This is a genomic window from Enterobacter sp. Li2LvB3 (assembly GCF_056156645.1).
On the sequence record NZ_JBSICG010000020.1, the window covers coordinates 56,292 to 107,324 of the forward strand.

Annotated in this window: 51 protein-coding genes, 3 tRNA genes and 1 pseudogene (1 of these 55 cut by a window edge); 26 read left to right on the forward strand and 29 right to left on the reverse strand. The window is 54.2% G+C overall.

Annotation, left to right across the window (positions count from 1 at the left end):
* The 5 genes from ACS603_RS16605 to tsr all read left to right on the forward strand — a co-directional run.
* Nucleotides 1-483 carry the 3' portion of a dihydrodipicolinate synthase family protein gene (locus ACS603_RS16605; protein ID WP_182059462.1) on the forward strand. It extends 438 nt beyond the left edge of the window, so the window shows 483 of its 921 coding nt (coding positions 439-921); its start codon lies beyond the left edge, outside the window; the stop codon is at nucleotides 481-483.
* A 14-nt stretch (nucleotides 484-497) separates the two neighbouring features.
* The gene (locus ACS603_RS16610) at nucleotides 498-2,105 is read left to right on the forward strand and encodes an aldehyde dehydrogenase (NADP(+)) (RefSeq protein ID WP_474944601.1); all 1,608 of its coding nucleotides are present in this window, start codon (nucleotides 498-500) and stop codon (nucleotides 2,103-2,105) included.
* An 11-nt stretch (nucleotides 2,106-2,116) separates the two neighbouring features.
* Nucleotides 2,117-3,718 (forward strand): APC family permease, encoded by a 1,602-nt coding sequence (locus ACS603_RS16615; RefSeq protein ID WP_474944602.1) that lies wholly within the window; start codon nucleotides 2,117-2,119, stop codon nucleotides 3,716-3,718.
* Between the two features lie 11 nt (nucleotides 3,719-3,729).
* On the forward strand, nucleotides 3,730-4,740 hold the full coding sequence (locus tag ACS603_RS16620) for an Ldh family oxidoreductase (protein WP_182059464.1): 1,011 nt from the start codon (nucleotides 3,730-3,732) through the stop codon (nucleotides 4,738-4,740).
* A gap of 117 nt (nucleotides 4,741-4,857) precedes the next feature.
* Nucleotides 4,858-6,522, forward strand: a complete 1,665-nt coding sequence (gene tsr, locus ACS603_RS16625; RefSeq protein WP_474944603.1) for a methyl-accepting chemotaxis protein — start codon at nucleotides 4,858-4,860, stop codon at nucleotides 6,520-6,522.
* A 66-nt stretch (nucleotides 6,523-6,588) separates the two neighbouring features.
* Here the strand turns inward: tsr and ACS603_RS16630 are convergent, their stop codons facing one another.
* The 3 genes from ACS603_RS16630 to ACS603_RS16640 form a co-directional block, all read right to left on the reverse strand.
* Nucleotides 6,589-7,098, reverse strand: a complete 510-nt coding sequence (locus ACS603_RS16630) for a GNAT family N-acetyltransferase (protein WP_474944604.1) — start codon at nucleotides 7,096-7,098, stop codon at nucleotides 6,589-6,591.
* A 30-nt stretch (nucleotides 7,099-7,128) separates the two neighbouring features.
* On the reverse strand, nucleotides 7,129-8,490 hold the full coding sequence (locus ACS603_RS16635) for an MFS transporter (protein WP_315687799.1): 1,362 nt from the start codon (nucleotides 8,488-8,490) through the stop codon (nucleotides 7,129-7,131).
* A gap of 217 nt (nucleotides 8,491-8,707) precedes the next feature.
* A complete protein-coding gene (locus ACS603_RS16640; RefSeq protein ID WP_182059468.1) occupies nucleotides 8,708-9,622 on the reverse strand; it encodes a GntR family transcriptional regulator in 915 nt (304 codons plus the stop codon).
* Between the two features lie 139 nt (nucleotides 9,623-9,761).
* Between ACS603_RS16640 and ACS603_RS16645 the strand changes: the two genes are divergently transcribed.
* Nucleotides 9,762-10,784, forward strand: coding sequence for a zinc-binding alcohol dehydrogenase family protein (locus ACS603_RS16645; protein ID WP_474944605.1), 1,023 nt, complete (start codon nucleotides 9,762-9,764; stop codon nucleotides 10,782-10,784).
* Nucleotides 10,785-10,847: 63 nt separating this feature from the next.
* Here ACS603_RS16645 and ACS603_RS16650 read toward each other — a convergent pair whose 3' ends face one another.
* The 14 genes and pseudogenes from ACS603_RS16650 to ACS603_RS16715 all read right to left on the reverse strand — a co-directional run bounded on the left by ACS603_RS16650 (nucleotide 10,848) and on the right by ACS603_RS16715 (nucleotide 21,208).
* Entirely contained in the window at nucleotides 10,848-11,321 is a 474-nt protein-coding gene (locus tag ACS603_RS16650; protein ID WP_315687801.1) for a hypothetical protein, read from the reverse strand.
* A gap of 2 nt (nucleotides 11,322-11,323) precedes the next feature.
* Complete coding sequence (locus tag ACS603_RS16655) at nucleotides 11,324-12,064, reverse strand: winged helix-turn-helix domain-containing protein (RefSeq protein ID WP_182059471.1); 741 nt, start codon at nucleotides 12,062-12,064, stop codon at nucleotides 11,324-11,326.
* Nucleotides 12,065-12,373: 309 nt separating this feature from the next.
* Nucleotides 12,374-12,595 (reverse strand): annotated as a pseudogene (locus ACS603_RS16660) (spore coat protein U domain-containing protein); the annotation flags it as partial.
* Between the two features lie 12 nt (nucleotides 12,596-12,607).
* Complete coding sequence (locus tag ACS603_RS16665; RefSeq protein ID WP_474944606.1) at nucleotides 12,608-13,159, reverse strand: helix-turn-helix transcriptional regulator; 552 nt, start codon at nucleotides 13,157-13,159, stop codon at nucleotides 12,608-12,610.
* Nucleotides 13,160-13,540 carry a hypothetical protein gene (locus ACS603_RS16670; RefSeq protein WP_182059473.1) on the reverse strand — a complete coding sequence of 127 codons (381 nt, stop codon included), beginning with the start codon at nucleotides 13,538-13,540 and terminating at the stop codon, nucleotides 13,160-13,162.
* Nucleotides 13,541-13,723: 183 nt separating this feature from the next.
* Nucleotides 13,724-16,015: a phosphatidylglycerol--membrane-oligosaccharide glycerophosphotransferase gene (opgB, locus tag ACS603_RS16675; protein ID WP_315687805.1), complete on the reverse strand. Its 2,292-nt coding sequence runs from the start codon at nucleotides 16,013-16,015 to the stop codon at nucleotides 13,724-13,726.
* Between the two features lie 269 nt (nucleotides 16,016-16,284).
* Nucleotides 16,285-16,767 carry a YjjA family protein gene (locus tag ACS603_RS16680; protein WP_474944607.1) on the reverse strand — a complete coding sequence of 161 codons (483 nt, stop codon included), beginning with the start codon at nucleotides 16,765-16,767 and terminating at the stop codon, nucleotides 16,285-16,287.
* 86 nt (nucleotides 16,768-16,853) lie between these two features.
* Nucleotides 16,854-17,591, reverse strand: a complete 738-nt coding sequence (gene dnaC / locus ACS603_RS16685) for a replicative helicase loader DnaC (protein ID WP_014068778.1) — start codon at nucleotides 17,589-17,591, stop codon at nucleotides 16,854-16,856.
* Nucleotides 17,588-18,133 (reverse strand): primosomal protein DnaT, encoded by a 546-nt coding sequence (dnaT, locus tag ACS603_RS16690; protein ID WP_474944608.1) that lies wholly within the window; start codon nucleotides 18,131-18,133, stop codon nucleotides 17,588-17,590. Before dnaT ends, dnaC begins: the two co-directional genes overlap by 4 nt.
* A gap of 123 nt (nucleotides 18,134-18,256) precedes the next feature.
* Nucleotides 18,257-18,685 carry an organic hydroperoxide resistance protein gene (locus ACS603_RS16695; protein WP_014068780.1) on the reverse strand — a complete coding sequence of 143 codons (429 nt, stop codon included), beginning with the start codon at nucleotides 18,683-18,685 and terminating at the stop codon, nucleotides 18,257-18,259.
* Nucleotides 18,686-18,769: 84 nt separating this feature from the next.
* Nucleotides 18,770-19,222 (reverse strand): MarR family winged helix-turn-helix transcriptional regulator, encoded by a 453-nt coding sequence (locus ACS603_RS16700; RefSeq protein WP_315687810.1) that lies wholly within the window; start codon nucleotides 19,220-19,222, stop codon nucleotides 18,770-18,772.
* Nucleotides 19,223-19,263: 41 nt separating this feature from the next.
* Nucleotides 19,264-19,902, reverse strand: a complete 639-nt coding sequence (locus tag ACS603_RS16705) for a TetR/AcrR family transcriptional regulator (RefSeq protein WP_315687812.1) — start codon at nucleotides 19,900-19,902, stop codon at nucleotides 19,264-19,266.
* 65 nt (nucleotides 19,903-19,967) lie between these two features.
* Nucleotides 19,968-20,441 (reverse strand): threonine/serine exporter, encoded by a 474-nt coding sequence (locus ACS603_RS16710; RefSeq protein WP_182059479.1) that lies wholly within the window; start codon nucleotides 20,439-20,441, stop codon nucleotides 19,968-19,970.
* Nucleotides 20,432-21,208 (reverse strand): threonine/serine exporter family protein, encoded by a 777-nt coding sequence (locus ACS603_RS16715; protein ID WP_182059480.1) that lies wholly within the window; start codon nucleotides 21,206-21,208, stop codon nucleotides 20,432-20,434. The genes ACS603_RS16710 and ACS603_RS16715 overlap by 10 nt, the downstream gene beginning before the upstream one ends.
* Before the next feature lie 408 nt (nucleotides 21,209-21,616).
* On the opposite strand from ACS603_RS16715, the gene ACS603_RS16720 reads away from it, so the two are divergent.
* Nucleotides 21,617-22,354 (forward strand): LuxR C-terminal-related transcriptional regulator, encoded by a 738-nt coding sequence (locus tag ACS603_RS16720; protein ID WP_182059481.1) that lies wholly within the window; start codon nucleotides 21,617-21,619, stop codon nucleotides 22,352-22,354.
* Nucleotides 22,351-22,986 (forward strand): DNA-binding transcriptional activator BglJ, encoded by a 636-nt coding sequence (gene bglJ / locus ACS603_RS16725; RefSeq protein ID WP_315688679.1) that lies wholly within the window; start codon nucleotides 22,351-22,353, stop codon nucleotides 22,984-22,986. The genes ACS603_RS16720 and bglJ overlap by 4 nt, the downstream gene beginning before the upstream one ends.
* 37 nt (nucleotides 22,987-23,023) lie before the next feature.
* Here bglJ and ACS603_RS16730 read toward each other — a convergent pair whose 3' ends face one another.
* Entirely contained in the window at nucleotides 23,024-23,482 is a 459-nt protein-coding gene (locus tag ACS603_RS16730) for a YbaK/EbsC family protein (protein ID WP_474944610.1), read from the reverse strand.
* 328 nt (nucleotides 23,483-23,810) lie between these two features.
* Here ACS603_RS16730 and ACS603_RS16735 point away from each other — a divergent pair, with 328 nt between their 5' ends.
* Nucleotides 23,811-25,157 carry a PTS sugar transporter subunit IIC gene (locus ACS603_RS16735; RefSeq protein ID WP_182059483.1) on the forward strand — a complete coding sequence of 449 codons (1,347 nt, stop codon included), beginning with the start codon at nucleotides 23,811-23,813 and terminating at the stop codon, nucleotides 25,155-25,157.
* A gap of 649 nt (nucleotides 25,158-25,806) precedes the next feature.
* Here the strand turns inward: ACS603_RS16735 and fhuF are convergent.
* Nucleotides 25,807-26,595, reverse strand: coding sequence for a siderophore-iron reductase FhuF (gene fhuF, locus ACS603_RS16740; RefSeq protein WP_315687817.1), 789 nt, complete (start codon nucleotides 26,593-26,595; stop codon nucleotides 25,807-25,809).
* A 95-nt stretch (nucleotides 26,596-26,690) separates the two neighbouring features.
* Nucleotides 26,691-27,755, reverse strand: coding sequence for a GGDEF domain-containing protein (locus tag ACS603_RS16745; RefSeq protein ID WP_474944611.1), 1,065 nt, complete (start codon nucleotides 27,753-27,755; stop codon nucleotides 26,691-26,693).
* Between the two features lie 215 nt (nucleotides 27,756-27,970).
* Between ACS603_RS16745 and ACS603_RS16750 the strand changes: the two genes are divergently transcribed.
* Nucleotides 27,971-28,240, forward strand: a complete 270-nt coding sequence (locus tag ACS603_RS16750; protein ID WP_182063521.1) for a DUF1435 domain-containing protein — start codon at nucleotides 27,971-27,973, stop codon at nucleotides 28,238-28,240.
* A gap of 37 nt (nucleotides 28,241-28,277) precedes the next feature.
* On the opposite strand, the gene ACS603_RS16755 is transcribed toward ACS603_RS16750, so the two are convergent.
* The 4 genes from ACS603_RS16755 to rsmC all read right to left on the reverse strand — a co-directional run bounded on the left by ACS603_RS16755 (nucleotide 28,278) and on the right by rsmC (nucleotide 29,798).
* Nucleotides 28,278-28,363, reverse strand: a tRNA-Leu gene (locus tag ACS603_RS16755).
* Between the two features lie 34 nt (nucleotides 28,364-28,397).
* Nucleotides 28,398-28,483: transfer RNA gene (locus tag ACS603_RS16760), tRNA-Leu, on the reverse strand.
* 28 nt (nucleotides 28,484-28,511) lie between these two features.
* Nucleotides 28,512-28,597: transfer RNA gene (locus ACS603_RS16765), tRNA-Leu, on the reverse strand.
* A gap of 172 nt (nucleotides 28,598-28,769) precedes the next feature.
* Nucleotides 28,770-29,798 carry a 16S rRNA (guanine(1207)-N(2))-methyltransferase RsmC gene (rsmC, locus tag ACS603_RS16770; protein WP_182059488.1) on the reverse strand — a complete coding sequence of 343 codons (1,029 nt, stop codon included), beginning with the start codon at nucleotides 29,796-29,798 and terminating at the stop codon, nucleotides 28,770-28,772.
* A gap of 102 nt (nucleotides 29,799-29,900) precedes the next feature.
* Between rsmC and ACS603_RS16775 the strand changes: the two genes are divergently transcribed.
* From ACS603_RS16775 to ACS603_RS16810, 8 genes are all read left to right on the forward strand, one after another.
* Nucleotides 29,901-30,314, forward strand: coding sequence for a DNA polymerase III subunit psi (locus ACS603_RS16775; protein WP_315687821.1), 414 nt, complete (start codon nucleotides 29,901-29,903; stop codon nucleotides 30,312-30,314).
* Complete coding sequence (gene rimI / locus ACS603_RS16780) at nucleotides 30,283-30,726, forward strand: ribosomal protein S18-alanine N-acetyltransferase (protein WP_014068794.1); 444 nt, start codon at nucleotides 30,283-30,285, stop codon at nucleotides 30,724-30,726. Before ACS603_RS16775 ends, rimI begins: the two co-directional genes overlap by 32 nt.
* 19 nt (nucleotides 30,727-30,745) lie before the next feature.
* Nucleotides 30,746-31,423 carry a pyrimidine 5'-nucleotidase gene (yjjG, locus tag ACS603_RS16785; protein WP_182059489.1) on the forward strand — a complete coding sequence of 226 codons (678 nt, stop codon included), beginning with the start codon at nucleotides 30,746-30,748 and terminating at the stop codon, nucleotides 31,421-31,423.
* Nucleotides 31,424-31,514: 91 nt separating this feature from the next.
* Entirely contained in the window at nucleotides 31,515-33,104 is a 1,590-nt protein-coding gene (prfC, locus tag ACS603_RS16790; protein WP_182059490.1) for a peptide chain release factor 3, read from the forward strand.
* Between the two features lie 304 nt (nucleotides 33,105-33,408).
* Nucleotides 33,409-34,026 carry a molecular chaperone OsmY gene (gene osmY, locus ACS603_RS16795; RefSeq protein ID WP_474944612.1) on the forward strand — a complete coding sequence of 206 codons (618 nt, stop codon included), beginning with the start codon at nucleotides 33,409-33,411 and terminating at the stop codon, nucleotides 34,024-34,026.
* 120 nt (nucleotides 34,027-34,146) lie between these two features.
* The gene (locus ACS603_RS16800) at nucleotides 34,147-34,308 is read left to right on the forward strand and encodes a DUF1328 domain-containing protein (RefSeq protein WP_002887716.1); all 162 of its coding nucleotides are present in this window, start codon (nucleotides 34,147-34,149) and stop codon (nucleotides 34,306-34,308) included.
* 120 nt (nucleotides 34,309-34,428) lie between these two features.
* Nucleotides 34,429-35,481, forward strand: a complete 1,053-nt coding sequence (locus tag ACS603_RS16805; RefSeq protein WP_182059492.1) for a patatin-like phospholipase family protein — start codon at nucleotides 34,429-34,431, stop codon at nucleotides 35,479-35,481.
* Nucleotides 35,478-36,260, forward strand: a complete 783-nt coding sequence (locus ACS603_RS16810; RefSeq protein ID WP_474944613.1) for a TatD family hydrolase — start codon at nucleotides 35,478-35,480, stop codon at nucleotides 36,258-36,260. Before ACS603_RS16805 ends, ACS603_RS16810 begins: the two co-directional genes overlap by 4 nt.
* Here the strand turns inward: ACS603_RS16810 and ACS603_RS16815 are convergent.
* Nucleotides 36,255-37,115 (reverse strand): YjjW family glycine radical enzyme activase, encoded by an 861-nt coding sequence (locus ACS603_RS16815; RefSeq protein ID WP_182059494.1) that lies wholly within the window; start codon nucleotides 37,113-37,115, stop codon nucleotides 36,255-36,257. The genes ACS603_RS16810 and ACS603_RS16815 overlap by 6 nt on opposite strands.
* Nucleotides 37,090-38,637, reverse strand: a complete 1,548-nt coding sequence (locus ACS603_RS16820; protein ID WP_182059495.1) for a YjjI family glycine radical enzyme — start codon at nucleotides 38,635-38,637, stop codon at nucleotides 37,090-37,092. Before ACS603_RS16820 ends, ACS603_RS16815 begins: the two co-directional genes overlap by 26 nt.
* Before the next feature lie 263 nt (nucleotides 38,638-38,900).
* On the opposite strand from ACS603_RS16820, the gene deoC reads away from it, so the two are divergent.
* From deoC to deoD, 4 genes are all read left to right on the forward strand, one after another.
* The gene (gene deoC / locus ACS603_RS16825; protein ID WP_474944614.1) at nucleotides 38,901-39,680 is read left to right on the forward strand and encodes a deoxyribose-phosphate aldolase; all 780 of its coding nucleotides are present in this window, start codon (nucleotides 38,901-38,903) and stop codon (nucleotides 39,678-39,680) included.
* Between the two features lie 54 nt (nucleotides 39,681-39,734).
* Complete coding sequence (gene deoA / locus ACS603_RS16830; protein WP_182059497.1) at nucleotides 39,735-41,057, forward strand: thymidine phosphorylase; 1,323 nt, start codon at nucleotides 39,735-39,737, stop codon at nucleotides 41,055-41,057.
* A 53-nt stretch (nucleotides 41,058-41,110) separates the two neighbouring features.
* Nucleotides 41,111-42,334, forward strand: coding sequence for a phosphopentomutase (gene deoB, locus ACS603_RS16835; RefSeq protein ID WP_182059498.1), 1,224 nt, complete (start codon nucleotides 41,111-41,113; stop codon nucleotides 42,332-42,334).
* Between the two features lie 83 nt (nucleotides 42,335-42,417).
* On the forward strand, nucleotides 42,418-43,140 hold the full coding sequence (gene deoD / locus ACS603_RS16840) for a purine-nucleoside phosphorylase (RefSeq protein ID WP_014068806.1): 723 nt from the start codon (nucleotides 42,418-42,420) through the stop codon (nucleotides 43,138-43,140).
* An 84-nt stretch (nucleotides 43,141-43,224) separates the two neighbouring features.
* Here deoD and lplA read toward each other — a convergent pair whose 3' ends face one another.
* Both lplA and ACS603_RS16850 read right to left on the reverse strand, forming a co-directional pair.
* On the reverse strand, nucleotides 43,225-44,241 hold the full coding sequence (gene lplA, locus ACS603_RS16845) for a lipoate--protein ligase (protein WP_182059499.1): 1,017 nt from the start codon (nucleotides 44,239-44,241) through the stop codon (nucleotides 43,225-43,227).
* Between the two features lie 39 nt (nucleotides 44,242-44,280).
* The gene (locus ACS603_RS16850; RefSeq protein ID WP_182059500.1) at nucleotides 44,281-44,925 is read right to left on the reverse strand and encodes a YtjB family periplasmic protein; all 645 of its coding nucleotides are present in this window, start codon (nucleotides 44,923-44,925) and stop codon (nucleotides 44,281-44,283) included.
* Nucleotides 44,926-45,042: 117 nt separating this feature from the next.
* Here ACS603_RS16850 and serB point away from each other — a divergent pair, with 117 nt between their 5' ends.
* From serB to nadR, 3 genes are all read left to right on the forward strand, one after another.
* Nucleotides 45,043-46,011 carry a phosphoserine phosphatase gene (gene serB / locus ACS603_RS16855; RefSeq protein ID WP_182059501.1) on the forward strand — a complete coding sequence of 323 codons (969 nt, stop codon included), beginning with the start codon at nucleotides 45,043-45,045 and terminating at the stop codon, nucleotides 46,009-46,011.
* An 11-nt stretch (nucleotides 46,012-46,022) separates the two neighbouring features.
* On the forward strand, nucleotides 46,023-47,408 hold the full coding sequence (radA, locus tag ACS603_RS16860; protein WP_182059502.1) for a DNA repair protein RadA: 1,386 nt from the start codon (nucleotides 46,023-46,025) through the stop codon (nucleotides 47,406-47,408).
* Between the two features lie 160 nt (nucleotides 47,409-47,568).
* Nucleotides 47,569-48,801: a multifunctional transcriptional regulator/nicotinamide-nucleotide adenylyltransferase/ribosylnicotinamide kinase NadR gene (gene nadR, locus ACS603_RS16865; RefSeq protein ID WP_182059503.1), complete on the forward strand. Its 1,233-nt coding sequence runs from the start codon at nucleotides 47,569-47,571 to the stop codon at nucleotides 48,799-48,801.
* A gap of 111 nt (nucleotides 48,802-48,912) precedes the next feature.
* On the opposite strand, the gene ACS603_RS16870 is transcribed toward nadR, so the two are convergent.
* A complete protein-coding gene (locus tag ACS603_RS16870) occupies nucleotides 48,913-49,914 on the reverse strand; it encodes a zinc-binding alcohol dehydrogenase family protein (RefSeq protein WP_182059504.1) in 1,002 nt (333 codons plus the stop codon).
* A gap of 108 nt (nucleotides 49,915-50,022) precedes the next feature.
* On the opposite strand from ACS603_RS16870, the gene ACS603_RS16875 reads away from it, so the two are divergent.
* Nucleotides 50,023-50,922, forward strand: a complete 900-nt coding sequence (locus tag ACS603_RS16875; protein ID WP_182059505.1) for a LysR family transcriptional regulator — start codon at nucleotides 50,023-50,025, stop codon at nucleotides 50,920-50,922.
* Nucleotides 50,923-51,033: the final 111 nt, after the last annotated feature.

Here is a 51,033-nt window from a genome sequence, read left to right on the forward strand (position 1 = left end):
AACGACGTGACGCCGGATATCCTGGCGACACTCACCGACTGCGACAACATCGTCTGCTTTAAAGACTCTTCCGGTGATACCAGCCGTTTTATCGACCTGCGTAATTCCGTTGGCGACCGCTTTGTGCTGTTCGCCGGGCTGGATGACGTGGTGGTTGAGAGCATCGCCGTGGGGGCGGAAGGCTGGATCTCCGGAATGTCGAACGCGTTCCCGCGCGAAGGGGAAACGTTATTCCGCCTGGCAAAACAGCAGCGCTATGAAGAAGCGATGGCGCTTTACCGCTGGTTTATGCCGCTGCTGCATCTGGATGCGCGCCCGGATCTGGTGCAGTGCATCAAACTTTGCGAGGAGCTGCTGGGCCGTGGTAGCGAGATTACCCGTCCGCCGCGCCTGGCGCTGGAAGGGGACACCCGTGCAGAAGTGGTAGCGATTGTCGAGAAGGCGCTGGCGACTCGCCCACAGCTGCCAGACGTCGGCCTTTAAGGAAAGGAGTGACGATGACTTTACCTCTCTGTGTAACAGGCCAGCAGTTTATCGCCGGACGCCGCGTGGCAAGCGGTGAGGCGACGCTGCCGGGCCTGCGTGCCGCTGACGGTGAACCCACCGGATACCGCTTTTACCCGGCCTCCCGCGAGGAGGCCGCCGCTGCGGCACTGGCGGCCGAACAGGCGTTCCCTGTTTATTCTCAGACCTCGCCTGAGGCGCGCGCCCGCTTTCTCGATACCCTCGCCGACGAGCTGGATTTACTCGGCGAGGACTTTTTTACCATCGCGCACCAGGAGACGGCGCTGCCGTTGCCACGCTTGCAGGGAGAGCGCGCCAGGACCAGTAATCAGCTACGCCTGTTCGCCGGCGTGCTGCGCCGCGGGGATGCCTTCGGCGTGCGTATCGATACCGCTCTGCCTGCGCGCCAGCCGCTGCCGCGCCCGGATCTGCGCCAGTACCTGACGGCGCTGGGCCCGGTGGCGGTCTTCGGTGCCAGCAATTTCCCGCTGGCGTTTTCCACCGCGGGGGGCGATACCGCCTCCGCGCTGGCGGCGGGCTGTCCGGTGGTGGTGAAAGCCCATCCGGGGCATATGGCGACGGCGGAGCTCACCGCCCAGGCCATTGTGCGTGCGGTGGAAAAAGCCGCACTGCCTGCGGGCGTATTTAACATGATTTTCGGCACCGACATTGGCGCGGAGCTGGTGCGTCATCCGGCGATCCAGGCGGTCGGGTTTACCGGCTCGCTGCGCGGGGGTAAGGCGCTCTGGCAGCTTGCGCAGCAGCGTCCGCAGCCGATCCCGGTCTTTGCGGAAATGTCGGCCATTAACCCACTGATTATTCTGCCGCAGGCGTTAGCCACCCGGGCAGAGGGGCTGGCGAAGGCGCTGGTAGCCTCTTTTACTCTCGGCTGCGGCCAGTTTTGTACCAAGCCCGGGTTGATCCTCGTCTTGCGGGGTGAAGGTATGAGCCGCTTCACGCAGACGCTGAAAGAGGAGGTGGATCAGGCTCCGGCGCAGACCATGCTCAATGCCCCGACGCTTGCCCATTATCAAGATGGCGTCAGCGCGTTTGAGGCACATCCCGACATGCAACGGCTGGCGGGCAACGATGAGGCGGTTCGCGGGCAGGCACAGGCGCGCCTGTATCAGGCCCCGGTCTCGCTGTTGCTGGCGCAGGAACCTCTGTTGCAGCACGAGGTGTTTGGCCCGCTGGCGGTGCTGGTAGAAGTGGCCGACGAGGCAGAAATGCAGGCAGTTCTGCGTGCCATTCAGGGCCAACTGACCGCAACGGTTCACGCGGAATCTGACGACGGCCCGCTGGCACAACGCCTGCTGCCTGCCCTGAGCGAAAAAGCCGGACGCGTGCTGTTCAACGGTTACCCGACCGGCGTGGAAGTGTGCGATGCGATGGTGCATGGCGGCCCGTGGCCTGCCACCACCGATTCACGCGGGACCTCCGTTGGAAGTAAATCCATCGAACGTTTTTTGCGTCCGGTGTGCCTGCAAAATGTGCCCGCCGCACTGCTGCCGCCTGCTGTCCAGGATGCTAACCCTCTGAACCTGCTGCGCCTGATTAACGGGCAGTGGACCCGGGAAGCCATTTCCCCCTCTGTTGACTGAAGGGCATGACCATGACGATTCACTCTACGCATCAAACATCGTCCCGCGTTGTTGAGTCAGGGAAATTTAAAAAGCAGCTGACGTTAACCGACCTGACGTTTATTGGTCTTGGGGCGATCTTCGGCTCCGGCTGGCTGTTTGCCGCAAGCCATGTGGCCTCTATTGCCGGACCCGCAGGGATCGCCTCGTGGGTTATCGGCGGGATTGCCGTACTGCTGCTGGGGATTGTCTATTGCGAACTGGGGGCGGCGCTGCCGCGCGCCGGGGGAATTATCCGCTATCCGGTGTTTTCCCACGGTGAGCTGATGGGGTATCTGCTGGGCTTTATTACGCTGATTGCGTTCTCAAGCCTGATCTCTATTGAGATTGTTGCCGCGCGTCAGTATGCGGCAGCCTGGTTCCCGATGCTGACGCAGCCAGGCTCTAGCGCCCCGACGCTGCTGGGCTGGGTGGTACAGTTTTTACTGCTCTGTTTCTTCTTTGGCCTGAACTACTACAGCGTCAAAACGTTCGCCCGCTCCAACAACATCATCAGTATTCTGAAGTTTCTGGTGCCGCTGGCGGTTGTCGTCACTCTGTTTACCTTTTTCAAGCCTGAAAATCTGCACGTGCAGGGAGTTGCACCGTTTGGTATGTCCGGCGTTGAGGCGGCGATCAGCGCCGGGGGGATTATTTTTGCCTACCTGGGGCTGACGCCGATTATCTCGGTGGCGAGCGAAGTGCAAAACCCACAGCGGACAATCCCGGTGGCGCTGATTTTATCGGTGGTGCTGTCGACGATTATCTACGTGCTGCTGCAACTGGCGTTTCTTGGCAGTATCCCAACAGAAATGCTTGGCAGCGGCTGGGCGGAAATCAGCAAACAGTTCTCGCTGCCGTACCGCGATATCGCCATTACGCTCGGTATGGGCTGGCTGGCATTTATGGTGGTGTGTGACGCGATTGTCTCCCCAAGCGGCACCGGCAATATCTATATGAACGCCACCCCGCGCGTGATTTATGGCTGGGCGAAAGCAGGGACCTTCTTTAAGGCGTTCACCCATATTGATAAAGAGTCGGGTATTCCGCGTCCGGCGCTGTGGCTGACCTTCGCCCTGTCTATCTTCTGGACGCTGCCGTTCCCGTCCTGGGAGCAACTGATTAGCGTGGTGTCGGCCGCGCTGGTGCTGAGCTATGCCATTGCCCCGGTCACGGCAGCAGGGTTGCGCCGTAATGCGCCGGATCTGCCACGCCCGTTCCGGGTGCGTGCCTTTGGGATTATCGGCCCGGTGTCGTTTGTGATTTCAGCGCTGATTGTCTTCTGGTCTGGCTGGGGTACGCTGTCATGGTTGCTGGGATTGCAGATTGTGATGTTTGTGGTCTACGTGCTGTGTAAATCAAAAGTGCCTGTCCACACCGTGAGCCTGGCGCAGCAGGTGAAATCGTCCCTGTGGCTAATCGCGTTCTACGCGCTGATTATGCTTTTCTCCTGGCTTGGCAGTTTTGGCGGTACAGGAGTGATTGGTCATCCGTGGGATACGGTGCTGGTGGCGGTGATGTCGCTGGGAATTTACTACTGGGGCGAGCGAACCTGCCTGCCACAGGCTAACTTTACCGGAGACGAAGAAGAGTAGAGGAGTCGGTCATGGAGATGGTAAACCTCTCATTAACAGAGGCTTATGCGCTGGCATATGACGTGCTGCGCGGGAACGGATTCAGCGAGGCGCACGCCGCCGCGGTGGCGAAAAACGTCACCCACGGCGAGCGCGATGGCTGCGCTTCGCACGGTTTGTGGCGGTTGCTGGGCATTGTTGAAACGCTGCGCAAAGGAAAGGTGTCGCCAGACGTGGAGCCGGTTATCACCGATACCGCGCCCGCCATTGTGAAAGCGGACGCTGGCGGGGCATTTTCCCTGCTGGCGTTCGAACGTGCGCTGCCGCTGCTGATGGAAAAGGCGCGGCACAGTGGGATTGCCGCACTGGCGATTAATCGCTGCGTGCACTTTTCCGCCCTGTTTGCGGACGTCGAACCGCTGACGGAGGCTGGCCTGGTGGCGCTGGCGACCACGCCAAGCCATGCGTGGGTGGCCCCTGCGGGTGGTACGCAGCCGCTGTTTGGCACCAACCCGATTGCCTTTGGCTGGCCGCGCGGCGATAAACCGCCGTTTATTTTTGATATGGCCACCAGTGCGGCGGCGCGTGGTGAGATCCAGCTGCATCAGCGTGCGGGTAAGGCTGTGCCGGAAGGGTGGGGGATCGATGCCCAGGGCAACCCGACCACCGATGCTAAGGCTATTCTCGACGGTGCGATGTTGACCTTCGGCGGGCATAAAGGCTCGGCGCTGGCGGCGATGGTGGAACTGCTTGCCGGGCCGCTGATCGGCGATATGACCAGTACGGAATCGCTGGCGTGGGATAACGGGGCAGGCGGCCTGCCTTACGGCGGTGAGCTGATCCTGGCACTCGACCCGGCGCGTTTTCTGGGGGATGACGCCGCAACCCATCTGGCCCGTGCCGAAACGCTCTTTAGCGGAATGCAGCAGCAGGGTGCGCGATTGCCGGGAGAGCGTCGCTACCATTCCCGCGAGCGTGCAAATCGCGACGGCGTGGAGATAACCCATTCACTTTTCAGGGATATATCTGCGCTGCTGAAATAATCATCGGGTTCATCAACATAACAAGGGGGATTTTGTCCCTCTTGTTAGTACGTTTTTCGTAAAGTTTTCCTTTTCCAGGCCGAAAATTCTGTTATCTGACTGATGGAAAGAGAAAACATGTTAAACCGTATCAAGATTGTCACCAGTTTATTGCTGGTCTTAGCTATTTTTGGCCTCTTACAACTCACCTCCGGTGGTCTTTTCTTCAATGCCCTGAAGCATGACAAAGAGAACTTCACCGTCCTGCAAACTATTCGCCAGCAACAATCCACGCTGAACGGCAGCTGGGTGGCGTTGCTGCAAACCCGTAACACCCTGAACCGTGCGGGTATCCGCTACATGATGGATCAGAGCAATATCGGCAGCGGCGCGACCGTTTCTGATTTAATGCAGATTGCCTCTGCGTCCCTGAAACAGGCGGAAAAAAACTGGGCGGATTACGAAGCCCTGCCACGCGACCCGCGTCAAAGTGATGTGGCGGCGATGGAAATCAAACGTAATTACGATATTTATCACGGTGCGCTGGCTGAGCTGATCCAGCTGCTGGGCGCAGGTAAAATCAACGCCTTCTTCGACCAGCCGACTCAGAGCTTCCAGGACGGTTTTGAGAAGCAGTACGTAAACTACCTGCAACAGAACGACCAGCTGTACAAGACTGCCGTTGAGGACAGCAACAGCTCTTACGCGCAGGCTATCTGGGTGCTGATTAGCGTGCTGATCGCCGTGCTGGTGGTGATTGTTGCCGTCTGGCTGGGTATCAAACAGGCGCTGATCTCCCCACTGAACCGTCTGATCGACAGCATTCGCCATATCGCCAGCGGCGACCTGGTGAAGCGCATTGACGTGGAAGGCACCAACGAGATGGGTGAACTGGCCGATACACTGCGTCATATGCAGGGTGAGCTGGTGCGTACCGTGGGCGACGTGCGTAATGGCGCGAACGCTATCTACAGCGGCGCGAGCGAGATCTCAATGGGCAACAACGATCTCTCTTCCCGTACTGAGCAACAGGCGGCTTCCCTGGAAGAAACGGCTGCCAGCATGGAACAGCTGACCGCAACCGTTAAGCAGAACGCCGAGAACGCCCGTCAGGCGAGCAACCTGGCGCTGAGCGCGTCTGAAACCGCGCAGAAAGGCGGTAAAGTGGTGGATAACGTGGTGCAGACCATGCGTGACATCGCAGGCAGTTCGCAGAAAATCGCTGACATCATCAGCGTGATCGACGGTATTGCGTTCCAGACCAACATCCTGGCACTGAACGCCGCGGTAGAAGCCGCGCGTGCGGGTGAACAGGGCCGTGGGTTTGCGGTTGTTGCGGGTGAAGTACGTAACCTGGCACAGCGTAGCGCCCAGGCCGCTCGTGAAATTAAGAGCCTGATTGAAGACTCTGTTGGCCGTGTGGAAGTGGGTTCTACTCTGGTAGAAAGCGCCGGTGAAACCATGGGTGAGATCGTTAATGCCGTCACTCGCGTCACCGACATCATGGGTGAAATTGCCTCTGCGTCTGACGAGCAGAGCCGTGGTATCGACCAGGTTGGCCTGGCGGTGGCAGAGATGGATCGCGTAACCCAGCAGAACGCCTCGCTGGTGGAAGAGTCTGCTGCGGCCGCTGCGGCGCTGGAAGAGCAGGCGAGCCGTCTGACTCAGGCTGTTGCGGTGTTCCGCATTCAGCAAGAGCAGATGAAAGCGCGCGAGTTCGGCTCGGCAAAAACCGTTGCGACCCCGGTGATGGCGCGTAAAGCCGCGACCGCCGATGCGGGCGATAACTGGGAAACGTTCTAACTCCGTGTTTTTTTGCCGGGTGGCGGCTGCGCCTTACCCGGCCTACGGTTCGGGGATTCGTTACAATTAACTAAGAGGCAGCCGCATCGCGCATCGCGAGTTATGCGCGAAACCGTGCGCGGCCTCTTCCTCTCTTTTCTGCCGCAGTTCAGGCGTTAACGCATCCACCCTTTCAAACCCCAGCCGTGCATAAAACGGGGCATTCCACGGCACGTCGCGAAATGTCGTCAATGTCAGAGACGTCAGCCCCAGCGTGCGGGCATGTTCTCCTGCACAGGCAATGAGCTGCCGACCGACTCCCTGTCCCTGCCACGCCAGATGCACCGACAGTTCCACAATAAACAGCGACAAGGGATGTTCTTGTGCAAGGAGAAAGCCAACAGGCTGCTCGTCTGCCAGCGCCAGCAGGCTCAGGCCGCGTTCGGCAAAACCGAGATGCTGCTCAACGGAAATACCGTCACTGTCGGCAAGCCAGGCGAGTTCAGGGTAATCACGAAAACGCTGGCCCGCCGCGCGCTCGATGGCGGGCAGGCAGGCAACGTCATTCTTTGTGGTAGGGCGGAATGTCATTTTCATGGCGGCAAGTATAGCGGGATTTGCCAGCGCTTAACTTTTTCCCGGGTCGCTAATGGGCTGGCGCACAAGGAAGATGTAAGCAAGCGCACCGATGGCCGTGACGCATCCGCAGATGATCAGCGCAAGGCGGAATGAATGCGTGGTATCCACGATAAAACCGGTCACGACAGGGGCGAACGACGCGCAGATAAAACTCGCGAAGTTCTGAATACTTCCGACGGACGCCGTCATGCGCGACGCAACGGCAACGTGGATAAGGCCCCAGCAGGAAGTCCCGGCAAAGTGGATACAAAATAGCGCCATACCAATCAGCAGTACCGCTCCCATAGAGGTTGTGGCATTTGGCACGACAAAGGTAAAAGCAGCCGAACACAGCATTCCGGTGATGATACAGATTTTACGGCTCCTGACGGGGGCCATACCGCCTTTTACCAGCCAGTCGGTGACAAAACCGTTTATCAACATTCCGGCTGCGCCAAACAGGAACGGGATGGCTGCCATAATGCCGGTGCTTTTTAAATCCAGGTTATAGGCGGTTTGCAGGTAGCCCGGCAGCCAGGCCAGATACAGCCATGCGGTGTAGTTGATGCCGCTGAAGCCCAGCATCATCCCCCACATGGTGCGATTGCGAAACAGGCTGCGCCATTCGGCAAAACTCAGCGGATCGCGGCGGGTATTCACACTACCGGCATTAAGGTAAGCCTGCTCAACGCCAGTCAGATCGATTTGCTCACGGTTACGGTAGAGCATGTACCAGCCAATTGCGAGAAAGATGCCCAGCACACCAATGGTGATAAACATGCCGCGCCAGCCCATCACCAGCATCATCGCCGCCAGGATAGGCGGGCTGATTGCCACGCCAATAGTGGATGCCGCATTGAACAGGCCCATCGGGCGACCACGCTCTTTGATGTTAAACCAGTCGTTGATCACCTTGACGCCGCACGGGTTCATCGGCGCTTCACCGATGCCCATCCCGATACGCACCAGCACAAATTGCGTAAAGCTGTGCACCATGCCGGAACAGGCCTGAAACAGCGACCAGAAGAACATCCCGAGGCCGAGCATAATCCGCGGGCCTTTGCGATCCAGCAGAGGGCCACAGGGCAACTGGGCTATCCCATAGGCCAGCGAGAAAACGGATAGCAGCACGCCGATTTGCGTTGCGCTGAGCCCGAGTTCATCACGAATGGTTAAATTCGCCACCGACAGCGAACTGCGATCGAGATAATTTATGACCGCCGCAAAAAATAACAGGAACATGGCGGTTGTCTGAATGCGTTTTATTCTGCTACTGCGCTGAACCATTCCCTCTGGCGGGACGGGAATATCGCTTGGTGAGGCCGCATCAAACGACGACCGTGGATCCAGGGTAATATTGTTTTTTTCCACGCCGGACTCCTGAATGTTATATTTTTATTGTCCGGGCAATCTGTTGTTGCCCGAAATGGATTTTTAAAATCAGTAGTGAAATAACCTTCTCCACCGCTCACGAAATGTTTTTAAATTCAGTCGACTGTTCGTGAGCATAGGTAATGGATATTTACCCGGCGTTTTAAATTTGATGAAACCGTGCGGTTGATAGACATTTGCTGTTTTTAATCTGTTCTTAATGCGCACTGGCACTGCTCTGGTTGATCGACCGAATCATCGATTGTTTGGCTGAATTCAAATGGTTACACAGCGCCAGGGTGGCATCGAGGTCGCTGCGGCAGATCAGGGCACTGAGAATGGTCATGTGCTCATCTATCGCGATGATGTTGCGCTGTTTGAGATCGCTTTCGTCCCACTGATAGTGGAAATGGAAGATCACCGAAATTATCTCAAGCGACTGATTGAAAAAGATATTACCGGCAGCGGAAAGCAACAGGGCGTGAAAGTCGCGGTCGAGCTGGGAAAACATGCGAAAACTGCTGCCGATGCTGTCGCGCAGCATCCGGTGGCGTTCCAGCAGGGTTTTGGCTTCGAGCCAGCGTGGGTCATCATCGGGCAAATTGAGAAAGTGCTGCAAGGCATGGGTTTCGAGCATTTCCCGCAGCTCAAACAGCTGTTCTGCGTAGGCCTGATCAAACTGCTTCATGCTCCACTGACCGCGTTTTTCACTCTGGATGAGATTGTAACGTCCGAATTTTAAAAGATACTCTCTCACTACCACCGGGCTGACGCCTGCGGCTCTGGCCAGCTGTAACTCCGAGAATGTCTCGCCTGCCCGCAGCTGACGCTGATTGATCATGGTGAAAAAAGCCTGCTCAAACAGCCGGGTCTGTTCGGTGAGTGACTGGCTGGTGCAGGCAAAGCCATCGTCATGATCGGGTTTGCGGGTAATGACATAGTCGCTGCCCACCTGAGTCAGCACGCCGCATTCATGCAGATGGCTCAGGATGTGGCGCACCGTGGTGCGGCTGATGTTGTACATTTCTGCCAGCGCGCTCTGGGATGGCAACGGCGAGGGGATATGGCCGCGGGCCATATCGTCAATCACCTGGTTAATCACATTGTGGCGTAAATTTTGTGAACGACTCATGCTGGCCTCCGTTTTTGGGTATTAAAACCCGATTTAAAACATTTTTATGAGTGGCTTTTCACAATTTATGTTTTCGGTTTCTCCTGCCCTTTATTTTTCATCGATATCTGAGTCAACAGAAAAACGGGAGAGAAAAACCATGTCCACAATGAATGTGCTGATTTGTCATGAGCCAAAGAAATTAATCTGGAAAGAAAGAGATATTCCAGCACCAGGCAACGGCGAGGCATTAATTAAAATAAAAACAGTAGGCATTTGTGGCACGGATATACATGCCTGGGGCGGTAATCAACCTTTTTTCAGCTACCCTCGGGTGCTTGGCCATGAAATATGTGGTGAGGTTGTAGCGCTGGGAGGAAATATAAAAAAAGTGAAACCCGGACAGCAGGTTGCGGTTATTCCCTACGTCGCCTGTCAGCAGTGTCCGGCCTGCCTTAGCGGACGGACCAACTGCTGTGAGAAGATTTCAGTGATTGGCGTCCACCAGGATGGTGGTTTCAGTGAGTATTTGTCTGTGCCGGTTGATAATTTATTGGTTGCGGAAGGCATTGATCCGCAGGCCGCAGCACTGATTGAACCCTATGCCATCAGTGCTCATGCGGTACGTCGGGCCGCTATTGCCGCAGGAGAGCAGGTTCTGGTGGTCGGTGCCGGGCCGATTGGCCTGGGCGCGGCGGCAATTGCCAAAGCCGATGGCGCGCAGGTGGTGGTGGCAGATACCAGCCCGGCAAGGCGGGAACATGTTATTGCCCGGCTGGGCGTGCCGGTTATTGACCCGTCCGCCGATGATTTTGATGCCATGCTGCGCGCGCAGTTTGGCGGTTCGCTGGCGCAAAAAGTCATTGATGCCACGGGCAACGCTCGCGCGATGAATAATACCGTGAACCTGATCCGCCACGGTGGAAGCATTGTTTTTGTCGGCCTGTTTAAAGGCGACTTACAGTTTTCTGACCCTGAGTTCCACAAGAAAGAAACCACCATGATGGGCAGCCGTAACGCCACGCCGGAAGATTTTGCCAAAGTGGGGCGGCTGATGGCTGAAGGCAAATTGACCGCCGAGATGATGCTGACCCACCGTTATCCGTTTGCCACCCTTGCTGAACATTATGAGAACGATGTGATTAACAATCGCGAGCTTATAAAAGGGGTGATTACCTTCTAGTTGCCATGCAGCGCCCGGGGGTAGGTTGGGCGCTGTTTTTTTCTTTTTGCCGCTCTGCGCGGCTTAGTCTGCGCAGATCAGCAGTGGCGAGTAGAAGTTACTGATCACCATCGCATCTTCTGGCGTGCGCTCCAGCGTTATCTGCCGTTTCTTGCCCAGCGTTAAACCTGCAATGTACTTCTCAAAAATGCCCGCTGGCAGTTCATCGTGACCAAACTTTTCAATCTTCAGCATGGTGATTTCGTAGACCGAGTTTTGCATTTGCTGCCAGCTAAATGTTTCCTGGCGGGAAACCTGCCACTGATGCTGGTCATTGATGACGTCTCCGTTGAGGGTGAAATACCCGGTGCCGTCGGGATGAAAACGCAGGGTGACGCCGCCTTCAAAGCGGAACGGGTTGGTAACACGCAGGTCGGAAAAGGTCAGATTCCCCTGGCAGACCAGGGAAAACGGCGGGGTGTGGCGATACCAGAGTAGCGCCACAACGGCCAGGATCAGGTTGAAGGCGATAATCAGCGCCATTTTTTTGCGCGTCATGGTTACCCCTCGTAAGAATATAGCGTGCGGCAGGTGCTGGCTTTACCCTGCGTCAGGGAGCATTGAGAAAGTACTAACCGCCCTTCGTCACCATAGAAAAGCGTATTTTGAATGTGCAGGTAAAAGAGGGAGTTCTTCAGGCAGGGAAGGTTGCCTTCGCGCTGGATCCTCTGAGCAAGCGTGATTGCTTTGCTGTGAAACACATCTGCCAGCGGGGCAAAGGTGTAGACCGGGCATTCCCCGATGTGAGTCAGCAGGTGCATTTTCGCGTGATCCTGATTTTGCTTTATCACGAATGACCAGATGCACAGCGCCAGTACGCAGAGCGTCAGCGCGCTGCAAAACAGCAGTTCGTATCGCCAGCGAAGCGGTGTTTTAACTGGCAGGCTCTGCGTTTCGGCACGGTGTAGCGGGGTGACCGGAATTTCCGCACTCAGCATAAAACCCATTTTGGGCACGGTGACGATAAACCCGGTATCGGGGACAAAGCTTGCCAGTATTTTGCGCAGAATGCTGATGTACTGGTTGAGCGAATTATTCGAGCCCTGAAGACCGCGTTCGTCCCAGACATCGCGCAAAAAACCTTCGCGCTCAATGACATTACCGTGGCGGGCAACCAGCAGTTTCATGATGGCGTTCGCCGTGCCGGTGAGCATCTGAGGCTCTTCTTCTGGCGCACCGATAAGAGAAAACGATCCGTCTTCGTCGTTATAGACGAGGACATCAGCAAGCAGGTATTTCATAGATAATGGCAAAACAGGCAGAGGGAACGGAATACAAACGGTGAGTGTTGAACGCACAGTTCATCAGGTCAGGTTGTTATTTTAACTGACTTGTTACCGATAACATTGATCCACGCTGGTTTTTGTTCAGATTAATAAGTGAGCGTTACCACCACGTCATCACTGAACTCCCCTGTGCCGGTCAGAGGTTGCGCGGGGACCACCCCGTAGCGCAGGCACTGTCCTGCGTTGTTACAGACCTGGCGCTGGTTGCTACTGGCGTGGGCGCCAGTGCTCAGTCCAGGCGAAAAGGCTGTTCCCGCCGGGCAGCGTGCCGTTGGTGCAGGTGACATTGAGTTGCGTGCTGGCCTGAATTTCAGCGGTTTCATCAGAACGATGACGCGAAAAATTCAGGTCGCTGGCGTTAATGGTGCAGGATTTCACGACTTCGAGCGTGATGTGCATGGTCGCCGTTGCGGTGGTATCCGCAGACATCACCCTGGCCGGAAGCAAAAGCGTGGCGCAGCAGAACAGTGCGGGGGCAAGTTTCATGGTCTTTATCCGTTAAAAATAGAGTGACTGCTGTTCCAGCAGGCAGATTTTGCGGTGAAACTCCGCCAGGGTGTGGCAGTGGAATTTCGTCATCGCATTACGCTTATGGGTGTAGATGGTTTTGGGTGATTTATTCAGCAGTTGCGCGATACGCACCAGGCTAATCCCTTTGCTGATCAGCGTGCAAACCCGCAGCTCAGAACGGGTCAGGGTGGCATTGGGCACGCTTGCGTTGGTGAAATTTTCAGTGCTTAAGCGCAGGATCAGTTGCGAAACGGACAGGTTGGTCGGCATCACTTTCACCCGCTCAGAAGGCAAGTAGATTTGGATGTCATTGACGCGGGACGCTTCGGTAAAGACCAGGCTGTGTTTATGAGGCGAACTTTTCATGACCTGTTCGCGCATTCGCAGAATACTTTCCGGGCTTACGCCATTGCTCCAGAAAATATCTGGTCGGGGAGCCATCATTGTCGAAATGAGTGCTTTAAGGCCGAGCCACAGGAAATAGTTGTCGCTCAGAATGATGATTTGATAATCGGCGCGTGTGGTGTGAGACAGGTTCATTTACTTATTCCACAGGTAACCCTGGCCGTAATCCGCCGCGCTGGCGCGGGCAAGCGCGAAGTCGGCAAAGGTTTCAATGCCTTCAATCAGCACTTTGCTGGCCAGTTTTTCCGGGCGCGGAGTTTCCAGAATCAGGCGGGTGTAGAACTCCTCTTCCAGCAGCAGTTCGGAGGTGGCGTTCAGATAATATTTCCTCCGCGCGTTGCAACTCATGGCGTGGCGAAGCTGCGCAAAAAAATGCTGTTTACGCTGTGCAAAGGACATCGTTCTGAAGTAGTGCTCAAGATTGACGTGCGGTTTTGCCGTGGACAACATTTCCCAGGCAATGACATGTTCAGTATGTAATGTCCGGATGGATTCGAATTTGTAGCCAGTTAACATGATAGGGTTGCGTGAGTTCTCGTCGTGAATTGATGAGTTACGCAGTGTAGGGAGAGGGGGACTTTCAGGATATTTATAAATAGATTTGCCTTATATAAAGAGCTTTAATCTAATTTATAATTATTTTATAGGATTTTGAATGGTCGTTTGTGCGCCCGACAGGATGCCGGGCGCGGAGTGTGATTAGCCTTCGTTGCTTACAATTTTAATTTCTACCATCCCGATTCCCAGCTTACGCGGCGAGTGGCCAAGGATATTGCCTTCGTTGGTGGACTGCGGGTCTGGCGGCGCAATCACCAGGGTATTGCTGCGCGACGGGTTGTCGAAATGCAGCGTGGTGGTGGTGACATCATTGCCGAGCGTCAGCGCCTGAACGGTATCACCTACCCGCACCGGGATCGGGTGATTGGCGTTAGGGCCAAATGCCTTCGCGGTGATCACCAGATCGAATTTTTCCGGTAGCGGATGGGCGTATTCGATTTTCACTTCATCACCCAACTGGGCATTGGACCAGCGGCCCCAGGACTCAGGGCGCGAGATCCCGCTGAACTGCTTCACCTCTTCCGGCGCACCGGCCACGTTAAAGATAAAGCTGTCGGCTTTGTAACGAATATCGTTATCGACGATTTTCAGCATATCGACGTTGCGCTGGTAGCGGGTTGTGTCGATGACCGTATCTTTAAAGGCGGTTTTACCTTTCCACTGGGCTTTATCGATGTGCTGAACGATCTGTTCCCCGCCAAGCTGCCCCTGGGAGACGCACCAGTCGGTTGAGAGCGACAGCGGCTGCGACCAGAGCTGACCCATTTTGTAGCATTGATCTACCCAGACGAAGTTATCGCGCGGGGCGAAATCGGCCAGCTGGTAACGCAGTGGCGCTGAGTATTCACTTTCCGGCAGCGGCTCTACACGGTTATCCGACACGCGAAGCAGCAACGGCAGGCGGAAATGGCTGCCCGAGAAGGCAATCATGCCTTTCTGCTGATCGATGGTGAAGTCTTTCATTTCTTTCGGGAAGTTCCACAGGCGAATGATATCAGGCTTCCACGCGAGGATTTTTTCCTTCATGTTGAGGAACACTTCCGACAGCGACTGTCCTGACAGGGTGCTACGACCCAGACCAATAAAGTTATCACCGCCCAGGATATCCAGCACGGTGGCGCCGTTATCCATCGAGTTACGCTTGGTGGCAATTACATCCTGCTGCGGCTGGTCGCCACGCAGAATGAAGAACAGATTGCTGCGGTCCTGTTTGTTGAGCTCATCCCATGCGCTGTTTTTCATCGCCAGATGGTCAGAAGAGACAACAATCACCGTGTTTTTAAAATAGGGTGAGGCTTTAATTTTTTCGACCAGCGCGGCGATATGTTCCTGGCTGCACGTCACGGCGCTAAAGGACTTATTGTTTTTACCGTTGATATTGTAGCTTTTGCGCTGACAGGTGCGGGACACAAATCCGTCAGGATGGTGTGTGTCCACCGTCAGGGCGAACAGCGAGAAGCGCTGGCCTGAGCGGGACAGTTCTTCGAATTTCTTCCAGGTTTCATCCAGTACGGTGTCGTCGTAGAAGCCCCAGTCGTTACGATAGGCAGGGTCGGCTACCGTGGTTTTTAACTCTTCTGCGCCGTAAAGATGATCAAAACCGTGTGATTTCAGGAACACGTCTTTCCCGGCAAAGCGCAGGTTAGCTCCCTGCACAAAATAGTTTTCGTAGCCGGAGTTTTTCAGGATATCGCCAAGACAGATATTCTGCGGGAAGAAGCTCGACATGGACGCAGACGCGTTGCCTTCAAACGGGGCAAATAGCGGAATACCACACTGGGAAGCGACCATACCGGCGATGGTGTAATCGGTGCCGGGTAACTGCATGGTGTGGCTGAAATCAAGGCCTTCGTCTTTCAGCGGGCCAAGATCGGGAGTCAGGTTCGGGAACGCGTCATTATCAAAGTAGGTACGCTCCAGGCTTTCACCGTAGATGTAGACCAGATTGAGCTTCGGGCTGGCGATTTTCTTCGATGGCTCTTTGTAGTACGCAGCAAAATCAGGATCACCATCGCGCGACTGGGATTTGACCAGCTCGGTGATTTGGTGGAAGGCCGGGCTGGCATCCACTGAGGCCAGTGCCAGAAATAGCGCCAGCAGGCTGTAGCCAAAATGGTGGGGAAGATGCCGACGACGACGCAGTACCCAGGCGAGCGCGCTGAAAATAGCAACCAGCGATACCACGATGCCCAGGCCTGGAAGTATGTACTTACCAACACCTGCGCCGGTCAGGCTGTTCGTCAGAGTATAAAGCACCGCGTCATTAATGCCGTCGCCTGTAAAGTAATCGCTCGCATACAAGGTAATGTTGAGAACAATAAAAATGCCAAGCACCACCAGCGTGGCGATAAACCACCAGGTGTTGCGACCGGCTTTCCAGGCGTAAACGCCCACGGAGGCAAGAAAAAGGGTTAGGGACATTAACTCTGACAACAGCATATCCTCATGACGCCAGACGCTTAGCTGGCTAACTGGTTATTTTTTGGTATTACAATGTAATTGCGATGTCGCTTAGCTGCAATTTTAGTGTCACTAAAATGTGCTGTTGTTAGGATTTGGTTTAGAAAACCATTTTTTTGAAGGCGGTCGCATCCTGACTGGCGGACGCTGAGACTGTGGCAGGTGGTGAAAACGCTCATTTGACGCCGCGTTATAAGACTAACGTATTAAACGCGGCGTGTTGTGGCAGAAAATGGGGTCGATCAGGAGATGAAATTCATCCCCTGCTTCAGCACCAGATCGCAGGCTTTGGTTTTCACTTCTTTCGCCAGCGAAGAGTTGCCGAGGGTGCTCAGGTTAAGCTGTTGGCCGTTTTGCGCATTCAGCAGGCCCTGAATACCGTCCATGTAGTTGGTATCTTGTTTCTGTTCTTGCGTATCCAGACCCAGTTTGCCAAGCACCTGGTTTTTAATGTTCTGGGTGTCGGTCATGGAAGCCAGCTTTTGCTTCGCACAATATTCCAGAATACCTGCCGCGTTGTTCATGGTGCCCGCGCTCAGGCTCTGAGAGCTGCTACCTAACAGGCTGGTGAGGGAAGAGGCGGACAGGCCACCCTGAGAGCTGCTGCTCTCTTTGGTCAGCTCGTTCGCGGCGCTGGAGAGTGAATCTTGCCATGATGCGGCCTGAGCAACGCCGGATACCATCAGCGCGCCTAATACTGTGCTGAGAAGAACGTGTTTTTTCATAATTGCTTACTCGAACAAAGCCCGTTTTGGGCCGAAAGTGGAGCCAGTATATACCTCTTGTCGCGCCGGTATTTCCTGGAAATTTCCTAATACTCTTTGCCGGTAACGCGGCTGCGATAACTATCCCAGTCAAAGATGACATACAGGCTGTTACCGAGCTTCATACGATCCATGACGCGTTCACCCAGCAGACGGGTCATTTCGTCGATATTGTGGTTAGTCAGCATTCCGGTTGGGCGTTTTGACGAGGAACGGCGGTCGACAATCTGGTTAATGATCACCTTTTCATAGCGGGATTCGGTCTGAACGCCAATCTCATCAATGACCAGTAAATCGACGTTGCTCAGGTCGTTAAGCAGCTGTTCTTCGCTGGTTTCGCGATTGCTGAAAGTGTCTTTCATGGCGGACATGATATCGGCCACGGTGATAATCAGCACCGATTTACCGCGCAGCAGTAGCTCGTTACAGATGGCAGCGGCAAGATGATTTTTCCCGGTGCCGGGCTTACCGCTAAAAATAAAGCTGGCAATGTTACCGTCGAATTCGTCTACATACTGGCGTGCGGCGGCCAGAGCGTTCATCTGCCCCTGCGACTCCACTTTGTAGTTATCAAACGAGCAGTTCTGGTGCAGCGGACGGATGCCAGAGCGGTTGAACGTGCGCTGCATTTTCATGGCCCGGTTTTCGCGGGCGAGGGCGGCGGCGCGGATCTCTCCTTGCTCTTTCTGCCATGCCAGCAGTTCTTCACCGGTCGTAAACGCGGGTTTGACGTTGGCAGGCATCATTTTTTGCAGACGTTTCATCAGGTCGCCGACGTTTTTCATTTAGCACCTCGGAATCCATTGGGGATCTGTTTGTCTGGTTCTGAAAAGGCGTTGATATCGCGCTTTGACTGACCGCCGTTACTGGCGCGGTTCATCTGAATGCTGCGCGCAAGTTTTTGCTGCCACTGAACATGGTGGAACACTTTGCCTTCTGCCTGCCAGTAGGCGGTGAATGCCGCCAGCTCTTCGGGGGTGACTGTTTGCGCGAGAGCAATCCCCCATAACGCGGCCTGACGCTGGAAATCGGCGTCAGGTTGCCATCCGCCGTACATGGCAAATTTCCCCATCGGCACGGCGACCGGGGCGCTTCCTGGCTCTTCAAAGAACTGAGTATCCAGCGTCACATCGCTCACCGGGCGCGACAGGCGCGCTTCGAGATCCAACAGCTGTGCCAGACGTTCAGGCGTGATCGCATAAAACGCCGGTGCGTTATCAGCGAATACCGCGAGCGTGCCGTTTTCGGCGTTGGTCAGTACACCACGGGGATCGTGCATAAACGCATCGATACCCGCAATGCTGGTGGTCAGGATTCTGGAAGACATAACACTTTCTCTACTGATTACTACGGGCGTGATATGGGCTTATGGTAGCACAGAGAGGAAGAGGGGATGGAGGGGGAAAGTATAGGTCACCCTCTCCCGGCAGGGAGAGGGAATCGGTAGGGATTAGGCGATGATATTCAACGTCACGTCGATATTGCCGCGAGTGGCGTTAGAGTACGGGCAAACAATGTGTGCAGCATCAACCAGTTTTTTCGCTTCGGCTGCATCCATACCTTCAACGTGAATGTTGAGTTTCGCTTCGATACCAAAACCGGTTGGCAGCGGGCCAATACCTACTTCGCCTTCGATAAACGCGTCTTTCGGCAGGGAGAATTTATCGCGGGCAGCAACGAACTTCATTGCACCCAGGAAGCAGGCAGAATAGCCGGCTGCGAAAAGTTGTTCCGGGTTGGTGACTTCGCCACCCATGCCGCCCATCTCTTTTGGCACGCCCAGTTTTACATCCAGTACGCCGTCGGAGGAGGTTGCACGGCCATCGCGGCCTCCGGTTGCTTTTGCTTTGGCAGTGTAGACAACTTTTTCTAAAGACATGGCAGGTTCCTCATCTTGCATTTATATGTGCTATTAAATAGCGTGCGATATATATGTGTAAATAAATACGCGTAAAGTATAGCCTTACGCGCGCTGTAGCTGTTGGCGGAAAAGTTCAAGCTGTTGCTTAAGCCCTGCCAGGGTGGCGGTATCACATTGCACCGCACAACCTACCGCCTGCGGAATACCCACAGCTTGCTGTTGCAGGCTGCTTCCCGCGTCGCTCAGGGTGACCACAACCTGACGCTCATCTTTACGGGAGCGATGGCGGTTGATTAGCCCGGCGCTTTCCAGACGTTTCAGCAAAGGCGTTAGTGTGGCTGAGTCAAGAAACAGACGCTCGCCAATCTCCGACACCGTAATGTCATCCTGCTCCCACAGCACCAGCATCACCAGGTATTGCGGGTAGGTCAGGTTAAGCGGTGCCAGCAGTTGCCGGTACAGCTTATTCAGCGCCAGGTTTGCCGAGTAGAGGGCAAAACAGAGCTGGTTATCCAGCAGCAGCGCGGGGGTGGCGTCGTTCATTTTCGCGTTCATGGATTGAATATAGATAGTGTGCGATATAATTGCAAGCTATTTTATGGGCAAGTATAGCGAAGCGCTACCTGAACCGCCATTTTACGATAGTGCTGGCGTTGCGCCTGCTCGTCTGCGCCATCTTCAAACAGCAGCGTAAAGGTGTAGCTGTTGGCAACGTAGTGGAAGCTAAAACTGCTGATAAGACGGTGAAGATCGCGCGCGTCGACTGTCTGATTGAACAGCTGCTTTTCTTTTCCGCGTTGCAGGATCCCGGCGAGAAGTTCCAGCGCGCTGCGGTTCACCTGACGCAGGTAGCTCGACTGCTGCATAAAGCGGCCGCGCTGCATGTTTTCCATGCAGATAATACGGATGTAGTCCGGGTGTTCGGCATGATAATCAAAGGTGGACTCGACCAGATGCACCAGCGCTTCAACAGGCGGCATTCCGGCCAGGCTCAGCTGTTTTTCACTGGCGCGGATTTGCGTATAAACGTGCTCCAGCGCCAGAAGATAGAGGTTTTCTTTGTTTTTGAAGTGGTACACCACCATGCGTTTTGTGGTGCCTGCCTTTTCCGCAATTTGCTCCATGCGGGCGCCGTTCAGCCCATACTCGGCAAAAAGCTCGATAGCGCTGTGAAAAATTTTATCCTTCAGGCTGCCTTCATTGTGGTCGGGGAATTCGCTGCCAGGGTTAGCCACTTCATTTCCTTATCGTCACTAAACGGAATGTTGGGATTATCACCACGGCAGCGCGAGAACACAAATCAAACGCGTGGGCGCTTGCGATACAGCCATAATCCGGGGATAGACAGCCCGATGGAGAGCGCGCCAACAATGGAAGAAGCTTTAAGGAAATTACTGAGCAGCAGGATCATTTGCGGCTCGCTATAGCCGAAGTGGCTGATTTTCACCGCCGAAATCATCGCCGTATAGGCGGAAATGCCGGGGAACATGGGAATAACTGCCGCCACGGTGAAGACCTTTGGATGCGCCAGATACCAGCGCGACCACTGAATGCCAATGCAGCCGACTAACATCGAGGCCATAAAGGTCGACCATTCGATGTTAAAGCCTGATGTCATCATGACCATACGCGAACCGTGGCCGATAGCACCCAGCAGTGCGCACCAGCGCAGCGCGCGGCGCGGCACATTGAATACCATGGCAAAGCCAACGGCAGGAATAGCTGCCAGAACCATGTCCTGGACCAGCGCTAACAGAAAATCAATCACGCCCATCCCCGTAACCCCCACAATGTCATTGCCATCACCACGCCGATACAGGTTGCCAGGGTCAGCAGACTGGCGATCGCCCATCGTGCGAGGCCGGTATTGATGTGCCCTTTAAACATATCGGCAACAGCGTTAATCAACGGGAACCCCGGAACCAGCAGCAATACACTGGCAGCCATCGCAATGGTGGGCGTGCTGGCGAACGTGGGCAGGCGCAGCAGCAAACCTGACACGGTTGTCGCGACAAAGGCCGTGATGCAGAAGTTAATTTGCGGGTGCAACTGCCGGTGTGTCAGAAGCTGTCTGACATACATGGCAATGCTGCTGGCGAAAAAGGTTATGACCGCGCCATCCCAGCCACCTTTGTTGAGCTTACAAAAACAGGCGCAGGAGAGCCCAACCATCAGCACAACCACCCAACGAGGGTAACGTAACGGTTTGATTTGGTTGAATCGTTTTTCTATCTCGTCCAAATCCAGCAGCTTGTGCTCTGCGAGTATGACAATGTGCTGCACCTCGGTGACGACGTGCATATTAATGCCGCGATCGTGGTTTTTGCGGGTTGAGGTTAGGCATTGACCATTTTTAATCGTGGTCAGCACAATGGCGTTTGATGAGATGGAGCTTTCAACGCTATCCATCCCTAACGCCAGCCCAAGACGAGTAGAGAGTTCTTCCACCAGGGCACTTTCCGCCCCGTGTTGTAATAGAAAAAGCCCACACTGAATACATAGCCGCGTTACGGCACGTTGCGTTGACTGATCTGCCTGCATGTTTACCCTGAAGAAAAGAAGGATTGCTTGCCTGATGGCCCGGAATGCTTACTTTTAGCACAAAGTGCGGGATCGCTTGCTCTGGGTCAGATCAAGATTTGTGCAAACAGTTGCAGAGGTCATGCGCCGGGACATTGATGAATGATCATTCGTGGTTTGAATGTTTAATTCTGAAATATAAAAAATATATATTTAGTTTTGCTAATTTTATATTTTCAATATTATAACGGTTGTGTAATTAAAATTTATTTCTATTTGTGAGATATTAAACCTGTTTGGGGCAATTCTTATACCATCAAGCTTTATCTTAATTTCTGACAGTAAAACTCGTCCTTCATTCAGGAATGAATCAACATTTATCTGAATGCATTTAACATTATTTAGTAAAAGAAAGGATTCGGAGGAGCTATGTTGCCATTGAATGGTAAACACGGAGTAGTAATCAGCAAGATACCCGTAATGCAGTCTGGTCTGGGCGGAGTAATGGCACGTCATTTTCCCGACTATGAACTGAACTATTGCTGTTCGTTACAAGAACTCACGTTGCTTCAGTTACGCAGGGCCGACGTTATTATTGCTGATATTTCTGGCGATTACAGAAACCCGCGCGGAACCCTTGAGCAATATTATGGATTGTTAAATCAATACCGGGGGATTCACTGGATATTCCTGGTTTCTCGCCCTCTTTATGCAAGCGCGGTTGAGCTGCTCATGCGCCCTGAAACAACGTTATTGTCCGATATGGAACCGATAGATGGCGTGATTAGTGCGATTCGTGCCGGTAGAGAACGTGCCGAGCGAATAAGCCAGACGTTACTCACGCCGGATTCCCAGGAGTTCGGTGAAAAGAGTGAATCGCTTATCGCGCTAACTCACTCTGAACGTAAGGTGCTGCGCCTGCTGGGGAAAGGTTGGGGAATTAATCAAATTGCTACATTGCTCAAGAAGAGCAATAAAACGATCAGTGCTCAAAAAAACAGTGCCATGCGGCGGTTGTCATTGCGCAGTAATGCAGATATGTACGCATGGATCAGCAGTGTACAGGGAATGAGAGAGCTGAGTCTGATGTCAGCCTATGGGGAGTTTGAGGAATGGAAAAGACCACTGCAACAAGACATATCGCCCTCATCGAAAATTGCGCAATGAGTGCGATTGGGCTGACGCATCTCTTCGCTATGCCACCACTCAGCGATTATAAGCTGCATCTATTTACACGTGCCGACAGTTTAAAAGTCGCATTATCCAGGACTTCCTTTTTCTCGGTGATCTATTCACTTTCAGATGCGCGCGAAGAACGCCGGAATTGTCTTTCCTGTATGCGCGAGCTTGCACTGAATCACAACGATATACAGCGAATTGTATTGGCATCTGGTGAGATGGAGGCGAAGCTGGTCAGCCACCTTTTTCCATCCCGTCTTCACGGCATTATCAACAAAGCGGTTCCGCTGATTGAGCTGCTGGATGAACTTTCGGCATTACTCAAAGAAACCGGGCGTGTGAATGACAATATGCTCAATCACTGGTACGTGAGCCATAACCGAATGCTGAGTCCGACTGAGCGGGCGATTTTGCGTTATATGTCTTTTGGGTACTCCATCCCAGAAATCGCGACCCAGCTTGAACGCAATATTAAAACGATTCGGGCGCATAAGTTTAATGCCATGGTGAAGCTGGGGGTAAATTCTGATGTAGGGTTGTTGGATGCAGCCGATCTTCTTACACATCTTCCCGCTGGGGAAGGTCGCCGAACCGCATTAACCGTTCCGGCGTTCTCGTAATGTGTTATCCCGTGCCAGATGCGCTCTGGCGCGGCGATTAAATGCAAACATCTACCCATTTTGCCGAGGTAAGCTCAACCATTCTTTCCGGTGAAATTCGCACTGCGCTGTGAATGGCTCCCGCAGCAGGTAGCACTTCCGGGTATTGCTTTAAAGAGATATCGCAATAGACCGAGAGGGGATTTTCCAGCCCAAATGGGCAGACGCCACCCACAGGATGGCCAGTGACGGTAACCACTTCATCACTGCTGAGCATCCGCGCTTTTGCGCCAAATGTGTCCTTCAGTTTTTTGTTATCCAGGCGCGCATCTCCTTTCGCAACAACCAGGATCACCTCGTTTTTCACTTTTAACGATAGCGTTTTGGCAATTTGCCCTGGTTCAACGTGATGAGCGGCAGCAGCCAGCGCAACGGTTGCAGTGCTTTGGCTAAGCTCAATGACTTCTATCTCGGGTGCGTTGTCGGCAAAAAACTGCTGTACAGACTGCAAACTCATTGTTTCCTCCTGACAAATATCCTGCGTAATCTGTCATAAGAAATTATGCTCTGTAAATATCTCTTAAGTAACAAATATCCCATATGGCTGATTTCTGGATCGCCTTCACATTCACGGAAACCGGTTACAGTAACCGGTTGCAGAGCGTGAATGAGAGATTAATACTGATTACGTAACGTCCCCTGTATCCAATAATAAGAGCAAATTATGAAACCATTCCGTTTGAGCTGTGCTGCTGGTAAACGACCCAGCAAGGTTGTGAAGCTGATGTATGGAACAACGTGTGGCGTGAATGCGCCCGATACGAACGTCTGACAGGAGATCTGCTATGTCTGCCAACCATGCTGCGTTTAATCTGATATTCCGTTTCGTTGAGAATTATGTCAGCCCAATTGCCGGGCGGATCTCCTCCCAGCGTCATGTGATGGCTATCCGTGACGGGTTTATCTCCGCCATGCCATTCATGATCGTGGGCTCATTCTTATTAGTGTTTGCTTACCCACCTTTCTCGCCGGATACCACCTGGGGCTTTGCCCGCGCCTGGCTGGATATGGCGAAGCAATTTGAAGGCCAGATCCTGACGCCGTTTGATATGACGATGGGCATTATGTCCATTTATATCTGTGCGGCCATTGCCTATAACCTGGGCAAACATTACGTTAAGTCGCATCAGCTTGATCCGTTCATGTGTGCCATGCTGTCGCTGATGGCATTTCTGCTGGTTGCTGCGCCGAAAACCAAAGGCACGTTGCCGGTAGAAAGCCTGGGCGGAACGGGGATCTTTACCGCCATTCTGGTCGCTGTTTACTGCGTGGAATTGATGCGTTTCCTTAAAGCGCACAACATCGGTATCCGCCTGCCGGATCAGGTGCCGCCGATGATTAAAAACTCGTTCGATCTGCTGATCCCGGTCCTGGTGGTAGTGTTGACGCTTTATCCTCTGAGCCTGCTGATCCAGTCCCAGTTTGGGATGCTGATCCCACAGGCCATTATGTCTGTCTTTAAACCGCTGGTTTCTGCGGCGGACTCCTTACCGGCGATCCTGCTTGCCGTGTTGATTGGCCACTTGCTGTGGTTTGCGGGTATCCACGGGGCGGCGATTGTCTCAGGGATGCTGCAAATGTTCTGGCTGACCAACCTCGGAGCAAACCAGACTGCACTGGCAGCCAGCCAGCCGCTGCCACATATCTTTATGGAAGCGTTCTGGACATTCTTTATCGTTATCGGGGGGTCGGGTGCCACGATGGGGTTGGTTATCTGCTACCTGCGTAGCCGCTCCGCACACCTGCGTTCGATTGGTCGTCTGAGCGTGGTGCCAAGTTTCTTTAACATCAACGAACCCGTTATTTTCGGTACGCCAATTGTGATGAATCCGGTGTTCTTTATTCCTTTCCTGTTGGCACCGATGGTTAACGCCGTGCTGGCGTGGGCGGCAATGAAGCTGGACCTGATTGGACGTGTGATTTCAGTTGTCCCATGGACGGCGCCTGCACCTGTCGGCGCGGCCTGGGCACTTGGCTGGGACTTCCGTGCTGCGGTGCTGGTGATTCTGCTGGCGCTGGTTTCTGCCATCATTTACTTCCCGTTCTTCAAAGTGTACGAGAAGCAACTGCTGGAGCAGGAAGCAGAAGAAGCACAGCGTAATGCTGATGAGGACAACCAGCAGGTTGCCTAGGAAAAAGCAAAACGGCAATCTCGGTTGCCGTTTTTGATGTTTGTACCCTCTCCCGGTGGGTTGAGGGTTCCCCAGTAATTTTTGTCTTTAATTCAGCGATGATATTACGCCATTGAATTAAGGGACTTACAGCGGTGTCATGGTCCGGCTGAAAATCGCCGAAGCGTTTACGGAAGGTCGGGGCGACGCGCATGGATGCGCGGCGAGGGCGGCTTTACAGGGACGTTTCATCCGCCCGTCCCCGATTAGCCTGGAGCAAACGCTGAGGACAAAATTGCCGGGAGCAATTTTGGACAGCGCTCGCGCTGGCCCCGAAGGGGTGAGCCCCATGGATGGGGCGAACAATTCGCGAAGCGACGATTTTCTTGCCGGGAGCCCGGGTCGCCAGGGTAGCGGCGGTGAGCTACCCTGGCACGTTCACCGGTATTGTGGTGACAGAGTAGCAAGGAACGTAAAGTGAACGGAATGACCACCTGAGCCGTATGTTCCCCCTCACCCCAGCCCTCTCCCCAAAAAGGAGAGGGAGCCGTCCGTGCTCGTATTTTTGTGGGGATTCCTCAACCCGGTGGGAAAGGGCCAGGGTGAGGGCATCAGACCGCACCGTAGTGTAGGCCGGGTAAGCGTTAGCGCCACCCGGCAAACCACACCACTACTTCAGCGTACAATCCCCACATTGCTGCACATCCGGCAAGCGATAGCGCTGACAGCAGGTACGGCGAACCAGAAGTCCGTCACGTGGCACAACGGTGCGGAACAGCGGGTTATCGCGCCCATCAGAAAGTTGTTTGGCAAAGAAACACGACTGGCGTAGGGCATCGACTTTCTCATCACCGAGCAGCGGTTTCATCTCCGTCAAATACCAGTGAATTAAATAACCGGTATTACTCCAGATAAGCTTCCCGTTAATTTCACCCGTCTCTTCCAGTGCATCGATAACCGGGATCAACGCGCGAGTGACAAGGCTCTCCATTCGCTCCTGAGCAGAAAGATGCCCCGCGTGCTTATCTTCATGGAGATCAATCCAGAAGCAGGCCGCTCTCCCGGTTTCGTGGAATTCTACGTGGAAGAATTCCGGGGAGAGATCCAGCATGACGTCCTGGGTTAACAGGGCCAGCATCACAGGGGGAACCATCAACCCGATATACCACTGCGCCCAGAGGGAGAGCAGTGGTTTGTTTTCCCGCGCCATGGTGGGCTGGTTACGGTAGATATGGTCTGAATAAGCGGCAAACAAGGATTGCCACTCTACCGGATTACGCCACTGAGCCAGCGTCATGGCGTGATGTGGATGCGGTTCATCCAGCTTAATGAAATCCAGCAGATGCGCGCGCGTTTCGGCTATTTTCTCGCGAATGGCGTCCGCAAGCGTAACACTCCCCGTGGAGAGACTGGCTCGCCAGAGTATAGGTTCAACGGCTTGTGCGGTACGAGTGGCCATAGCTTTGGATGTAAATCTAAATGATAATGATTGCCAATCCTAACTATAGATAATGCCGATCGCAAGACTTTTGTCCGGGATGTGCGACAGCGGGCTTAAGACGTTTGCAGCTCTTCGCTGTACAGGATGTTGTTGCGTCCCATATGCTTGGCTTCATATAGCGCTTTATCCGCTTTTCCCAGCGCCCCTTCGACGTCTTCACCTTCAAAAATGGCAATACCAATACTGATGGTGACATTGGTTGCCACGCTTTCATTGAACATATGCGGAATTTTTAAATCGTACACTTTTTGGCGGATCCGCTCAGCCGTCAGGCGAGCATTTTCAAGTGAGATGTTGGTCAGCAGCACCATAAACTCTTCGCCTCCAAAGCGCGCAACGATGTCGCGCGAGCGCACCGCATCACGGATCGCCGCAGAGACGCGGATCAGCGCCTGATCGCCCATCATATGACCGTAGTGGTCGTTGTAAGCCTTGAAGTGGTCGATATCCAGCAGCAGAACAAAATGTTCACCATTTTCCACCGTTGGCAGGTTATCCAGCCTGGTTTGCAGTCCACGTCGGTTATACAGGCCGGTGAGCGGGTCCACCATGGTGAGATCGGTAAGGGTTTCTCGCTCTTCCAGCAAGCGGGTAAGCAACTCCTGGGCGAAATTGTCATTACGTCTTTGTAAAACGTGATGAATACCAATAGCCACCATCGGCAGGGCAAAGGAGTAGGCCATACGCAGCCAGCTGTCATGATTGCTTAACCACAGGCAGACGACAAAAGTTGGTAACGAGTGCAATGTAAATGCTTTGATATTACTGACAAATGCCAGCGAACCAATAAAGAGCACCGTTAATAATGCCATGACCAGATAGGTGCCCTGATCGTGCGTAAGCAACGAAAATTTAGCGGTGATTTGCCAGGCCCATAAAAGACCAAAGATCGCTGAAACAACAGGAATATTTACTTTTCGTTTTTTATTTTTCCAGTGCCAGGCAAGTAAACCGACGCTTAACGCAAAAATAGCGATCAAGGGGATGGAGAACAGGCGCACGGAATAGAGTGGGTTTGTTACCGAGAACAGTGCAGACGCAGCATTCAAAGATAAAAACAAACGTAAAGATAATTGATATTTCTTGTTGACCAAAGAACGCCAGGATTGTGATGTCATATTAGTGCGTTTATTAAAATTATTTAATTAAAACAAGCGAATAGGTGTTGGTTTGGAATTTTGAATGCAAAAATTTCGAATTGTAATTATTAGAAAACGGTAAAGACAGTTAACAGGTGAGCAATTTATCACCTTAGACATTTCCTGTCATTATGGGAAAGGTAAAGGTCGATGAATTCTTATTCCGCGCACTGACAAATGATAATTACTATCATATGATATTGGTTATCATTATTGGTGTGAGAGAACTAACCATGTTGAGTAAAGCGCTGGGAAGTGCCTGGGGTGTGTTGTTGCCTGGGATGATCATTGGCGGTCTGATGTTTGCCGATCTCTCTGTCGACATCTGGAAACTGATTATTGTGTCAGGGTTACTGATGACATCGGCGATGATCTGGCATAAGCAATTGCGGCACTATGTGTTGTTGCCATCGTGCGTTGCATTGGTCAGTGGAATATTGGTAATACTGATGAGTTTGAAATAAAAAAACGGAAGGAACATCAGAGGGATAATAAGATAATTGGTGCGAGGGGGGGGACTCGAACCCCCACATCCTAAGGACACTAACACCTGAAGCTAGCGCGTCTACCAATTCCGCCACCTTCGCACAGTCATCTTACTTTTTTTTGATATCGCCTCGTTGGTGCGAGGGGGGGGACTCGAACCCCCACATCCTAAGGACACTAACACCTGAAGCTAGCGCGTCTACCAATTCCGCCACCTTCGCCCAGTGCGAGCAATATCAACGTGATTTATGGTGCGAGGGGGGGGACTCGAACCCCCACATCCTAAGGACACTAACACCTGAAGCTAGCGCGTCTACCAATTCCGCCACCTTCGCATACCATCGATACTATAAAAGTATCGTAACCACGGAGGCGCATTCTAGATGTTTTCAGCTTTTCGTCAACAGAAAAGTGCGCGCTATACCTTGATTGATGTAAAAATGGTCGGAACAGAGACGTCTGTTTGCCGGAAGGCGCTGACGCTTATCCGGCAAACAGATTCGGGAATTACTTTTTGGCCTGACGCGTCATCACGGTGCGGTACACCTTAAAGCGCCCGGTCTGGGCAATCACTTCGTGGAAGCCGAAGGTTTCATCCAGCACTTTCGGGTACGCCAGGAAGGCGTTGGCGACGATACGCAGTTCACCGCCGCTGTTAAGGTGACGTACTGCACCGCGGATCAGGGTTTGCGCCGCTTCAAGGCTGGTTTCCATCCCGTCGTGGAACGGCGGGTTAGAGATAATCATGTCAAAGCGACCGGTCACGTCAGAGAAGACGTTGCTGGCGATCACTTCACCTTCAAAACCGTTTGCGGCAAGCGTTGCGCGGCTAGCTTCAACCGCTGGCGCGCTGACATCACATAAGGTTAAGCGTACTTTTGGTGAATGACTGGCAAGCACTGTTGCCAGCACGCCCGCGCCACAGCCCACATCGAGCACTTTGCCTTTGGTATGCGGTGTCAGGGTGGAGAGCAGCAGTTTGCTACCTACGTCCAGATAGTCGCGGCTGAAAACACCCGGCAGGGTTTTGATGGTCAAATCATCAAGCTGATATTCGCCCCAGAATTTATCTGCATCAAACGATGGCTGTTTTTCCAGGCGACCGTGGTAAAGGCCACAGCGACGGGCGCTGTCGATTTTGTTCAGCGGCGCGTACTCTTCCAGCATCTGTTCGGCACTGCGCACGCCGCTACGGTTTTCACCCACCACGAAGATATCGCATCCCACCGGTAGCAGGGAGAGCAGGTTCATCAGCTGGAATTGCGCTTCAGGTTTGTTCTTCGGCCAGTAGTAAATCAGCGTGTCGCAATCGGCAACGTCGCTTTGCTCTGCCACCAGGCTAAAGCGCGCGCGCTCGCCCATCTGGCGGCTCAGCACCTGCCAGTGGTGGTAATACTGGGTGTGGGCACGGCTTTCAGCACAGTCGAAACGCGCAGGCAGGTCATCCTGCATATCTCCGGCAAAAAGAATACGGCTTTCTTCGAAATCATCACTGTGACGCAGCAAGACTTCACTTGCCGGGGTAAATGCAGACATGAATTGTTCCTCAATAAACTCAGGCGGGGATTATAGTAGGTAGATGGCGCACTTTCGACACATTTGCTATATTTGCGCGCCTGAGAGACAGGAGCTTTCCCTATGACATCCCGACGAGACTGGCAGTTGCAGCAGCTGGGTATTACCCAGTGGGCCTTGCGTCGCCCGACGGCGTTGCAGGGTGAAATTGCCATTGCCATTCCTGCGCATGTTCGCCTGGTGATGGTGGCGGAGGCGCTGCCTGCCCTGAATGAAGCCCTTATTGGCGATGTCCTTCTTAGCCTGAAGCTCACGCCCGATCAGGTATTACAGCTGACGCCAGAACGGGTCGCGATGCTGCCTCCTGACAGCCGCTGCAACAGCTGGCGGATGGGAGAGGTGAACGAACTCGCCCTTGAGGGAAGCCAGATAAGCTCTCCCGTGCTGGAAGAGCTAAAAGCAAACCCAAAAGCGCGCAGCGCGCTGTGGCAACAAATCTGCAAATATGAACACGATTTCTTCCCTCACGACGCCTGATCTGACGACAGCGTTCGCGATTGAAACACGCGCCCATGCGTTTCCGTGGAGCGAAAAAACATTCGCCAGCAATCAGGGCGACCGCTATCTGAACTACCGCCTGGATGTCGATGGCACGATGGCGGCATTCGCCATCACTCAGGTCGTGCTGGATGAAGCAACGCTGTTTAACATCGCGGTCGACCCGGCGTTTCAGCGCCGAGGCCTGGGAAGGGAGCTGCTGGAGTATTTAATTCGCGAGCTTGAAACCCGTGACGTTTTCACCCTGTGGCTGGAAGTACGCGCATCAAATGTCGCCGCCATCGCACTCTACGAAAGCTTAGGCTTTAACGAGGCGACAATCCGCCGTAACTACTACCCCACCGCAGAGGGACGTGAAGACGCCATCATCATGGCTCTGCCGCTTGGATAACGAAAATAAGGTTGTAACGATGAAATGGGACTGGATTTTCTTTGATGCCGACGAAACGCTGTTTACGTTTGACTCGTTCGGTGGCCTACAGCGGATGTTTCTGGATTATAGCGTTACCTTCACCGCTGAAGATTTTCAGGACTATCAGGCGGTTAATAAACCGCTGTGGGTGGATTACCAGAACGGTACTATCACCGCGTTGCAGCTGCAACATCAGCGCTTTGATGTGTGGGCAGAGCGCCTGAAGGTGAGTCCTGGCTCGCTGAATGATGCCTTCCTGAATGCGATGGCCGATATCTGCGCGCCGCTGCCGGGTGCGGTTTCCCTGCTGGACTCCCTGAAAGGTAAGGCGAAACTGGGTATTATTACCAACGGATTTACCGCCTTACAGCAGATCCGTCTTGAACGTACCGGCCTGCGCGATCATTTCGATGCGCTGGTGATTTCCGAAGAAGTGGGCGTACCAAAACCCGATCCGCGTATTTTCGATTACGCGCTGGCGCAGGCAGGCAATCCTGAGCGCGAACGCGTGCTGATGGTAGGGGACACCGCCGAGTCGGATATTCTGGGTGGCATGAACTCGGGCTTGTCGACCGTCTGGCTGAATGCGCACGGTCGCGTGCAGCCTGAAGGTATCCAACCGACCTGGACCGTCTCGTCATTGAACGAACTGGAGCAACTCCTGTGTAAACAATGATTGCCTGCCCCCTATTGATGGGTAAAATAGCCGCAATTTTGTATTCCATGATGCGTGGCGTGCTGCCGCGCTTATAAAAGAAGATTTGATTATGACGTTGTCTCCTTATCTGCAAGAGGTGGCCAAGCGCCGCACTTTTGCCATTATCTCTCACCCGGATGCCGGTAAAACGACCATCACCGAAAAGGTGCTGCTGTTCGGACAGGCTATTCAGACTGCCGGTACGGTTAAAGGCCGTGGCTCCAGCCAGCATGCAAAATCTGACTGGATGGAGATGGAAAAGCAGCGTGGTATTTCGATTACCACCTCCGTGATGCAGTTCCCGTATCACGATTGCCTGGTGAACCTGCTGGACACCCCGGGCCACGAAGACTTCTCCGAAGATACCTATCGTACGCTGACGGCGGTTGACTGCTGTCTGATGGTTATCGATGCCGCAAAAGGTGTAGAAGACCGTACCCGTAAGCTGATGGAAGTTACCCGTCTGCGCGATACGCCGATCCTCACTTTTATGAACAAACTCGACCGTGACATCCGCGATCCGATGGAAGTGATGGATGAAGTGGAAAGCGAGCTGAAGATCGCCTGTGCACCAATTACCTGGCCAATCGGCTGCGGTAAGCTGTTTAAAGGTGTTTACCATCTCTATAAAGATGAGACTTACCTGTATCAGACCGGTAAGGGTCACACTATTCAGGAAGTGCGCGTTGTGAAAGGCCTGGACAACCCAGAGCTGGACGTAGCGGTAGGTGAAGAGCTGGCCGCGCAGTTGCGCGACGAGCTGGAGCTGGTGAAAGGCGCCTCCCACGAGTTCGATAAAGAGCTGTTCCTGGCAGGCGAAATTACCCCGGTCTTCTTCGGTACCGCGCTGGGTAACTTCGGTGTTGATCATATGCTCGACGGTCTGGTGGAGTGGGCGCCGCGTCCGATGCCGCGTAAAACCGACACCCGTGAAGTCGAAGCAAAAGAAGAGAAATTCACCGGCTTCGTCTTTAAAATTCAGGCCAATATGGACCCAAAACACCGCGACCGCGTGGCCTTTATGCGTGTGGTGTCCGGTAAATATGAAAAGGGCATGAAGCTTCGCCAGGTGCGTATCGGTAAAGACGTGGTGATCTCCGACGCGCTGACCTTTATGGCGGGCGACCGTTCTCACGTTGAAGAAGCGTATCCGGGTGACATCATCGGCCTGCATAACCACGGCACGATCCAGATCGGTGATACCTTCACCCAGGGCGAGATGATGAAGTTCACCGGCATCCCGAACTTTGCGCCGGAGCTGTTCCGTCGTATTCGTCTGCGCGATCCGCTGAAGCAAAAACAGCTGCTGAAAGGCCTGGTACAGCTTTCCGAAGAGGGTGCGGTACAGGTATTCCGCCCAATTGCGAACAACGATCTGATCGTTGGTGCGGTCGGTGTGTTGCAGTTTGACGTGGTAGTTGCGCGTCTTAAGAGCGAATACAACGTTGAAGCGATTTACGAATCCGTAAACGTGGCGACTGCGCGCTGGGTTGAGTGTTCTGACGTGAAGAAATTCGAAGAATTTAAGCGTAAGAATGAGATCCAGCTGGCGCTCGATGGCGGCGATAACCTGACATACATCGCCCCAACCATGGTTAACCTGAACCTGACGCAGGAACGCTATCCTGACGTTCAGTTCCGCAAAACGCGCGAACACTAATCCCCTCTCAGAGCACGGTTTTCGCCGTGCTCTTCTTAATTCCCTGCCTTATTAGACCCTTGCGGAATGTTCTTAAATCATCCCGTTCGGCGTTGGTTTGCCTGTTTTTTGACCGATTCTGAATGCGGCACCGCGAGACTGTTCTATATTTAACTCAGTGTTTAACCTCGTCGGTGGGTGAATTGACTGTTTTATTACCTGAAAATGATTTCCCTTACTGACTGTTGGTTTATTCACAGCATTTACAACTAACGAAAAGGAACGTTAGCCGCTCAAATAGCGAGCAAACTACAGGAACACATCGATGAATATGACAAGACCTAAGATTTCAAAATCTCTGCTGGCCGTAGCCCTGGGGTGCATCGTGACAAGCGGTTCTGCTTTTGCAGAAAACACCACGATGGATAAAGCCCAGTCCGTGGCGACAAGCACGGGGGAAAAAATCGATAGCTCGATGAATAAAGTCGGTAACTTCATGGATGACAGCGCTATCACCGCTAAAGTGAAAGCCGCGCTGGTGGACGATAAAAACATCAAGAGCACCGACATCTCCGTCAAAACAGAGGGCAGCGTCGTTACGCTGAGCGGCTTTGTGGAGAGCCAGACCCAGGCTGAACAGGCTGTTGCGGTTGCTAAGGGGGTAGAAGGTGTGACCTCCGTCAGCGACAAATTGCATGTCCGCGACAGTAAAAATGGCTCTATGCAGGGTTATGCCGGTGATGCTGCAACCACCAGTGAAATCAAAGCCAGGCTTCTGGCTGATGACGTCGTACCGTCACGAAAAGTGAAAGTAGAAACTACCGATGGTGTGGTTCAGTTGTCCGGTACCGTCGATTCTCAGGCGCAAATTGAACGCGCCGAAGCCATTGCGAAAGCGGTTGATGGCGTCAAAAGCGTCAAAAATGACCTGAAATCGAAGTAACACATCGCAATTCGTTCTTCTGACTGAGGCCGGAAGACGGAATAAGAATTACACCTGGAATCATCAGCAGTGAACGCTCGCGACTTGCGGTCGACATTAACTATGGTAAAGGAGAGTCTTATGTTTCGATGGGGCATTATTTTTCTGGTTATCGCGTTAATTGCCGCCGCGCTGGGCTTTGGTGGTCTGGCGGGTACAGCGGCAGGGGCAGCGAAAATTGTCTTCGTTGTCGGTATTATTCTGTTCCTGGTCAGCCTGTTTACCGGACGACGCCGTCCGTAGCGACACACACTCTGACAGCAACATCAAAGCCAGTCTCCCGACTGGCTTTTTCTGGTTTGAGCCTGGCGTAAGGTGTAGGTTACTGTGTATTCACAAAACAAATAACGCAGGAAAGCAGAGGTGGGGCAACGAATTCCCGTTACGCTCGGCAATATTACGCCGCTGGCGCTTAAGCCGTTTCGTCCGGGCCAGCTTGCACTGGTGTGCGAGGGCGGCGGGCAGCGCGGTATCTTCACGTCTGGCGTGCTGGATGAGTTTATGCGTGCGCAATTCAACCCATTCGACCTGTTTTTAGGCACCTCGGCGGGGGCGCAAAACCTCTCCGCCTATGTGTGTAACCAGCCGGGCTATGCTCGCAAAGTGATCATGCGTTACACCACCTCGCGGGATTTTTTTAACCCGGTGCGCTTTGTTCGCGGGGGGAATTTAATCGATCTCGACTGGTTGTTAGATTCCACCGCCAGCCAGATGCCGCTGGCGATGGACACGGCATCGCGCCTGTTCGATACCGGAAAAGAATTCTGGATGTGCGCCAGCCGGGGCGATGACTACACGCCGGGGTATTTTTCACCGCAGAAAGAGAACTGGCTCGATATCATTCGTGCCTCCAGCGCCATTCCGGGGTTCTATCGCACTGGCGCAATGCTTGACGGGGTGAGCTACCTTGACGGCGGTATCAGCGATGCGGTGCCGGTACAGGAAGCCGCGCGCAGAGGGGCAAAAACCATTGTGGTGATCCGCACTGTGCCTTCGCAAATGTACTACACCCCACAATGGTTCAAGCGCATGGAGCGCTGGCTGGGTGATAGCAGCCTGCAGCCGCTGGTGAATATCGCCCAGCGACATGAAGCGAGTTACGGCGCAATGCAGCGCTTTATCGAAAAACCGCCGGGTAAGTTGCGGATCTTTGAGATCTATCCGCCGAAACCACTGTTGAGTATGGCGCTGGGCAGCCGTTTACCTGCACTGCGTGATGACTATAAAACGGGGCGGCTTTGCGGGCGCTACTTCCTGGCAACGGTAGGTAAACTGCTGGCCGAGCACCCGCCTTTCCATCGACATAAACGGATCATAACGCCGCCTGCCATTGTGGCCAATGACGCACTGGCGATGCCGCGAGTCGACATTGCGCAGGCGAATGATACAACATTTGATAATGAGGATTTGGCGTGACGTACCGCTTTGTCGACACCCATTGCCACTTTGATTTTCCGCCCTTTACCGGTAATGAAGAACAAAGCATTGATCGCGCCGCGCAGGCGGGCGTTCAGGCGATCGTCGTGCCTGCCATTGAAGCCGCTCACTTCGACCGTGTGCAGGATCTCGCCCGGCGACATGATGCACTGTATGCCGCACTCGGCCTGCATCCGATCGTTATTGAGCGCCATCTGGACGAACATATCGACAGGCTGGACGAAATATTACGCACGCCCGAGAAGAAGCGGGTGGCTATTGGTGAGATTGGCCTGGATCTCTATCGCGAGGATCCGCATTTTGAACGCCAGCAGACTCTCCTCGACGCGCAGCTCCGGCTGGCAAAGCAGCACGATCTCCCGGTGATCCTCCACTCGCGCCGCACTCACGACAAACTGGCTCTGCACCTGAAACGCATAAATTTACCCCGTACTGGCGTGGTGCACGGATTTTCCGGCAGTTTGCAGCAGGCTGAACGCTTTATCGGGCTGGGCTATCGCATTGGTGTTGGCGGGACGATTACCTACCCACGAGCCAGCAAGACCCGGGATGTGATGGCACAGCTACCGCTGACGGCGTTATTGCTGGAAACCGACGCACCCGACATGCCGCTAAACGGTTTTCAGGGGCAACCTAATCGCCCGGAACAGGCGGCGCGCGTTTTCGACACGCTATGTGAACTGCGCAGAGAGCCTGCGGATGTGATTGCGGATGCCTTGCTGAGCAACACCCGCTCGCTGTTTGGCATTGCGCTATAGATAGAGCGCCGGGCGGATCACGGCGATCTTCTCTTTTTCCAGCGCCAGTGCCAGTGGCTCAATATCGGCAGGCGTTGCGCTACGCCAGCTGGCCGCCTCACCGTAAACCCCTTGTGCATGAAACGCGTTGATCCTCACCGGGATATTGCCCAGCGAGTGAATAAACACGATTAGCGCTTTGATATGCTCCAGATAATCGCACTTCTCAGGGATAACCAGTAACCGCAGCTCGGTCAGCCGGTTATGCTGCGCCAGCAAGCGGATACTCTGCTTTATCTGCGGGTTTTCACGTCCGGTCAGGTAGCGGTGATGTTCGTTTCCCCAGGCTTTGAGATCCAGCATGGCACCATCGAGAACCGGCAATAACTTCTGCCAGCCGGTTTCCCCGAGCAGGCCGTTACTGTCGACCAGACGGGTCAAATGATGAAGGGTTGGCTCTGTTTTCATCGCTGTGAACAGTGCCACCAGAAACGGCAGTTGCGTTGTGGCCTCACCGCCGCTCACGGTGATGCCATCGATAAACGGCGCGACTTTGCGAATGTGCGCGAGGATATCGTTTACGCTAAAGCGTTGCGCCATCGGTGTGGCCTGCTGCTGGCAAAGGTGCAGGCAGGTGTCACACTGTTTGCAGTCGCTTTCCTGCCACCAGACCCGCCCGGCCTGAATATTCAGCGCGTCGTGCGGACAATGGGGAACGCAGTCGCCGCAGTCGTTGCAGCGGCCGATGGTCCACGGGTTGTGGCAGGATTTACAGCGCAGGTTACAGCCCTGGAGGAACAGCGCCAGGCGGCTGCCTGGACCGTCCACGCAGGAGAAGGGGATAATCTGACTAACTAAAGCGCATCTGTTGTTCATGGCTTACCACCCGTGGCTGGCGATCCAGGATACGTGTATTGCGCGCGGCTTCTTCTCCAAGCCAGGTGGTTTGGGTGCGCGACCCTTCCTCACGGTATTTTTGCAGGTCTGATAATCGCACCATGTATCCGGTCACGCGGACCAAATCGTTACCCGCCACGTTGGCCGTAAACTCGCGCATCCCGGCTTTAAAGGCCCCCAGACACAGCTGCACTACTGCCTGCGGATTACGTTTTACCGTCTCTTCCAGGGTCAGAATATCGCTGATACCTGAAGGGTAATGCTGGTGATGTGGAGCAACCGCGAGCAGATGGCTAATCGGATCGGGTTCATCGCCGTACGGCAGGCGTGCGCCTGGCGTTGTCCCGATGTCCGAGCTTATCCCGGACTGCGCGTGCAGCAGGGCATGGTGATTCCAGCCATGCTTCACCGGCGTGTTTTCGACAAAAGCGGCGAGCTGCGCGCTGATGCGATAACCCAGCGCGTTGGCCTGTTCATCTTTACCGTAACGCCCGTCCATCCCGGCTTTTTCACATAGGGTGTTAACCGCCTCAGCAAGGCCATACATGCCAAACATCGGTACAAAACGATCGGCATCTATCAGCCCCTCTTTCACCAGGAAGCTATTCTCAAAGAAGCCCGATTTTTCATACAGGAAGTTGCAGCGCGCGTTGATGATGGCGATTTGCTGCTGGCAGTAGTGCGGAAGCGTGCGGGTGAAGAAATCATCAGGCGAATCGCTCTGCTCAGCAATGGCTTTCAGGTTGAGGCGTACCAGCGTGCTACCACCACCCGCCAGCGGCAGAGAATTGTAACAACTGACCACACCATAACGACCTTTTGTGAAAATTTTATCATTTATCGGGCCGTTAGAAATATGAGGTTTGCTGCACTCACAAATATTTTTCGCCACCTCAAGCAGCAAATCATCAGGTGTAATTTCGGGATCATAAATGAAGGTTAAATTCGGTGCGACCTGCTTCAGCTCTGCATCAGCCCGTAAAATTGCCCGCGTAACAGGTGTATCCGCCGGGCCGATGTTTGCGTGCATAAAAGCATCTGGCAGTGTCCTGTCGAGATAGCGCCAGAAACGTTTTATGCGGCTATCGATTTCTTCTTGTGTTAGAATTCTAACATACGGTTGCAGTAGCGCATCAAGCTGGCCCAGATACACGGGCATGGATGTGACTGATGGAACATGGTGGTAAAGGATGGTTAGCAGTGAGAGAGCATCATCAAGGTCTTTCGCACCTTCCAGCTCCAGCCATGCTGAACCGTTAGCCAGGAATTTTGCGTAATCCGGCAGAACGTAACGGGGTTTGAAAGGCGCATGGCCTTCGAACATGTCGCAGATAAAACCCGCGTCCAGCGCCGCTCTGGCGGCCTGTGGCAAAGCAGGATAGGGAAGGGCGTTTTCCGCCTCCAGCGCCAGAAAATGACGTTTTTGCTCAGGTGTGAGTACCGGGCTTGTCACAATGTGCTGGCAACGTTGTTGCAGGGCGTCAGGGCTGGAGTGGGACATATTCACTTCCTTTATTGTTCTGCGATTGATGAGCGGATTGTAGGAAGTCACCCCACGGAGGCTTTTGATCCGACAGGGGTAATCGCTGCTTTAGTCAGCAGTTTGAGCAAGAAAATTTGAAGTTGATCTCATTACAGCAATGCAAATTTGTACGAAGTTTTCATTAACTGTGATGAATGTCGAAGTGTGTATGCGAGTGGATGTTAGAATACTAACAGAGCCGCAAGGTGAAATTTTATACGGCGATGCCGTTGGAGAATGTTATGACCGATTTAACTGCAAGCAGCCTGCGTGCGTTGAAACTAATGGACCTGACCACCCTGAACGATGACGACACCAATGAGAAAGTCATCGCTCTGTGCCATCAGGCGAAAACGCCTGTCGGTAACACCGCAGCCATCTGTATCTACCCGCGCTTTATCCCAATTGCACGTAAGACTCTGAACGAGCAGGGCACCCCGGATGTGCGTATTGCAACCGTGACTAACTTCCCGCACGGCAACGACGATATCGACATTGCGCTGGCAGAAACCCGTGCGGCGATTGCTTACGGCGCTGATGAAGTTGACGTGGTGTTCCCATACCGCTCGCTGATCGCGGGCAACGAACAGGTTGGTTTTGACCTGGTGAAAGCCTGTAAAGACGCCTGTGCGGCGGCAAACGTGCTGCTTAAAGTGATCATCGAAACCGGTGAGCTGAAAGAAGAGCGCCTTATCCGTAAAGCATCTGAGATCGCTATCAAAGCCGGTGCAGATTTCATCAAAACCTCTACCGGTAAAGTGCCAGTCAACGCGACCCCGGAAAGCGCGCGCATCATGATGGAAGTCATTCGCGATATGGGCGTGTCCAAAACCGTTGGTTTCAAACCTGCGGGCGGCGTGCGTACCGCGGAAGACGCGCAGCAGTTCCTGGCGATTGCCGACGAGCTGTTCGGCGCTGACTGGGCGGATTCCCGTCACTACCGCTTCGGCGCATCCAGCCTGCTGGCAAGCCTGCTCAAAGCGCTGGGTCACGGCGACGGTAAGAGCGCAAGCAGCTACTAATTTTTGAATGACCGGGTGGCGCATAGCGCTCCCGGCCTACTTCGGGAGGTTACCGTGTTTCTCGCACAAGAAATTATTCGTAAAAAACGTGATGGTCACGCATTAAGCGACGAAGAGATCCGCTTCTTTATCAACGGCATTCGCGACAACACCGTCTCTGAAGGGCAAATTGCTGCTCTGGCGATGACCATCTTTTTCCACGATATGTCGATGCCTGAACGTGTCTCGTTGACCATGGCGATGCGAGATTCAGGGACCGTTCTGGACTGGAAAAGCCTCAACCTTAATGGCCCTATTGTCGACAAACACTCTACCGGCGGTGTGGGTGATGTTACCTCACTGATGCTTGGCCCAATGGTTGCGGCCTGCGGTGGTTATATTCCGATGATCTCCGGGCGTGGCCTGGGTCACACCGGCGGCACGCTGGATAAACTGGAAGCCATTCCGGGCTTCGACATCTTCCCGGATGACAATCGCTTCCGCGAAATTATTAAAGACGTTGGTGTGGCGATTATCGGCCAGACCAGCTCTCTTGCACCGGCGGACAAGCGTTTCTACGCCACCCGCGACATTACCGCGACTGTTGACTCCATCCCGCTGATCACCGCTTCGATCCTCGCCAAAAAACTGGCGGAAGGCCTGGATGCGCTGGTGATGGACGTGAAAGTGGGCAGCGGCGCGTTTATGCCAACCTATGAACTTTCCGCCCAGCTTGCTGAAGCGATCGTTGGCGTTTCCAACGGTGCTGGTGTGCGCACCACCGCGCTGCTGACGGACATGAATCAGGTGCTGGCATCCAGCGCAGGTAACGCCGTTGAAGTGCGCGAAGCTGTGCAGTTCCTGACGGGTGAATACCGTAACCCACGTCTGTTCGACGTCACCATGGCGCTGTGCGTTGAGATGCTTATCTCCGGCAAGCTTGCCAAAGATGATGCCGAAGCTCGGGCGAAATTGCAGGCTGTGCTGGATAACGGCAAAGCGGCAGAGATCTTCGGTCGTATGGTGGCTGCGCAGAAAGGCCCAACCGATTTCGTGGAAAACTACGCGAAATACCTGCCAACGGCGACGCTCAGCAAAGCTGTCTATGCCGATACCGAAGGCTTTATTTCCGCAATGGATACCCGTGAGCTCGGTATGGCGGTGGTGTCGATGGGTGGCGGTCGTCGTCAGGCATCTGACACGATTGATTACAGCGTTGGCTTTACCGACATGGTTCGTCTGGGCGACAGCGTTGACGGCCAACGTCCGCTGGCGGTTATCCACGCGAAAGACGAAGCCAGCTGGCAGGATGCGGCGAGAGCGGTGAAAGCGGCAATCACGCTTGATGATAAAGCACCAGAAAGCACACCGACTGTCTATCGCCGTATCACTGAATAACTGTATACTGATCTGATCGCTATTTTTTGAAGCACTAAGTACGGAGAACAATTATGAAACGTGCATTTATTATGGTGCTGGACTCATTCGGCATCGGCGCAACCGAAGATGCAGAACGTTTTGGTGACGTGGGTTCCGATACCATGGGTCACATCGCTGAAGCCTGCGCCAAAGGTGAAGCGGACAACGGTCGTAAAGGCCCTCTGACTCTGCCAAACCTGACCAGCCTCGGCCTGGTGAAAGCGCATGAAGGTTCCACCGGCAAAATCGCAGCCGGTATGGACGGTAACGCAGAAGTGGTGGGCGCATACGCCTGGGCGCACGAGCTCTCTTCCGGTAAAGATACCCCGTCTGGCCACTGGGAAATCGCCGGTGTTCCGGTTCTGTTCGAATGGGGCTATTTCTCCGATCACCAGAACAGCTTCCCGCAGGAGTTGTTGGATAAACTGGTGAAGCGTGCAAACCTGCCGGGTTATCTCGGTAACTGCCACTCCTCCGGTACCGTTATCCTGGATGAGCTCGGTGAAGAGCATATGAAAACCGGCAAACCGATTTTCTATACCTCAGCTGACTCCGTGTTCCAGATTGCCTGCCACGAAGAGACCTACGGCCTGGATAAGCTGTATGAGCTGTGCGAAATCGCCCGTGAAGAGCTGACCGAAGGCGGCTACAACATTGGCCGTGTTATCGCGCGTCCGTTTATCGGCGACAAAGCGGGTAACTTCCAGCGTACCGGTAACCGTCATGACCTGGCTGTTGAGCCGCCAGCACCGACTGTGCTGCAAAAACTGGTTGAAGAGAAAGACGGCCACGTGGTTTCCGTTGGTAAAATCGCGGACATCTATGCCAACTGCGGTATCACCAAAAAAGTGAAAGCCACCGGTCTGGATGCGCTGTTCGATGCCACCATCAAAGAGATGAAAGAAGCGGGAGACAAGACCATTGTCTTTACCAACTTCGTGGACTTCGACTCCTCCTGGGGACACCGTCGCGATATCGCCGGTTATGCTGCCGGTCTGGAGCTGTTCGACCGCCGTCTGCCAGAGCTGATGGAGCTGCTGGGTGAAGATGACATTCTGATCCTGACCGCTGACCACGGCTGTGACCCAAGCTGGACCGGTACTGACCACACCCGTGAGCACATTCCGGTGCTGGTGTATGGTCCAAAAGTGAAACCTGGTTCTCTGGGCCACCGTGAAACCTTCGCGGATATTGGCCAGACAATTGCAAAATACTTTGGTACGTCCGACATGGAATATGGCAAAGCCATGTTCTGAGGCACATTGGGTGCGGCCTGATGCCCTCACCCCAACCCTCTCCCACAGGGAGAGGGAGAATTTAAAATGAAAAGGAACTGAAGATGGCAACTCCACACATTAACGCAGAAATGGGCGATTTCGCTGACGTTGTTCTGATGCCAGGCGACCCGCTGCGTGCGAAGCACATCGCTGAAACCTTCCTGGAAGATGTGCGTGAAGTGAACAACGTGCGTGGCATGTTGGGCTTCACCGGGACTTACAAAGGCCGCAAGATCTCTGTCATGGGGCACGGTATGGGTATCCCATCCTGCTCGATCTACACCAAAGAGCTGATCACCGATTTCGGCGTGAAGAAAATCATTCGTGTAGGCTCCTGCGGCGCGGTTCGTATGGACGTGAAACTGCGTGATATCGTTATCGGCATGGGTGCATGCACCGATTCCAAAGTGAACCGTATGCGTTTCAAAGATCATGACTTTGCTGCGATTGCAGACTTCGGCATGGTACGTGACGCGGTTGACGCGGCAAAAGCGCTGGGCGTTGACGCTCGCGTGGGCAACATCTTCTCTGCTGATCTGTTCTATGCACCAGACGGCGGTGAAATGTTCGACGTGATGGAAAAATACGGCATCCTGGGCGTGGAAATGGAAGCGGCAGGTATCTACGGCGTAGCGGCTGAGTTTGGTGCAAAAGCACTGACCATCTGCACCGTGTCTGACCACATCCGTACGCACGAGCAGACGACTGCTGCTGAGCGTCAGACCACCTTCAACGACATGATCAAAATCGCGCTGGAATCCGTTCTGCTGGGCGATAAAGAGTAAGACCTGTTGTGCCGGGTGGCGGCTTCGCCTGACCCGGCCTACGGTGTTGTAGGCCCGCTAAGCGTAGCGCCAGCGGGCTTTGTTTTAGCGAACAGCCCGTGCAATCCACGCCGACAATTCACGCAGTTCTTTTTCCTGTTCCGGGAAATCCACCAACAACGCATCGCACTCCTGTTGAAGCACGTCCGGATGATAAAGACAGCCCTGCAAACGTGCCGCCAGCGCTTCTAACGGGGCCGGATTAAGGCTATCGGTAAAGACCTGTGTCCGGGTAATATGACCTTTATCAACGTCAAAATGCAGCTCTACGCCGCCCCAGGTAAAGCGCTCATCCAGCAGGTGAGAGAACGCCGGTGCCTGACCAAAGTTCCACTCCCAACTGCTCTGGCGGGCGAAGGTTTCCGCGAAGTTCGGCAGATCGGGGGTCTTGTCGGGTGAAATCACTTCTGCTTCGACGCCTTCACCGTAATGGGCAAAGAACGCCTCGCGGATAGCCTCGCAAATCTGTTCGTGCGTGACGCCAGGCAGCAGCTCAACCAGATTCGCGACGCGGCCGCGTACGGAAGTGATGCCTTTAGCCTGAAGCTTTTTCTTGTCCGGGTTAAGGTAGTTGGCCAGACGGCTGAGATCGGCGTTGAGCAGCAGTGTGCCGTGATGGAAACCGCGATCTTTGGTTTCGCGATACGCCGAGCCGGAAACCTTGCGATCGCCTTCCTCTGTACTGACCACCAGATCATTGCGCCCGGACGCTTCAGCCTGAACGCCAAGCGCGTTCAGGGCATTGAGCACGATGGCCGTGGAGATGGTTTTATCGTACTCCGGTTTACCCGCCATAAAGGTAAAGCAGGTGTTGCCCAGATCGTGAAACACCGCGCCGCCCCCGCTGCTCCGGCGTGCCAGACGGACGTTATCCTCTTCCATACGCCGAGTGTTGCACTCTTTCCATGGGTTTTGCGCCCGGCCAATGACCACGGTATCGGCGTTACGCCACAGGAAGAGTACGCGTTGGGTGGCGGGCATTTGGCGGAAGATGCACTCTTCCACCGCGAGGTTAAACCAGGGATCGTAAGAGTCAGAGATAAGCAGGCGTAATGTCGTCATGGCAAAGTTCCTTTTCCGAATCATCCGCCCACTTTATCACTAATCTTTCTTCTCGCTCTCTTCGTCTTCAGGAATAGACTTGCTGGCGGTCAACAGGAAGGGGGACTGCTGCCAGCGTGTGCGTTTTCCCTGCAACAGGGTACGCGCCAGCACCACGCCAATGGCCAGCGAAAGCAGCAACATCAGGCGCAGAATATTGGTGGTGTTATCCACCTGTTTGGCTTCGGTAGGCAGCGTGTGGGTGTCGAGCGTCAGGCGCAAATATCCCAGCGGGCCATTTTTCCCCTGAATAGGTTCGACGATTTGCTGGTTGAAGTAGCCCCCGGCTTTTTTACCGTCCAGCGCCAGCCTGTCGCGCACGTCGACGTGCTCACCCGCACGGGCGATCAGGTCGCCCTGTTCGTCATAGACTCCGGCATCCAGAATACGGCTGTTCTCCGTAAGCTGGCGTAATACCTGGCTTATTCGCTTGTCATCCGGCGTTTCAGTACGCATAGATGGTGCAACGTTAAGGGTCACCTGACGCGCCAGCGTGCGGGCCAACTCTTCAAGTTGCGGATTGCGTTGCCGTTGATGATTCTGGCTAAACCATGATGCCCCTTGCATCAGCGCCACCAGGAGCGCCAGACAGATAAGGACAATCACGGCACGATGAAGCCGGAATTTCAGTTTTGCGCGAGCCATATTCCACCTGCTGAAAATTTACGGCTTAATGTTGCCAGAAGTGATGGTTACAGGGTAGCCTCATGCGTTATTTTCCCTCTGGAACCTTCCGGCGCGAACGAAATTACAGGAGCTTCAATGCCGAACATTACCTGGTGCGACCTGCCAACGGATGTCTCTTTATGGCCAGGATTGCCGCTCTCTTTAAGTGGTGATGAGGTGATGCCTCTGGATTACCACGCCGGTCGTAGCGGCTGGCTGCTGTACGGACGCGGCCTCGATAAGCAGCGCCTGACGCAATATCAAACCAAACTGGGTGCTGCGATGGTGATCGTTGCAGCCTGGTGCGTGGAGGATTACCAGGTTATTCGCCTGGCCGGTTCCCTGACGCAGCGCGCCACGCGCCTGGCACACGATGCCGGGCTGGACGTGGCCCCGCTGGGCAAAATCCCGCATCTGAAAACGCCTGGTTTACTGGTCATGGATATGGACTCTACCGCCATCCAGATCGAGTGCATCGACGAAATAGCCAAACTGGCCGGCAGCGGTGAGCTGGTGGCAGAAGTGACGGAACGCGCGATGCGTGGCGAGCTGGACTTTACCGCAAGCCTCAGACAACGCGTGGCAACCCTGAAAGGGGCCGATGCCAATATTCTACGTCAGGTGCGTGATGAGCTGCCGCTGATGCCAGGGCTAACGCAATTAGTGCTGAAGATGGAAACGCTGGGCTGGAAAGTGGCAATTGCTTCTGGTGGTTTCACTTTCTTCGCCGATTACCTGCGTGACAAGCTGCGCCTGACCACCGTGGTGGCGAACGAGCTGGAGATCATGGACGGTAAACTGACCGGTCATGTGATTGGCGACATTGTGGACGCGCAGTACAAAGCGAACACGCTGACCCGTCTGGCTGAAAAATATGAAATTCCTGTCGTACAAACCGTGGCGATTGGTGATGGTGCTAACGATCTGCCGATGATCAAAGCAGCGGGTCTGGGCATTGCCTACCATGCCAAGCCAAAAGTGAATGAAAAGACGGAAGTGACCATCCGTCATGCTGACCTGATGGGGGTTTTCTGCATTCTCTCTGGCAGCATTAATCAGAAATAACGAGGTAAACCGTGGCGAAAGCTCCAAAACGCGCATTTGTCTGTAATGAATGTGGCGCGGATTATCCGCGCTGGCAGGGGCAATGCAGTGCCTGTCATGCCTGGAACACCATTACCGAAGTGCGTGGTGTGGCGGCTTCGCCGAGCGTGGCCCGCAATGAGCGCCTCAGCGGCTATGCGGGGAATGCCGGTGTGGCGAAAGTCCAGAAGCTCTCGGACATCAGCCTGGAAGAGTTGCCACGTTTCTCTACCGGATTCAAAGAGTTCGACCGTGTGCTTGGCGGTGGGGTAGTGCCGGGTAGCGCCATTCTTATCGGCGGTAACCCGGGGGCCGGTAAATCGACGCTGCTGCTGCAAACCCTGTGCAAACTCGCCGAGCAGATGAAAACCCTGTACGTCACGGGGGAAGAGTCATTGCAGCAGGTGGCGATGCGTGCGCACCGTCTTGGTCTGCCGACCAGCAACCTGAACATGCTCTCGGAAACCAGCATTGAACAGATTTGCATGATTGCTGAAGAAGAGCAGCCGAAGCTGATGGTTATCGATTCCATCCAGGTGATGCACATGGCGGATATCCAGTCTTCGCCAGGCAGTGTGGCTCAGGTGCGCGAAACCGCAGCCTATCTGACACGCTTTGCCAAAACGCGCGGCGTGGCGATTGTGATGGTTGGCCACGTAACCAAAGATGGCTCGCTTGCCGGGCCGAAAGTGCTCGAACACTGTATCGACTGCTCGGTGATGCTCGACGGCGATGCGGACTCCCGTTTCCGTACGCTGCGCAGCCATAAAAACCGCTTTGGCGCGGTGAATGAGCTGGGCGTCTTTGCCATGACCGAACAGGGGCTGCGTGAAGTCAGTAATCCGTCAGCCATCTTCCTCAGCCGTGGTGATGAAGTCACCTCCGGCAGTTCGGTGATGGTGCTCTGGGAAGGTACGCGCCCGCTGCTGGTGGAAATCCAGGCGCTGGTGGATGTCTCGATGATGGGCAACCCGCGGCGTGTGGCGGTTGGCCTGGAGCAGAACCGGTTAGCTATCCTGCTGGCCGTGTTGCACCGTCACGGCGGCCTGCAAATGGCGGATCAGGACGTCTTTGTTAACGTGGTGGGCGGTGTTAAAGTCACCGAAACCAGTGCTGACCTCGCATTGCTGCTGGCGATGGTGTCCAGCCTGCGCGACAGGCCGCTACCGCAGGATCTGGTGGTCTTTGGCGAAGTAGGTCTTGCCGGGGAAATTCGCCCGGTGCCGAGCGGCCAGGAGCGTATCTCTGAGGCGGCCAAACACGGGTTCCGTCGGGCTATTGTGCCAGCGGCGAACGTGCCGAAAAAAATCCCTGAAGGGATGCAGGTTTTCGGCGTGAAGAAACTCGCAGATGCATTAAGTGTCTTTGACGACTTATAATTATACCCGTCATACTTCAAGTTGCATGTGCGTTGGCTGCGTTCGCTTACCCCGGTCACTTACCTTTAGTAAGCTCCGGGGATGCGCTTCCTTGCCGCCTTCCTGCAACTCGAATTATTTAGGGTATGTGTATTCGATGTTGCAGGAGGCACCGTAATTAATGTCATCATTTGACTATCTCAAGACCGCAATTCGCCAGAAAGGCTGCACCTTGCAGCAGGTGGCGGATGCCAGCGGTATGACCAAAGGCTATCTGAGCCAACTGCTGAATGCCAAAATCAAAAGCCCCAGTGCGCAAAAGCTGGAAGCATTGCATCGCTTCCTGGGGCTAGAATTTCCGCGTATGCAGAAGAATATCGGTGTGGTTTTTGGCAAGTTTTACCCGCTGCATACCGGGCATATCTATCTGATCCAGCGCGCCTGTAGCCAGGTTGATGAGTTGCACATCATCATGGGCTACGACGAAAAACGTGACCGCGAGTTGTTCGAAGACAGCGCTATGTCGCAACAGCCGACGGTGCCGGATCGCCTGCGCTGGCTGCTCCAGACCTTTAAGTACCAGAAAAATATTCGTATTCATGCGTTCAATGAAGAGGGCATGGAGCCGTATCCGCACGGCTGGGACGTGTGGAGCAATGGCGTGAAAGCCTTTATGGAAGAGAAGGGGATCGCGCCTAACTGGATCTACACCTCTGAAGAGCTAGATGCCCCGCAGTTCCGCGAGCATCTGGGTACGGAAACGGTGCTTATCGACCCAAAACGCACCTTTATGAGCATCAGCGGGGCGCAGATCCGTGAAAACCCGTTCCGCTACTGGGATTACATTCCGACTGAAGTGAAACCGTTCTTTGTGCGTACGGTAGCCATTCTGGGCGGTGAGTCGAGCGGTAAGTCGACGCTGGTCAACAAGCTGGCGAACATCTTTAACACCACCAGTGCCTGGGAGTACGGGCGTGATTATGTCTTCTCCCATCTGGGCGGCGATGAGATGGCGCTCCAGTATTCCGACTACGATAAGATTGCGCTTGGACACGCGCAGTACATTGATTTTGCAGTGAAGTACGCCAACAAGGTGGCGTTTATCGATACGGATTTCGTCACCACGCAGGCGTTCTGTAAAAAGTACGAAGGCCGCGAACACCCGTTCGTCCAGGTGCTGATTGACGAATACCGCTTCGACCTGGTGATCCTGCTGGAAAACAACACCCCGTGGGTTGCTGATGGGATGCGCAGCCTTGGCAGCTCGGTAGACAGAAAAGAGTTCCAGACCATGCTGGTGGATATGCTGCACGAGAACAACGTGGAGTTTGTGCATGTCGAAGAATCAGACTACGACAACCGCTTCCTGCGCTGTGTGGAGCTGGTGAAAGAGATGATGGGGGAGCAGGGGTAAAAAACTTACCCCTCACCCTAACCCACTCCCCACAGGGGAGAGGGGATCGCACGGAGCTGTCTTTACCCTCTCCCCTGTGGGGAGAGGGCAGGGTGAGTGGGAACAACCCACTCAGTACTCAACCACGACTTTCCCCCGCATATGTCCGTCCAGCACTTTACGGTGTGCCTCACTGATGCTTTCCACGCTCAATCCGTGCAGTGTTTCACTGAGCGAGCTTTCCACCACGCCATTATCTACCAGCTTCGCCACCTCGTTTAAGATCTCACCCTGGCGTGCCATATCTGCGGTCTGGTACATGCTGCGGGTGTACATAAACTCCCAGTGCAGCGCGGCGGATTTGGATTTGAGTTTGTTCTGATCCAGCGGATGTTCGTTCTCGACGATTGTACAAATATGCCCCTGAGGTGCGATCAGGTCGCTCACGGCATCCCAGTGGCCGTCGGTATCATTGAGGATGAAAATATAATCCACAAAGTTGAGTCCCTGTTTTGCCAGTTCGCCTTTCAGATCGCGGTAGTTCACTACCATGTCTGCACCGCGATCCCGACACCACTTAGCTGAATCTTCCCGCGAGGCGGTGGCGATCACTTTTACCTTGCTGTTGTGCTTCGCAAACGGGATCGCAAGTGATCCCACACCGCCCGCTCCACCAATGATCAGCAGTGTTTTATCCTGCCCGGCATCCTGAATGTTCAGCCGCTCAAACAGCCCTTCCCACGCCGTCAAGGCGGTCAGTGGCAATGCAGCCGCAGCGGCCCAGCCCAGGCTTGCAGGCTTGCGCCCGACGATACGGGCATCAATCAGCTGATGCGTGGTGTTGCTACCCGGGCGGGTGATGTCACCTGCGTACCACACTTCATCGCCCGGTTTGAATCCGGTCACGCTTGCCCCAACGGCTTTAACGATGCCGCTGGCATCCCAGCCAAGAATTCGTGGGTCTTTCAGGCCATTTTTGGCAATACCTGCGTGTACTTTGGTATCGACCGGATTAATGGAAACGGCTTTCACCTCGACCAGCAGGTCGTGTTCGCCGGGCTGTGGCATCGGTTGGGAAATTTCAATAAAAGCAGCAGGATTTTCTGGGTTAACGGCAATAGCTTTGACTGACATGGTGAGCTCCTCAATGGAATGCGTTTTGTTGAGGCTAGTCTATTAAGTGGTCAGTTGCGTGATAAGATGGACAATCGAGAACGAAGTGTTCGCACAGGATGAACAATCATGTTTAAGCAGCTTCAGGATATGGCGCTGTTCGCGCTGGTGGCAGAAATGGGCAGTTTTACTGCGGCAGCGCAAAAGGCCGGGCTGCCAAAATCCAGCGTGAGCCAGCGGATCAGCCAGCTTGAACAACAGGTGGGGATCAGGCTGCTGAACCGCACTACGCGTAAGCTCAACCTGACCTTTGCGGGCGAGCATTATCTGGTGCATTGTCGGGAGATGCTGGCGGCCAGCGAGCGTGCCGAGTACGCCATTCAGCGGCTGCGGGAAAACCCCAGCGGGCGACTGCGGATCACCTGTCCGGCAGGGATTGGCGCGACGCTGCTGGCGCATATGAATGCCGAGTTTCAACTGCGCTACCCGGATGTCTCGCTGGATGTCTCTATCTCTGACGATGTGCTGGACCTGGTGGCGTCCGGGTTCGACGTGGCGCTGCGTACCGGTAAGCCGCAGGATTCATCGCTGATTGGCCGCATGATTGGGCACTGCCCGCGTTATATGCTGGCCTCGCCGGGCTACCTGGCACAGAGGGAGCCGCTTAGCCATCCCCGTCAGTTGGTGGAACATCGCTGTATTACCCATAAGTCGTGGTCAGAATGGCTGTTACAAAGTGAGAGCGAGGATTACCGCTATCTGCCGGATAACGCCCATATGACGGATAACCTGGTGTACGCCCGGGAATGTGCCATCGCAGGCGCCGGCATTACGCTGCTGCCTGCTTTTCTGCTGGAAGATAAGGTGGAGAAGGGGGCGTTGGTCAACGTGCTGCCAGAGTGGAATGTCGAAGGGAATGACCTGTGGCTGGCCTATCCGAGCCGCAAGCTGAATTCGCCGGCACTGATGAGCTATATCGACTTTGCGATGCAGTTTGATGAGGTGAAGCGGTTTTACGTGGGGCGGTGATACTGTGCGGCCTGATGCCCTCACCCTGACCCTCTCCCACGGGGTTGAGGAATCCCCACAAAAATACGAGCACGGACGACTCCCTCTCCTTTTTGGGGAGAGGGCTGGGGT

Bases quoted from the DNA above. Each gene is read 5' to 3' on its own strand.
- ACS603_RS16610 (WP_474944601.1), top strand. From the start codon at position 498: ATGACTTTACCTCTCTGTGTAACAGGCCAGCAGTTTATCGCCGGACGC.
- ACS603_RS16615 (WP_474944602.1), top strand. From the start codon at position 2,117: ATGACGATTCACTCTACGCATCAAACATCGTCCCGCGTTGTTGAGTCA.
- ACS603_RS16620 (WP_182059464.1), top strand. From the start codon at position 3,730: ATGGAGATGGTAAACCTCTCATTAACAGAGGCTTATGCGCTGGCATAT.
- tsr (WP_474944603.1), top strand. From the start codon at position 4,858: ATGTTAAACCGTATCAAGATTGTCACCAGTTTATTGCTGGTCTTAGCT.
- ACS603_RS16630 (WP_474944604.1), bottom strand. From the start codon at position 7,098: ATGAAAATGACATTCCGCCCTACCACAAAGAATGACGTTGCCTGCCTG.
- ACS603_RS16640 (WP_182059468.1), bottom strand. From the start codon at position 9,622: ATGAGTCGTTCACAAAATTTACGCCACAATGTGATTAACCAGGTGATT.
- ACS603_RS16645 (WP_474944605.1), top strand. From the start codon at position 9,762: ATGTCCACAATGAATGTGCTGATTTGTCATGAGCCAAAGAAATTAATC.
- ACS603_RS16650 (WP_315687801.1), bottom strand. From the start codon at position 11,321: ATGACGCGCAAAAAAATGGCGCTGATTATCGCCTTCAACCTGATCCTG.
- ACS603_RS16655 (WP_182059471.1), bottom strand. From the start codon at position 12,064: ATGAAATACCTGCTTGCTGATGTCCTCGTCTATAACGACGAAGACGGA.
- ACS603_RS16665 (WP_474944606.1), bottom strand. From the start codon at position 13,159: ATGAACCTGTCTCACACCACACGCGCCGATTATCAAATCATCATTCTG.
- ACS603_RS16670 (WP_182059473.1), bottom strand. From the start codon at position 13,540: ATGTTAACTGGCTACAAATTCGAATCCATCCGGACATTACATACTGAA.
- ACS603_RS16680 (WP_474944607.1), bottom strand. From the start codon at position 16,767: ATGAAAAAACACGTTCTTCTCAGCACAGTATTAGGCGCGCTGATGGTA.
- dnaC (WP_014068778.1), bottom strand. From the start codon at position 17,591: ATGAAAAACGTCGGCGACCTGATGAAACGTCTGCAAAAAATGATGCCT.
- dnaT (WP_474944608.1), bottom strand. From the start codon at position 18,133: ATGTCTTCCAGAATCCTGACCACCAGCATTGCGGGTATCGATGCGTTT.
- ACS603_RS16695 (WP_014068780.1), bottom strand. From the start codon at position 18,685: ATGTCTTTAGAAAAAGTTGTCTACACTGCCAAAGCAAAAGCAACCGGA.
- ACS603_RS16700 (WP_315687810.1), bottom strand. From the start codon at position 19,222: ATGAACGCGAAAATGAACGACGCCACCCCCGCGCTGCTGCTGGATAAC.
- ACS603_RS16710 (WP_182059479.1), bottom strand. From the start codon at position 20,441: ATGGGCGTGATTGATTTTCTGTTAGCGCTGGTCCAGGACATGGTTCTG.
- ACS603_RS16715 (WP_182059480.1), bottom strand. From the start codon at position 21,208: ATGCAGGCAGATCAGTCAACGCAACGTGCCGTAACGCGGCTATGTATT.
- ACS603_RS16720 (WP_182059481.1), top strand. From the start codon at position 21,617: ATGTTGCCATTGAATGGTAAACACGGAGTAGTAATCAGCAAGATACCC.
- bglJ (WP_315688679.1), top strand. From the start codon at position 22,351: ATGAGTGCGATTGGGCTGACGCATCTCTTCGCTATGCCACCACTCAGC.
- ACS603_RS16730 (WP_474944610.1), bottom strand. From the start codon at position 23,482: ATGAGTTTGCAGTCTGTACAGCAGTTTTTTGCCGACAACGCACCCGAG.
- ACS603_RS16735 (WP_182059483.1), top strand. From the start codon at position 23,811: ATGTCTGCCAACCATGCTGCGTTTAATCTGATATTCCGTTTCGTTGAG.
- fhuF (WP_315687817.1), bottom strand. From the start codon at position 26,595: ATGGCCACTCGTACCGCACAAGCCGTTGAACCTATACTCTGGCGAGCC.
- ACS603_RS16745 (WP_474944611.1), bottom strand. From the start codon at position 27,755: ATGACATCACAATCCTGGCGTTCTTTGGTCAACAAGAAATATCAATTA.
- ACS603_RS16750 (WP_182063521.1), top strand. From the start codon at position 27,971: ATGATATTGGTTATCATTATTGGTGTGAGAGAACTAACCATGTTGAGT.
- rsmC (WP_182059488.1), bottom strand. From the start codon at position 29,798: ATGTCTGCATTTACCCCGGCAAGTGAAGTCTTGCTGCGTCACAGTGAT.
- ACS603_RS16775 (WP_315687821.1), top strand. From the start codon at position 29,901: ATGACATCCCGACGAGACTGGCAGTTGCAGCAGCTGGGTATTACCCAG.
- rimI (WP_014068794.1), top strand. From the start codon at position 30,283: ATGAACACGATTTCTTCCCTCACGACGCCTGATCTGACGACAGCGTTC.
- yjjG (WP_182059489.1), top strand. From the start codon at position 30,746: ATGAAATGGGACTGGATTTTCTTTGATGCCGACGAAACGCTGTTTACG.
- prfC (WP_182059490.1), top strand. From the start codon at position 31,515: ATGACGTTGTCTCCTTATCTGCAAGAGGTGGCCAAGCGCCGCACTTTT.
- osmY (WP_474944612.1), top strand. From the start codon at position 33,409: ATGAATATGACAAGACCTAAGATTTCAAAATCTCTGCTGGCCGTAGCC.
- ACS603_RS16800 (WP_002887716.1), top strand. From the start codon at position 34,147: ATGTTTCGATGGGGCATTATTTTTCTGGTTATCGCGTTAATTGCCGCC.
- ACS603_RS16815 (WP_182059494.1), bottom strand. From the start codon at position 37,115: ATGAACAACAGATGCGCTTTAGTTAGTCAGATTATCCCCTTCTCCTGC.
- ACS603_RS16820 (WP_182059495.1), bottom strand. From the start codon at position 38,637: ATGTCCCACTCCAGCCCTGACGCCCTGCAACAACGTTGCCAGCACATT.
- deoC (WP_474944614.1), top strand. From the start codon at position 38,901: ATGACCGATTTAACTGCAAGCAGCCTGCGTGCGTTGAAACTAATGGAC.
- deoB (WP_182059498.1), top strand. From the start codon at position 41,111: ATGAAACGTGCATTTATTATGGTGCTGGACTCATTCGGCATCGGCGCA.
- deoD (WP_014068806.1), top strand. From the start codon at position 42,418: ATGGCAACTCCACACATTAACGCAGAAATGGGCGATTTCGCTGACGTT.
- lplA (WP_182059499.1), bottom strand. From the start codon at position 44,241: ATGACGACATTACGCCTGCTTATCTCTGACTCTTACGATCCCTGGTTT.
- ACS603_RS16850 (WP_182059500.1), bottom strand. From the start codon at position 44,925: ATGGCTCGCGCAAAACTGAAATTCCGGCTTCATCGTGCCGTGATTGTC.
- serB (WP_182059501.1), top strand. From the start codon at position 45,043: ATGCCGAACATTACCTGGTGCGACCTGCCAACGGATGTCTCTTTATGG.
- nadR (WP_182059503.1), top strand. From the start codon at position 47,569: ATGTCATCATTTGACTATCTCAAGACCGCAATTCGCCAGAAAGGCTGC.
- ACS603_RS16870 (WP_182059504.1), bottom strand. From the start codon at position 49,914: ATGTCAGTCAAAGCTATTGCCGTTAACCCAGAAAATCCTGCTGCTTTT.
- ACS603_RS16875 (WP_182059505.1), top strand. From the start codon at position 50,023: ATGTTTAAGCAGCTTCAGGATATGGCGCTGTTCGCGCTGGTGGCAGAA.